The sequence below is a fragment of the Bradyrhizobium nivariense genome (genome assembly GCF_029846695.2).
Taxonomy (GTDB): Bacteria; Pseudomonadota; Alphaproteobacteria; order Rhizobiales; family Xanthobacteraceae; genus Bradyrhizobium.
This window is the reverse complement of sequence record NZ_JARWCR020000004.1, coordinates 115,344-173,014: the sequence shown is the minus strand read 5'-3', so window position 1 is coordinate 173,014 and position 57,671 is coordinate 115,344. Positions and strand designations below refer to the sequence as shown.

The following is a 57,671-nucleotide window of genomic DNA, read 5'->3' as shown; positions in this document are numbered from 1 at the left end:
TCGGTTCAGCCTCAATGCAACAATCAGCAATGGTAGCCAATACTAGCCGCCTATCTAACATCTGTTGAGCAAGCACTGTCTACACACTGCCATCAAGCAGACCCGGCATAGCCAACCGGGAGCTCTGCGACGCCTCGAATGTACGCCCTGCATCCGCCATTTCCCGGACGGTGCTTGCGACAAAATTTCCGCCCTTGGTTTGGCGGGGAGCATAGCGCGTCGGCGCCGCAAAACAGCGGCAGCGCGAACGTCGCGGCGTTGTCACCATTTATCCTCGCCGCTGGTGCTGCCGGGAACGTGCTCCCATTTCACTTCTTTGTAGGTGAACGACCAGTCTTCCATGTTCTGAAAGAAGTTGTTCTGCGGATTGATTGTCAGCGGCACATAAGCCTTGCCCTCGACTAACGTCGCGTTCTTCCAGGTTATTCTGAAGAAGTTCTGCGGCTGCGGCATGCCCCCTGGATCGGTGCGGTAGAACTCGCAGACCAGGTTTTCGAGCACCTCGTTGGTGGCCAGCGCCTGCCATAGCAGCGGCGAGGCCCGATCGAAGAATTTCGTGAATAGCACAGGCTGGTGGTTGCGAGAGCCTGTGGCGACACCGCTCGTCGTGTCGCGCGGAACGACGACGCCGCTGGTGAAGGCGACCACGGTGATCTTCCCTTGCTTATCAGAGGCCCCCTTGGCGACCTGCCCGATGCTGTCCAGCTTGGACGCATCCTTGGAGATGTCGCCCTGCTTTTTTCCCTTGATTGTCATGTAGGCTTCAAGTGACACGTTCGTCTCCCCGGTCTCTGGCATACCCGGCACATACTTGCCCGATGACCCTCGCAACATCCGTGCCAAGAGCCGTGTGCAACCGACACGGATTTTCGGGCCTACCGGACGTGATGGTCAATTGGGCTGGGCAGGTCTCCAGGCACCGGCACCCATCACGCGAAGAGTCATCGCAATCAAGACAGCAATCCGTCACGGCATGACAGGGGCGACCTGTTCCAATTGACAGTCGATATCTAGAAAGGCACGCGTGGCAACATCGAGTACAGCCTGTCCCCTCACCTGGTACCCTATGCGGTTGTCGACAACTGCATTGCCCAGCAACGCGTAGACGATCACCGTGCGAGGACCACGTTGTTTCTGATCGAGACAGCGCGTGGATAATTTGAGACGCAATTCTCGTCCGTCGCGAAGCCGTTGCGAACGAACGCCGTCGGTCGACGGCGAGGGTATGTTGATCGACACTGCCGGCAGGATGGTCGCGCGTGCCGCATTGGCGACCGCTTCCAATACCGGGTCGATCTCGCGAGTCGCTGGTCGCCAAGCGGTCATAAGCCGCCGTGAAGAAATCATGCAGGTCCGTCGTAAATCTCGATCGTGGCGCCAGATTGCGACTTGAGGCGATTGAACAAAGGCGTTTCCGAAGTCACTCCTGCCTTCATGTCGGGGTTATGGACCGCCCCGATCACGACTGGCCGATCAATATCGCCGTTCAAGTAGCCGACCAGAACTTCAGTTCCGGGGACTAACGGATAATGCAAGCCGGTTTGATTCGGACCTACATAAGGTTCGAGCTTGCGCACGTAGTCGCTGCCACGTCCCTTTGCCAGTTCTTCGGCGAATGCCAACTGCACCTTGTAGCGGCCATGGTCGTCGATCTCGGCCCGCCCGTTCAAAGCTTCTCCATCGACTGTGGCGGTGTGGAGACCGACGCCCAGAGGCACAGGCGTCATCACAACCGGTCGATAAGGCACGTCCGCGCGGATGCAATGGACCATGTTCTGGTAGGCTCGCCCATCCTGAGCGAACGCGCGGAATCCGGTCGGTGCCGGCCGATAGGCCGAGTGGTCCGCGGCGATGACGAGATATTCACCATCGAAACGGGGATGGCCCTGCAGTTCGAAGATCACGCCAGCTCGCAGCTCCGGTGCGTCGCTGTGGCCGATGTACATTGTCTGGCCGGCGCAGATCTGCTCGGCACGGATCCGGGCCAGCGTGGCCGCTTCTGCTTCGTCCGCAAAGTGCCCGCCGAAGCGCGAGGCTTTGCCCAAGAAACCGCTGCCTTGTCCGACCTGCTTATCGACGGACACGACGGAAGGCACGGTCTCGTCATAATCGTGGAGCGCGATAGTCTTTGTCGAGAGAACCCGGCGCTGCCGGAATGACCGAACGGAGCTTTCGTCGACGCCTCGAGATGTCTTGCGCTCGTATTGGCGCGCATAGAGGAGCGCCGACTTGGCGCCGAACCCGACCTTGGGGAAGGCCAGATTCTTGTCGCCGAAGACGACGATGTCACCGTCTTCTTCCTGCTTGAAGAAGTAAAAAATTCCGTTTCGTTCGCAAAGGCGGGAAATGAACATCAAATCACTTTCATTGTATTGCACAACATAACTTCGTTTGGGATAGCGATCGAGATTGTATTCGGTGGGAACGCTGATGCTCACCTTGTTCAACTGCTGTTTAATGATGTCATCGACACCCATGGGTTCGCCAGGGCCATAAATGCGGCTCGCGATGGAGAGCTCAGCAACGGCAAAGCGCGGCCGTAGGACGAACTGGAGCACTCGTAGGCCAGTCACCGTCGGATCGAGTTCCTCGACTTGGGCGCACAGGCCCGAGGCAAGCCATCGCCCGCACGCGGTTTTGACAGACAGCTTGGCGCGCTCGCCTATCAAAGAGCCGGTATCGACATCGCTCGATGTCGTGGCGTAGATCACGTAACTGAACGGCAGTGAAATGCACTCTGTGCCCTCGAACCCCTCCACGTCGAGCTCAATATTGGGCTTGCTGCAAATGTCCAGATGAATATTGAGATTGGAGTCGTTGTTCATCTGTGCACCATGTCAAACTCTGGCAGTGTTAGGCTTGCTTGTCACGGGTGCTGGGGAGCGAGAGTCGTTTGTGAGCCCGAAACACTGAATGCTAGCGATATCTCACCTAGCTTAGTCGTTACGGCCGCAAACTGCGCCGACAGCAGAACTTAATAAAGCCGAACACGGCCTGCCGAGATGCGGGACGAACTCGCCGACCGGCTCGATCGTGGCAGTTTAAGCCCTGAAGCGACACCCGCCGTCCGCTGGCGAGATGGTGGAAGGCCGGCCCGGTGTCTCGTTGCCATCCATCGTGTATCGCAATCGCCTAACGGCGCCGTTATGAATGTCCGAACGGCGCATCTGGCGCATGGTTCTGAAGAGTTCATCGTTCTCTGCAGCGGCTCGGAGCGCAAGCTGGATCTCACAACGTGAGCCTTGCTTATCAGCACGGATTCGACATCCGGGTGTCGCATTCGAATTCCTGCGGCGCGAACATTGCTCTCTTCCTTCGCACCATAGTTGCAAAGCCGATCGGCAGACCCGCGCGCTTGGTGTATGCGCTCTCAGATGCAGATACGCCGGTTTTCGCTCTTAAGGCGATGCGCACGGGTTCAAGTGAAAGAGAGCATCGTTTGCCTTGCTCCTTTGCGTGTCCTTGCCAGTTGGTGTCGCTACATCTCAATAGCAACAGCCGTGCCAATGACGTCTCCTGATTTGAGCTATTGATCGCCTTGAAATAACTGAGATGTACCGAACAAGTGTTCAACCTGACAAGGGCGACGGCCCCACACTGTCAGACTCTGAACAACAGTCGAGCTGAACGCACCCTAACAAGGTCTTTCGGAGGCATCTCATGATTCATCGCTCGACAAGATCAGCTATTTTTCGAACTAACCTGCAGAGGGACCGGTCCACGACGATCAGCACGGGACGTGCCGCGTGAGGCCACCACAGAGAGGCCTTTCGACGGCTGATGGCGAGCCTATTTGGTGGGCCACAGCATTGAACCGGTACTTCGGTTCTAAGACCGCGCAGCAAACAGACATGTCGATCGTTAAACAAAAGTGTTTGTGACCGAACAGACAGTGCAGATTGGTCTGGTTCACTTCTGGGCATCTCGTGTGTTAGCCTGTGCACTTCAGAAACGCGCTGCGTCCTTGAGCTCCTAAGGGGGCCGTGTTATCACCACTTCAGGCTAGACGCGGCACTGAGGATTGTGACTGCTGTTTTCGGACCGCCTTGGAGGCGAGCCCGAGACAATCCCGAAGCTATCGAAGCGCTGACACTGCAACGCGGCAAGACAACATGGCTCCGGTCCCTGCGCAGACAAGGAAAGGATCCGAGGGGCAGAGGGTGCGCCGCAGATGGCCGCCGACTTGAGCTTCTCGTCGATCGGGATTATACGGCCGCGATCGACTCGTAACGCGAGAACCGGTCTCGAGAAGTCGACGGTCAATCTCGTCGGATTCGTCATCGCAACATCCATCGCCCTGCCGAACGACGAAGTGTAGGCGGTTAAGATTGATCGCAAACAAGCTGGAGCGGTGGCGAATCGTGCTGCTTTTCAATTCGGAGCATCTGGCAGAACGGCTCCCAAACCAAACTCACGCGACGTGCGCTTCGCATCGAGCGAGCATGCCTTACCGCTGCAGTTGCAGCTTTTACCGGAGGTTCGCGTGAGTGACAGCAGCGGCGGCTCGGATCAGTGGCTCCCCCTCTATGCGGCGGATATGCAGCTTTATGAGCACTTCTGGGACTGGTTTGCTTGGAAGCTCCCGGAGCGCCGCTCCCCCCGCGCCGACGTTGCAGCAGGCGATATGCACGATTTCCTCGGGTGGATCCGTGAGACTGACAGACCCCCAATCGCCGACCGGATTACGCGGCCGTCATTGGATACCGACGTGCAAGTCTATGCAGCCGACTATATAGGGCGCGATGCACCGGAGATTGGCGGGTTTCGTAATCGTCTCCTGAACTTGCGAGATATGCTTCGGGACCTGCATTTGGAGAAGTGGGCACGTGAGAGGAGTCTGATGTTTCAGGGCTTTGATGGAGCCGGGCCCTCGTCAAGTAGCCGCAATAGCAACGATATCACCGACAACAGCGATAGCAGCGGTGGCGGCGAAAGCAGCAGGGGCTCCAATCAGGTGCGCGGCCCGTGTGAGGTGGACATGCCGTTTCATCAGGACTTTTGGGATTGGCTTAGAGAGAAGCTCCCGAACCGCCGTTCGCGCGGCGCCGACCATGCTGCAGGGGATTTGTACGACTTCCTCGAGTGGATCCGCGAGACCAACAGACCCCCAATGGTGGACCGGATTGCGCTGCCGTCGTTGGATGCCGACGTGCAAGCCTATGCAGCCGACTGTATAGGGCGCAACGCACCCGCGATTGGCGGAATTCGTAATCGTCTCCTGAATTTGCGAGATATGCTTCGGGATTTTCAGCGCCACGTTCAATTCGAGGACTGGGCCCGTACGCGCGGTGCGATGTTTCAGGGCTTCGAAGTCACCGGGCCATCGTCATCACCACTGGCGCCCACAATGCCGTCGGATCGCCCGTGCCTGGCAGCAGGGGCTAGGCAAGCCGAGCGTGACTTCGGAGCTTATGTCCTCCCCGGTTGGAGGGGCGGCCTAGCGCCGGACCCACTGATCGCGGAATTGCGAGAAAGCGGCCTCCTTCCGGCGGTGTTGCGGCCAGAAAGTGTGCTCATCAACGGTATGCGCTATGCTGCGGTATTGTGGGCAGGGCGGGTGCCCGTGACTCCAAATAATCCGGAAGGCAAAAACTTTATTCTCACCCCTGGATACAGCGAGTTGGGACTGCAGCCCCTGCCTCGAGCCCAGCAGATGAATGAAATCGAGCCATTCCCCGATATCGGGGCGAGCGTCGGCAATGACTGGATTCACGGTCCCCGCGTGGCCGACGACTTCCTGATCGGCATACTGCGAGCGTTCAGACTTCTGCCGACCCCTGAAGTTCCAATGCCTCGCTTCTACATCCAGGGTGAGCGGTACACAGCCGAAACGGGACCAGGCGGCTGCATCCTTGTCATCCATCGACGCTAAGCTTGCCAAAGGAACGGTTGGGCTGCAAGTCTGAAGTGGAGCAGATGATCGGCATTGCCATCTTATAAACTATCCGCATGGCCAGCTCACAGATTCCCGGTGCAACAAGCGATCGATTTGCCTCCCGGCGCGGGCCAAGGCCAGGGTTTGGCTCCCTGGCAGCGGATGTGTTCGCCTCGTACGTGTCGCTCATATACAGAGATCGCTTGATCTAATGTCGTGAATCTAACGCTTGTTTCGCCCGGGCGACTTTTCGAAGATTTGGCTCGCAGACTTGGTCCAGACGGACGGTTTGGGATCGGCATAGTGGTTTTCCAGGTATTGCATGATGGGGCCTTTCAGCTCAGCGACGCTCCCGCGGCGGATGCGGTTTCGGGGGATCTCGGCAAAGAAGCGCTCAACCATGTTGAGCCAGGACGCCGAGGTGGGCGCAAAGTGCATGTGGAAGCGCGGATGTGCCTTGAGCCAGCGTTTCACGGCCGGGGTCTTATGCGTGGCATAGTTGGCGACGAGGAGGTGAAGGTCGAGACCCTGATCTGTTGGTCAATCAGCTTGGAAAGCGCAGAAACTCCCGATGCTGATGGCGTGGCATGCACGCCCCGATGACCTTGCCGTCCAGCATGCTGAGCACTGCAAACAGCTCCTGTGCCATCGTGCTTATAGTCATGGGTCGTCGTTCCGGCGCGGCCCTTCATCATCGGCAGGCCAGGCTGAGGGCGGTCGAGGGCTTAAATCTGGCTCTTTTTCATCGACGCAGAGAACCAGCGCCTGTCCGGCGGATCGAGATAGAGCCAGATCATATCCTCGACCTTCGCGGCGAAGTGCTTGTCGCGCGAGACCTTGAACGTGTTGATGCGACTTCAGCCCGCCGCACGCCAGATCCGTTGATCCCTTGGACGCTGCTGTAGGAAATGCCGGCTGCCGCCGCCATGCTGCGCCGCTCCAATGCGTTGCCTTCGAAGGCCTCTCGTGCAGCGTCCGCACCACTTTCTTGATCTTCTCAGGGCTCAACCGCTTGACGCGCGAAGGCCGGGTTGCGTCCTTCAAAAGCTTGTCCGCTCCCTTGCCAACATAGCGGCGGCGCCAGCGGCGTATTGTCAGAAGGCTCTTGCCCACGGCCGTCGCAATCGCTGGCCAAAAGCACGATCTGCGCTCTCCAAACCACCTTCTGGGGCGCGTTCCGGTTTCGGACCAGTCCCTCCAATCCTTCGCGATCAGCACAGCTGATCGAAATCCGTCCGATCGTCCTCATCGGCCCAGATTGGCAGGTCTGAGCCGATTCGTGAATCGTTCGTCAGCATCGGAACACTAGCCGGCCAATTCCAATACGGGTCAGCCGCGCCATAATCCGAGCGCCAAAACTCCCTCGCGGCTATCGAACAATTTGAACTGCGGCGTTTCAGCGAATTCTGGCAGCGGAAAGAGATCCTCTCTCCAGTTGCCGATGAGCACCCAAAAGAGCGAGACTGTGCGCTCCTCATGACGTCGCATTCGGGCTTTTTCTGCGAGTAACTTCGCGCGCGCCTACTCTCACTCGGACATTGGCATACGCTGACCGCACAATCGGTAGAACCAGGGCGGCCGACCAAGGCTTTGAACGAACTCACCGACGGTTTGTATCCGGTCGCGGCGATTTAGGGCAAGGCCCGAAGCGAGCACCCGCCATTGCGCTGACGAAATAATCGGGGACTGCGCCGGTCTGAGATTTGCCTTGAGTGCTTCGTCGGCCGGCCACCGCGCATACGGGTGCTTGCCGGTCAGGGCCAGATACGCGACCACCGCGAGAGAGTAGACATCGTCACTTTCCGCCCGTGGCTCACCCATCAGCATCTCTGGGGAAGCATAAGCCGGTGTCAGGAGTCCAATTTGATCCAGCACAGCTTTCGCCCTGTCGCATTGCGGCGGGCCGCCCAGCGTGACGACTGTCCCAAAATCCACAATCTTGATCTCGCCCGTCGAGGTCATGAAGATGTTTCCCGGTTTGAGGTCACCATGGACGATACCTAAGTTGTGCATGTGGGTGAGCCCCTGCCCGGCGGCGTTGACGATATGAAAGGATACAGAGGGTGACAGCGGCTGTCCCTGACGATCGGCCAGGATCTGCGCTAGCGAGCGGCCTTTTAAGAGCTCCATGACCATGTAATGGTACTTGCCGTCGTAGTCGGAATCGTAGATTCGCACCAAATTCTGGTGCACGAAGTCGCGCAAAAGGCGCGCCTCGCCGTGCAGCAACTGCACTAATTTCGGGCGCATCTTCGAATGCGGTTGGATGACCTTCACTGCGACCTCGGGATTTTGCTCACGCGCCCATAGGCCGATCCGATCAATCGCGCGATAGACGGTGCTGGTGCCGCCCTCGCCAATGACCTCTACCAGGTCGAAACGACCGCCCAGCACGTATCCCAAGGCGGCCGTACTCACAATGCAACCTCGCCCAAACGTTCGACGATCGCACTCGCATCCTTGTTAGCCTGTTCCGCTGGAGCGCAAGGCAGGACGATGCCCGTCAGAATGTGGACCGCCAACAGTCCCTTGAGCTCCTGATACAGCACTTTCGTATCGATGCGGTTGCGGCAAAGCTGGGACATGTCGCGCAGCTCACTCGCCGCTACCAGGCGACGGCGTGCGAGCGTTGCGGCCGAGCTGAGCGCTCGCTCCACGGTGGTGCCACCGTCATTTTCGCGGCTCTTCCCAAAAACACTGAAAAGAACTCTCACGGCGCTCCTATCATAGGTGATCCGGACATTGGAACGAACGAAGGACATGTAAACTGAACGGATTGCTTACACTTTCCGCCCGCAGTTCATAGGTTACCTTGGGTCGGTGAGATCCACCGATCGCGATGGTGAAGCGGTCGGGAGCGCCACGCGAGGCGGGCCGCGAGGCGTCGAGGAGACGGAAGAGAGCCCAAGGGCCTGAGCGCTCTATCTTCTCCTCAGTCCCATCCACTAAGACAAGGGTGATGGAGGCCGTGCTTGCATCGTTTCGAGTCGGCCATTCAATGTCGTAGGCACGGGACGGCTCATGACGATAGACAATCTCCCTGCCATCCATGACAAAAGTCGCGCGGAGCAGTTTGGGGGCGAGGTAGACCGGCTTGATGCTGAACTTCACGGCCGGTGCGGCGCCAGAACCGCTGAAGAAGGACTTGCGAATCTCTCGCGCGCGCTGAAATTGAGCCAGAGCATCCGCATGAATCGGCGCCGCCGCGCCGTCAATCGTCGCCGGCTCAAGGCCGGTCCTGCCCTCGACGACGAATGGCGACAGGTAATTCTGAAAAAAGTCATCGAGGATGCCAGCGGGACGAAAGAGATCGCTGAAGTCCTTTAATGTTACGTCCTCGGTCGCTGCCGAGAAAAATGGATAACGCTGGTAGATGCCAGTTTGGCAGACCGGCACCACTTTCCGCATCCAAACGGCATTGAGATGCCCGTGGGCCTGTTGAAGCAAGACGCTCCATGTTGAACGCGCGATGTCGTTCATGATGGTCCGGACCAACTCGGGTTGTAGCGCCGAGTCGGCGCGCAAGGTGCCGAAGGCATCGTTGTTCGGGTCCTTGACGCGCCGCTGAACGAGCTGAAATGCGGCCTGGCCGGGATCCGGTGCGGTTGCGATACCGGCCACCGTTGCATACAGACCGCCGAAAAGATCCCGGATGCGATCCATACCGGCCGGCTCTCCCGAGGCCCCGCCTATGCCGAGTTGGACCAGAGGCCGGAAGGCTTCCGTAATCCGTGTTCCCGGCCAGGAACCGTCGCCGGGTGCCGCAGAGAACATGCTGACCGCTGTCTCGCCCGCCCTGGCCGCGTTCTGCTCTCCGGGCGGCGGCAGGTTCGTATTGTCGCGCACGAGGGAAATGATCTGCTGCAGGGTGCTTTGCGGGCCGGCCAACCCGCGCAGGATCCCCGAGGCGCGCTGCATATCGTCGAACTTGCGGACGCGGACGCTGCTCAGCGCGTTTGTCCAAATGCGAATGTAATCGGCAACATAGCGATCGATGACCTTGCGCACCACCTGCTGTGTATCCGCCTCGTCGAACGAGCTACCGGCGAGGACCCAGTCGCCGCTTTGCTCGTCCTGGACGATGATTGGAAGGTGCGGCAGCACGAAATCGATCCAACCATCTCGTGTGAAGATGCCCGGGATGATCGCAGTGCCGTCCGAAGAAGGTAGCCCTTGCTGGTCAAAAGTAGGGAGCACAGCCTGGGGTTTTATCTCAAGCTGGCCGGCCCCCAGTAGACTGACCAGGTGGATTGGCCGGAGCTGCGTGTTCTGAGCGCCTTCGCGCAAAAGCCGGGCGTAGATCTGCTCGACCAGGGGACGTTCCATCAGCCGCGAGCCCACCGCAACTACGAATGTCCGGTCACTCGTGATGGGCTTCGGCAGCAACTCTATGAGGCGTGAAAAATGCTCCATTAGCTCGCCCGCTGATGTCTCGTCGAGCGCAAATGCACGCGCCACTTCGCTACGCGCAGCCTGTTCGACTTTGCCGCGATCGAAATGCCTCGGATCGCTCAGCCTCAAATACGTGCGGAACATTTCCTTGGCTTGGTCCAGCAGAGCATCATTGCCAATACGCGATAGGTCTTCGATGCGAAAGGCAAGTCTGCTGGCAAAAACCGGCAGCAGGCGATCGACCAGAATCTGATCATAGGCCTGTTGCGCAGCTGGCACGAGCACCGGGGTCGCCGAAATTCCGACGGCACCGAGCCAAGTGTACCAAGTGTTCTCGCCGGCAGCCAGACGCAGCCGGCGCGCGGCATTGAGGGTCGGCAAGAGCTGCTTCAGGTCCAGCGGCTCGCGTACTTCCTTGAGGCGCCCTTGCAGTGTCTGTGCGGCCATTTTTATTTCAGTGATGCGCGCTTCGCTGCGGGCGAAGGCGTCGTACCACTGGGTCAATGCGGCCACCGCCAGTATGACCGCCGCGAAATAGCCACCACAGTGCTTCATCGCGAGCTTGCATTCGAGTTTGAGATTGCGGCCGACCAGTCCCTGCTCGGCAAAGATCACGTCGGCCAGCAACTGCTTGATGAAGAATCCCTTTCCCGGTCCGATTGACGACGTGGGCAGGACTGCGCGCAGACCGCAATTCCTTCTGACCGCAGCGCTGATCCTCTCAATCGGCATCCCTTCCTGGGCAGCACTTGTCAGGTAGATTCCGCGCAGCATCGGTCGTACTTCGAAGCGGCTCGACCGGAATACCTCGCTCACGAAGCCAGCGACCGCGGTCCGGATGCTCCGCAACTCTTTCGGAAATATATACATCATTGCACGACGATTGGGATTACGTTCGTCATGCATGCGAAAGGCTAATTTGCCCTCGAGCCGCTCGGCAAGTTCCTCGATCTCACGGGTTACGACGTCATCAATGTGATCGCCTGGCCCTTCGAGAGGAAAGGTCTTGCCCCAGACCTGCGCGCGGCCCTCATCGTCGAGATCGTCGAAATATTCAGCGAAGCCAGGCACGAGATCACACTTGGTCACCACAACATAGACCGGAATGCGCATGCCAAACGTCTTCAGAAGCTCCTGTATCCGCGATCGAATCGACTGGGCGAGCCTGCGCCCGTTCTCATGGCGCATCAAGAGATCGGACAGGCTGATCGCAACCAAGATGCCGTTGATCGGCCGCCGGCGTCGATGCATTGTGAGAAGATTGAGAAAGCCGTGCCACGCCGCACGATCGACCTCGGCATCCGTATCCTGGCTCGTGTAACGACCTGCCGTGTCGATCAAGACTGCTTCTTCGGTAAACCACCACTCGCAGCTTCGCGTGCCGCCGAGGCCCGCCACCGGGTGGGCGCCGAGCCGTTCGGCCAACGGAAATTGGAGGCCCGAGTTGCGCAGGATCGTCGTCTTGCCGGCGCCCGATGGCCCAATGACGACGTACCAGGGCAATTCGAAGAGAGAGCTTGGTCCGATCTTGCCGGCGAACACCTTATCGCGCAGGACCTTAAGCGCGTCCTCGAAGCGTGCCCGGATCAGCTCGACCTCCTCCTGACTACGATTTTTGGAGGTCGTGACGAGGCCTTCGCTCTCCATCAGCGACTTGATGACCCGCCGGTTGGCACGGCGCGCCAGCCAAGAACGGACAAAGATGATGACGACCACCGCCAGAAAGAAGCAGGCGATTGTGGCGGCGCGAACAGTCACCGAGCCGAACGGATGTTGACCGAACAGGTCAAGGTAAGGCCCGCCTACCCAAATGAACGCGCTGACCAGCAACAAGGCGATCAGCGTGGTGATGCCTCGAACCGAGAAGAGTGCCGCGAATTGAGCCCCAAACATCTGCACCTCCACATTAACGCCGCCCGGACTGCCCGATCACGAAGAGCAGCTGCTCGAGGGGCGCGAGTTCGTCCGATAGTCGCCAACGGACGAAACTGTAGCCGGTCAGCATAACAACGGCGGCGGCGACGAAGATGGTCCACAATGGCACGTAGGGACGCACGCCCGTACGTACTTTGATGCCGCGCCATCGGATCGATAGTTCGGCGGGTAGTGCCCCGGTATAGCCCCGCAAGAGACGTTGAACGTCGGAACGCACGTCTTCAAGCCGCTCGCGGCCCCCTTCCATCACGCGATATTTGCCCTCGAACCCCATCAACAAGCAGATGTTGATGAGCTTAAGCAACGCGAGGTACTTGGCCGGCTTTGCCTGGACGCGCTCGAGTATTTGGAAGACCTTCTCGCCTCCCCACGTCTCGTTGTGGAACTGGTTGAGCAAGCTGTTGTCACTCCAGGCGCTTTCACCGCCCCAGCGCGTGGTCATTACCGCCTCGTCCAGCAGCGCGCATATCACGTAACGGGCGGCTCCTATATCGCCGCGGCCCGCTTCTTCTTTGGTGGCCCGCTCCTCGAAGCGACGGATTTGCTCGACAATGCCGCGACGCAGCGCGGCGATATCGGCATTGTTGACGACACGAAGCTGCGCGACAACCAAAAGGAGCGGGGTCGCGGCCGCGACCAAGGCGTCCTCCACTGCCTTTGGCTCGAAGAGATTTTGCACAACGATCTCGGTATGGTCTTCTGCCCATACCTCGTCTGATTCAGATACAGCCGACGACGTGTGAGAACCCGTTGGAGCGGCGACCTTCGGTGGAACGAAAGCGCAAGCTTTCGCGCTTTGAGTGTTACGGGTTGGACCGACTGGCCTGCGTCCAATGACTGTTGGCTCATCCATCTGTTTCGAGCCCATCACGCCCGTTTTCCACGGATGGCCCAGAACTCGAGGTGGAGATCCGAGTAGTCACCGCTGGCGTGGAAAGCAAAGGCCGCCGAGCGCGGCAGGATGCGCCACAGCTCCACCGACTGGTCCAGTTCGAAATAGACAGCATTCTGGATGTAAGGCAACTCGCGTGGCGCCACCGCGAGGGCGCGAATCGGAACACCCGGGAGTTGAAGATTAACGAGATCGCGAATCTGCTCGACCGAGCCTACTTTAATCTGCGCCGGAAGCTGGTTACGCAACTTCTCGGTCGGTACGCTTCCCACAGCGACAAGAACGAAGCGAGCGTTCTGGAACAAGATACGGTCGGTGATCTGGCCAATCAGGATACCGTAGCCTCGATCCTGCAAGGGGAGCGATATTGCCGTGCTCTCGATCACGACAGACAGCAGCTTGTGCAGAGTATCAGCCAACGGCGTGAAGCAGCTCTCGAGATCCTCATGCCGATAGGGAGGCATCTCTTGCGGTGGGCGGCGGTCGCCAACGAAACTCGACAGCTGCCCTGCAAGACCAAGCACCGCGCGGAAGAGGGTTTCAGGATGGTGCCCACGTGTTGCTGCGAAGTGGTCGAACTCGGCTTCTGCCCCGTTCACAATCGACAAAGTGATAAGATCAATCAGTCCCGCTCCGTCTGTCGTCGCGCGCGAGGGATCCGCGCGCGCAGCAAGCGCCTCTGCGCGCGTCCGCAGCAACGATCTGGCCTCGTTCAACAGCGCGATGAGCGGCTGGACTGCATGAATGTCGATGGCCGGCGGAACGTAGGTGTCGGATAAAGTGATCGCACCGGCCGGATCGATCTCACGGATGCGGCAAATAGGAAGCGTGATCAGATCACCTTGTTCCTCGCCGTCGAACATGAGATGTGTTATTAGCGGCGCAACCCTGATGTCGATCGGAGCCTTTTCCGGCGCGCTCGCATTCCGGACCTGCAAGACCTCCTGATCGTGGCGGCGCGCAAGTGCATCCCCCGAAGCGACGTCGCTGCCGGCCTGCCGGCGTGTACCCACCGCGATCTTGACCAGCAGGTTTCTCGCCGCGGGTGGAGGGATTCGTCCGATCGGAAGCCGGACATGCTCAGGTAAACGAAGGGCCGTGCCGTCGGGCATAATGGCTTCAAGTTCAGTCAGGGCGACTTGGCCAAGCGCCAGAAGATTACGATCAAAGGCAATTTTTCGAACGCCCCAGCCGTAGCCGACCAAGCCAGCAACGCGGTTCTCGACCAGTTGCTCGATCCAGCGGTCGTACTGCTGAAAGTGCTGCGGCCGCACCAACATTCCTTCGGACCAGATCGGTTTGCTTGTCGTAGACACTGTTTCAAGCGCCTCTTCGCTGAGTTTGCCAATGATGTATCTGTCCGGCGGCCGTTGCGATCACCACCAGCCGGTCAGAAGATTTTCCACCAGTTTCGGCTGGCCTCCTCCTCGATGGTAACAGCCTGTGCGGTCAGTTTGACCAAAATCCTGTTGTCACGATCAGGCTTGATTTCGGCAGTTGTGCGCCACTGCGCGTTGTTGCCGGAGCGGAAGCCGGCAATCACACCGACACTTCGAGTCTCGATCGGCGTGTTGCGTTCGAAATCGACTCTACCGCCAGGGGACAGCTCGTACTCACGTGTAGCCACCAGATCGGGGCCGAGGCGTTTGGCACCATCGTCGAACAGCTCGAAGAACTGCGCTTGGGTGAAACTGGCCGTTGACTTCAGCTCATAGATGCGGACGACAACCGGCGACGGTTTGCCGTGCGCGTTTGGATTGACGAGCTCATCGGCCTCGATCACGAATTTGATTGGCGTCGTCTTTGAGCTCTTATCAGTCGAACAACTGCTGGCCGCAGCAGCCAACAGCAATGCACCGGCAAGGGCGGAAAACCGCTGAGGTGTGTTTGACGGCGCCATTACGCCGTTTTCCCTGCATTCTGGCCAGGCGCGGAGAATTGCGATTCGTAGCTTCTAGCAAACTCTTCAGCGATATAGGAGCGAGCAGTTCGGTCAATGTCACTGATCATGGATGCGTGCAGTTCCACAAATCTGTCCCACAATTTGGCCTTAGTGATGCGTGCCCCGAAGAGCCCGCTATTGGCACCGTCGCTCTCGATACGCTGAGGACTCATGTGTGTTAGCACATTGCTGACCGCCCCCCTCATCGCCGCTATGGCCGCGACTTCATACGCCTTTATGTCGTCGAAGCCCGCGCGTACAGACCGGGAGAGCAGCAGGAATCCGTGATCTTTTGCGAGCGCCTCGCGCAGGGCGTGACTGCTCTTCATGAACTGTAATGCATTGTCGTTCCCAGCGCGTGTCTGCATCGACCCGATTTGGCACTCGTTCTTCACCGTGGCCCACGCCGTCAGGATCGAATGCAGGCCGTTCGCCATCTCGGCGATCGCACGGCCGAGTTCGGCAAAGAACTCTTGACGCTGCGCTGGTGGCACAAGGTCCGGATTGAATCCGAGCGCGTCCCAGAACGCCTGGAGTTCGTCTGCGTCGGATGGAGAGGTCGCCGGCAACTGCGGCGCCCTGCTCCTTGTCGCGTTGCTCACCTCGGGAGAGGCGACGACGCGTTGCGCAGCAGCTTCCTTCAGGCTCGCCAGCCGATCAAGGTCCCGCTCATCGAGCGAGGGCGACCTCGAGCCAGGATCCCGTAATTTCCCGAGATCATTCGTCGAGGGAGGAGCGAGCTGCTTCGGCGCGATGTGCAGCGCTTCATTCGATTTATCGAGACGCGCATTTTCTTGCTGCGAGGGCACCAATGGCATCCGGCACGAGGCGGCTCCCGGCAACAGATCGCTGAGGTCGAGGTCCTCGGGAATGGGTGATGCAGGTCGAGCATTCGACGGTGCACAACTTTCATCCGAGAGCGACCGTGGAGGCGAATTCGATGGCTCGACAAGCGGGGCGGCCGCCGACGACAACAGAACTAGGGGAAGTTTGCCCAACGGCGCACCCAACGGATGCACGTCCGCGATGGCCGAGCTCGAGGGCCGCGGAGGAACATCTGCCAGCACATTCGCCTCGACAGAGCCTGTGTCGTTGGCGAGCGTTTCGTCTTCAGGCAAGCACAATGGATGAGTCGCTCGGGGCGAAACGACGGCTTGCGGCCTCCCTTCCGCAGCTGAATAGGAGAACAATTCGGTGTTAGCAGGCGCCATTAATGGGTCGAGTTGAACATTCGCAACGACCTCTAGTAGTCCGCCAGTCGAATCATGTGCTGTTAGAACCGAGCCTGTCAGGCCGAGCCCTTGACGTTCCTCGACAGGATCGTTCTCAATCATGACAGAGATGATGTAATTCGCCATGTAGAGTGTATCGCCATCGGCCAACGGTGCCGTATTGCCACGTCCTAACAGCGCGTCAACGGTGTTGATGTAGAGACCATTGGTGCTGGTGTCGGTGATGTTGAAGCCAATGCCATTAAATGCAATCAGTGCGTGGCGTGCTGACAGCGTGTTGGTTCGATCGGGAAGCTGCCAGTTGCAGCCGAGCCCCCGCCCCAGGGAGCCACCTTCTGGTCCAAACGCCTGTCTAGCGTTACGACCTAGCGGTTCAGCCTGCTCTCCGACGACTTCGAGTATGAGATGCATCCGGTCCCCTCAGGCTCACTCACTTAGCGCACATCAATATCCGATCGTCGCTTTAGACTTCCGTGCAGCATCAACACTGACGCTGCCTGTTCCGCACCATAATTGTGGAGCTGATTGACTGGTTTGGGCGCGTTTAGTGCACGAAGAGCGAAGATCTTTTCGAGCGTTCTCAGATCCCGTGGAGGACGCGCCGGCATTCTCTCTCAGGATCGAGGCACGCGGCCCTGAGGACGGAAGAGCATCGCTCGTAATACGCATGTGCGTGTACTCAGCCAAACAGTGTTGCCGGATCTCAATAGCAACGGCCGTGCCAATGGCATGCCCTCATTTAAGCGACTGATTACGCGTCGAGAACCTTAGGTCGGCGAAAGGCGGCAGGTGTTCTCAACGTGACAGAAGCGCTGCGGCTGTCGGACACTGGACATTCTCAACCGGATGCTGTCTGTGTCGTCCATCCTTGCTGAATCGGTAAGCGTCACTTCCACGCCGGACGCACGCGGTCCGACACCGGAATCGTATCCTCAATCGATGAAAGGACGAAGACCTGCCAGACCATACGGCTCGGCGGTCCGGCGATCTACGCCTTTGGCGACTTTCTCGACGGCCGCGTTATCGGTGACTTCAGGCACTGGGCTCGATGCCTTCGATAGGTTTGTTGATGACGCACTTGGCGCGACATCAAGTGTTGCAAACACGAGGGTTGTACTATCGCGCGCGTACGATCGCTGCGGCACTCCACGCATCATCTGCAAACTGGCTGCTCGACATCGAGTGCCTGGATCTGATTTTCGTCGTCGTTGCTGAGCAAGTGCTCACTTCGGGGGGCCACGTCTGGTCGGGACGTTCCGCGACAGGCTAAAGGCTACTCGAGCTCCGGCGCGCTGCGACAAAGCCGTGCAATGATCTGCCTCGCCACCGCTGTCATCCAGAACAGCGCTCGCTATGGCGGAAACCTCATTCGCTAATCCTCCTTTTCTTATCCCGACGGTTGGTGCGAAGCCAGTCGTGTCACCCGCGAAACCGCTTTGAGCGACCATTGCGCAGCTAGCAACCGCAATGCTACGGACGCCAAGGCCTCACGGCGGCTGACCCTCGTGCAGTTGGGTCGAGCCGCGAAAAGACCTGGCCCGAGCAAACGGTCGCAAACGAGTTGACGCCTTTGCCGGGAGCGCAGGGTTCCGGCCCTCCTCCGCGACGATCCCACGTCCCGTGTCGCGAGTGATCTTTGCGAGAAGGCAGCGCGGCTTCTGCCCAGGACGCAAATGTCTTCTGGAATGAGAGAACGCAATCCCAGGAAGGATAGAGCGAGCCGTCAACCCACCATGACACATCATTTAGCTCGGCCACCGACGGGGCGCTTGACTTGCTTGAGTTCCGCTCGCGTCAACCGTATGCGATGAAGGGAGGCAAAAAGCAGCGCGCTTTAACGCCATGCCCGGCCAACCACTGGCGCCCTCGGCGGCGGCTTCCGGACTTACATGTCGCCAATCGGACACGAAAGCAGGACTGAGGTGTCTTCGCTCGGGGTTCGCAGCGGAGAGCCCTGTGGCCCGGAGGGGTGTTCACAGCCAATCGCTATTTTTGACGAAAAGGTCGACGAATAAAAAATCACAGAAGTAGATCACTCCACGCGCTGGGTAAGACGGAATCCTATCAGACCAGTCAACACTACTATATGCCCATTCGGTTGTATTCGTTCCCGGAGCGTGACGGCAGACGCAGCGCAGCCCAGATTGGCCCTCGTGTGGTCAGTGTCTCTGCGATAAAATTACGCGTAAAGTCTAATCCTTCGGTGCGCGCCAACCAATCAAACTGGTAACCGTTGATGCCTACGTCAGCCCGCCAAACGGACGGCAGACCCAGCCGAGGCCCCGGGCGAAAGTAGTACGACAGCATACAAGCGCAAGCATACCAACAATTGTCATTCCCATGCGGTCGTATATTTCCGGCATAGTTTCGTCGCATGTTCAATTGACCGTCATAGTCATGTTGTTGGCTGACCAGCGGAACATCCAGCACTACGTTTAGCACCTACAGTTCTCCCAAATTACCAGCGAACTACGCAAAAACCGTGCCGAACGGCTTTAGCGCCAACCGCGGGAAGCCATGCCTACTCACACACTTGGCGCGAACCAGATGTCTCTCATAAGCCCGGCGGGCGCGCACCCGCTCGTGGCTGGGATTGATGCGCAACATGATCTCGGCGACCTCGCGCCACCGCGCCCTCTGCATCCGCATCCAAGAGGCGTATGCAGGTGACGGCGTGCTCACGGTCGTAAGGAGCCAGGATCCGCTCGGTGCGGAAGCCATTGGAGCGCAGCCAGTACCCTATGGCAACCGGGTTGACCGCGACCCGGTCTGCGATCCATCACGCGCCATCATGGTCCGGTGTCCCGTCATCGCCGGTGATCTTCACCATAAGCAAATAACTCGAAAACGATCACAGTAGAACAAGGCCTCCGGTTCCCTTGGGCGGGTCGATCCATGTGCTCCAGCCCAATTCTGCTTCGCCCAGAGTCCATTCCGGTGTCTGCCCGGCCGCTAATTCCAGCTGGAGATCCCATGCCAAAGGCTCGCGCAGAATGACGCTAATCAGACGGCAAAGGATGGCGTGGGTGTCGCAACTGGGCAGCAGCGACCGAAACATCTGCTGGTTGACCGGGCCGAGGCAAACTCGAAATTTGCCCACCACATCCGGCATGGTTTCGCCAGCAAGAGTGTCAACGCCGAGCTCAAGACCACGCCGGCCAAGGCGCCACTGCGCCTCCGGTGGAATCTCGATCTCGCGCCAGATGAATTCCTCGACCCGGGCCGAAATATTTAGATGGCTAGAAATCGCGCCGGCCAGAAGCTTGGCCGACCGGCTGCACAATGCAAGGACACCCGCGTGTGGCAGCAGCCGTGCGCGCCATTCGCGTTCTTTGGCTGTGTTTTCGGCGGGCATCAAGCCAAAGAGGGCACCAATCAGCACCGAGATCGGGTCGGTTGCACCCTCCTCGAACCGCAAATGGTGGCGGTAGTACCGCCAGATCCGCAGCAGCAGGCTAATCAGACGGTGATTAAAAAGGTCAAAAAAGTCGCCGAGCGATCCCATACCGTCCGCATCCATGACCCGTTCGGTGTAGAAGGCCGGCAGCGGCGAGGAAGGGCCGTGCAGCCCGAGGAAATTGACAGTTACCTCCACGCGCTCGCCGGCGGCCTTGACCCGCCTCACTCCCGCGATTTCTTCGGCAGGAAATCCAAGCGTCGGCGCCGCGCGAAAGCGCACCGCCTCACGTGCGGGATTCTCGGTGGATCCGATCGGGGGAGCGTCGCTGAAGCGCCGCTCGAGAAGCGCGGCGAGCGAGAAGAACCCGCAGGCCGAGAGCTCATCCCGCTCATCGTGCGCGGTCAGAGCGGGGTAATCGATCCGATTCTCGCTGGCCATGCGTAGTGTGCGTTGCTTTCCGTGCCCCGGACCGAAAACCGGTGCAGCATGTTGATGCCGGCGAACGTCGCGAAGAAGGCGTCGAGCACCGAACCCAACAGGAACAATTCGCCCTCACTCCCGATCTTGCTGTCGACCACGGCCAGTTCAATATTTCGCATTCGGATCGGGGCGCCGCGTACCACGTGATCGGTATCGGTGGTCACGAACTGGTCGAGGCCTTCGAGCAGCAACTCCAGGCGCCGACGCGCCTGAACGTCGTAGACCGCACGGAACTCGTAGCTGGCAAGAATGCTCCGCAGCGTCTCGACGTTGACTATGGCGCCGTAATTGCGCGCCAGATTGGCCGTCAGCCGCCGCAACAGGCCGTCATTGACCGGTGGCGGAACCTCTGCAACGACGGTCGTGATATTGGAGAAGGTGACCGCGCGAGGCGTATCAGAGGTCGGCAGATCCACTGCACCGACCGGCAACCGGTCGGCGATGGGTCCGTTGGAGCAAGTCAATTGCAGGGATGCGACGTCGATCGGCGCATGCTGGCAGATGTCGAGCCGGTCAACGAAACTCACATAGTGATCGACGCCCCGGCCGACTACCGCCGGCCGGATACGCTCGCGAAAGTAAACGCGGTTGCGCTCGGCGCCGGGCAGATCGTGTCGTAACAGGTCGAATGGCTCAAACTCGGTGCGTTCGGGGCAGCCTTGCACATAGCCCGTCACCCGGTCAACGGAACGGATGCTGAAGTTCGGCCCACCGGCGGCAAGTACCCGGTACTCGGTCTTTGTCCGCTTCAAGCGGATCGGCGAGGCGTCGTGGCTGAAGACGTTGATTGCGGGCGTGCAATTCAAGCAAATCTGGCCCTTGCCCAAGCGCAAGTGCGCGGGGAAGGGACGCTGCAACTCGATGCTGAGCCTGCATTCCGTCTCTGTGTGGGTTCCGACCGGCTCGAGACCGGACAGTTCGAGGTAAAGAAATTTCGATGGATAATTCAGATACTCCTGAATGATCCGGAATCCTGAGAAGCCGTTGCGCGGCCAGGGCAAAACCGCCTCGGCATCGCTGAAGCCGATTGGTGTGATCTGTGCGGGTCCAATGGTGACGACTTGTCGATCCGCCACTGTCACGGTTGCTTGCGCAACGTGCCGGCACAGCCAAGTCCACAGATAGCGCCCCACTTGTGGCTCTCGCTCCGTCGAGAAGAAGAGGCGGAGCCGACCATCCTTAAGACATGACAGGTCTCGCTGGCCGGCTGCCTTGGTCACCAAAATAAGTCGAGCCGAATTCGTCCGGTTCTCAAGCTGAACGTCGCTAATCTCCAGCGGCAGCACGTCAATCGGATAGCAGGTAACGAACGTGCAGTTCGTTCCCTCAATTGGACGCGAGCGAACGCTCGTGCCGGCCGGTACGTTCAGGCTCGCGGCGCTCGCCGATGGCTTCATTGCAAACGCGAGAGTCGTCATTGGCGGCAGAGGTTGGAGATATTGTGGCCATACCATCCGCAACAAGCCGTGGACGAATTCGGGAAATTCGTTGTCGAGCTTCTGGCGCAGCCGCGCGACAAGAAAGGCGAAGCCTTCCAATAGCCGCTCTACGTCGGGATCAGTGGCATCACGTCCGAGAAATGGCGCAAGCTTCGGATTGGCTGAAGCGAACTCAGTGCCGAGCTCGCGCAAATAAGACAGCTCATCCTCGTAATAGGGATTAAGGGCCACCGCTTCAGCCCCTCACCTGGACATGCTTCTCGAAGATCGCATCGAAGGCAACCCGCTCCATCCGGTCGTTATAATTGAGCGTCGCGTTGACGTGGAAACTCAGTTGCAGCGGGTTGTCGGAATCAGCCTGAAAGCGGATCAAAACATTCTTCAAGCGCGGCTCAAATGTCTCGATCTGCTGCTTGAGCGAATGTGCGAGCGCACGCACCGCGTCGGCTCCTTGCCCCATCGCATCGTTGAGGTCGGGCATGCCGAAGTCCTTCCGTGTTTCGCAGCAGCCCTGGCGCGAGTTCAGGACCCGACGTAAATTTTCCATGACGCTTGCCCGGAAACGGTCGAACGACGCGTGATTGGTCGCCGTCTCGTCCTCCAAGCGCTCCATAAGGCTGCGGTCGAACATCGTGTACCACCTCTACTGCTTGTCGAGCTTGCCCTTGAGGGTCAAAGCAAAATCCGCGCCCATGTACTTCAAATGTGGAACGACGGCGATGAAGACGCGATACCAGCCCGGTTCACCTTCTACGTCCTCGACGACGATCTCCGCCTTTCGCAAAGGCCGCCGCGAGCGTATCTCGGCCGACGGATTTTCCTGGTCGGCGACATATTGGCGGATCCAGTTGTTCAGCTCGCTTTGCAGCTCTTCCCTGCTCTTCCACGAGCCGATGTTCTCGCGCTGCAACACCTTAATGTAGTGCGCGAACCGATTGATCACGAAAATGTAAGGCAGCTGGCTGCCGAGCTTATAGTTGAGCTCGGCCGTCTTGCCTTCCGGGGTGTTACCGAAATACTTCGGCTTCTGCACAGAATTTGCCGAAAAGAAAGCGGCATTGTCTGAGCCCTTGCGCATGGTCAACGCGATGAAGCCCTGCTCGGCAAGTTCGAACTCGCGCCTGTCCGAGATCAGAACCTCCGTCGGCACCTTGGTCTGCAATTGCCCCATCGACTCATAAGTATGCAGATTGAGGTCCTCAACCGCCCCACCCGACTGGGGGCCGATGATGTTCGGGCACCAGCGATATTTAGCGAAGCTTTCGGTTAAGCGCGTAGCGAACGCAAAAGCAGCGTTCCCCCAGAGGTAATTATCGGTTTCGCCGTCTGAGGCTTCCTGGTAATTGAAAGTCTTCACCGGAACGGTGTCCGGTCCATAGGGCAGGCGCAGCAGGAAACGCGGCAGCGTCAGTCCGAAATAGCGAGCGTCCTCGCTTTCGCGGAACGAGTTCCACTTCGCGTATTTTGGTCCCTCGAACACCGATCGCAGGTCCTTCAGACCCGCGATCTCTTCATGATGTTCGACGCCGAACATTTCCGGCGCAGCAGAGGCAATGACTGGTGCATGCGACATGGCGGCTACCGCGCTCATATACCGCATGAGCTTAACATCCCGGCTGGCACTGCCGAATTCGTAGGCCGATATCATGGCCGCGACAGGCTGGCCGCCGAACTGGCCGTACTCTGCGGTATAGGCGTGCTTGTACAGACCGGACTTGACGATCTCGGGACTATCCTCGAAATCGGTCAGCAGTTCGTCCTTGCTGACTCTGAGAATTTCCACCTCAATATTCTGACGGAAATCGGTGCGGTCGACCATGAACTTAAGCCCGCGCCAGGCCGACTCGAGCTGCTGGAACTCCACTGTGTGCAACACGGCGTCGAGCTGAGCCGAGATCTTGCGATCGATCTCCGCAATCATCCGATCGACGAGCGCGTTGTTGACCTGCTCGTCGGCCCGGCTCGGTTTGATGAGCTCGGCGACGAAAGCTGCGACGCCCCGGCGGGCAAGGTCGTACTCCTCGTCGCGCGGAGTAATCCTGGTTTCGACGAGGACCTGATCCAGCAGTGAAAGGGTGGCGACTTCAGCCGGCTGCTGCGCGCTTGTATCGGTCATAGCGCACTTGCTCCTGAAACAGCTCGTTGATCCGCTCACTCGCTCTTGCTGGTGAGCTCGCTCAAGAGCTGCGGCCGCGCGCCGTGGTCTTCGAGCAGATTCTGGATGGCTTTGCGGAAACTTGGCACGTTACCGAGGGGGCTCTTCAGGGCGATTAAGGCCGCGCGCAATTCGGTCAACGCATGCAATTCAGGGATTTGCTGTGCGACACGCTCGGGTTCGAAGTCCTTCAGGCTCTCAAACTTCAGCGATACCGACAGCTTGCCAGCCTCGGGCTGGTCGTCGAGCCTATTTTCAGCGGAGATCTGGAGAGTCAGTTCCTGGCTTTTGACAACTTCGTTGAAATTGTCCTTGTCGATATTGACGAGCTCTCGCTCCTCAATCGGGCGGTCATCGGCCCGTCCGGTGAAGTCGCCCAAGACCAACAACTTGAGCGGCAGCTCGACGTCCTCCTTGAGGTTGCCGGTTGCCGGCTTGAAACGGATATTGATGCGCTCCTTCGGCGCGACCGAGCTTTCCTGTGCCATATCAGCTCCCTTTGAGACTATGTTCCTGACAAGATCAGCTAGCCACTAAGTTGGCTTACGCGTGCGATGTCGATACCTGCGACCCGCGTTCGGAGTTGCTCAAGCGCGGCGCGGCGGCGAGGCTCGTCAATCATCTGCTGCGAGTCGGAATGGGTCATCGCGCGAAAGCGCAATTCCGCGACATCAAGTACGAGCGCGGGCTCCCAGCTTTCGAGATTGCGCTCGGCGACGACCTCTTCCATGTGCTCCAGCAGCGGGATGGCGGTCGTGACGAAGCCGGTTTCGATGCAGAAACGTGCTTGCGCAAGCTGGCCCACGAACCGCGCTCGTTCCCCACTCACGCCATTCAAGGCATGGGACAGCTTCTCGAGTGCGGCCTGCGGCTGCCCGCCGCCGATAAGCCTGTATGCCTCGGCAACCGCCGCGTCGACAGGATCACGGCCCGGCGACACGTCCGCACCACCCGCGGCGACCCAAGCACGCGTTCCCTCGTCCGCAAAAGGCCGGCCGTCGTTAAACTGAAGCTCGAAGATCCGCGGATAGCGAATGGCCAGCAGAGCCAAGCCAGCGCGCACCACCGCGGCCGCCGGCTCAAAGAGCGGCCCCATTTGCTTCAGCGCTTTGGCGGCGTGCCGGTGAGTATCGAGCCAGAACGGAGCGATCCAGACGATCTCTTCGACCAAATTCACGACGTCGGCATGCCGACCGGTCGCCACCTTGGCTTCTAACGCTGCGATGTTATCGGCGGGCGGACATATGGTCGTGCGGCCACCCGTATCGGGCGGCAGCGCGTCAAAGCGCATCCACGAGCCGACGCGAGCGAACAGATAGACCTTCGGGTCTGTGGGAGATATGACGCGCCGGGCGGCCGTAGCTTGCCGCAGCATATCAGGCAACCGGTCGATAAAGCCGGCCCAGTCGTCATCGGAACTAGCCGTTAGCGATGCCTCCACTACTGCCGATTGAGCACTCTTGACCGGCAGAATGGATACTGCCGGTGCCACCGCGGCCGGCTCGGCAGCTTGGGTGGCCGCCTCAGTCGCACGTTCGGCCGCCGCGGCGATCACGCGCTTGGCCTGGTCATAATGCGGTTGCAGCGCCCTCAGTAACTCGCCCAACCCGACTTGCTCATTGACGAGCTTCTCGCGCAATTGGCCATCGAGATCATCGAGCACCTCATACGCGGCGAGCACTGCCGGATAGTCGGCTTCAGTTGGCGGATTCTCGGCCACCTCCGGTCCGACGCGACCAAAGAGCCAATCGATCGCTGCGACCCGCGCCCGTTCCCGCCTGATCGGCGGAAAGAGCCCCTCCCAATGCGCGTCCACCATGCCGCGCAAAACCCCTAAACCGACGGCAAGACCCTGGTATCCTCCAGTCCGAAACAAACCATAGCTCGCCCAACAGGCAACCAAAATGTCCTTTGACTGGTTCGACAGGATATGGAGAGACAGTGTATTGACTTTGCTCCAATCAACCGCAGCTGGTCCGTCGGCATCCATCCGCCGCACCTCGGCCTCGAGTTGCTCAAATTCGGCCGCATCACGGACGTTCATGCCGGCGGGCGCGGGGCCTGGCACAGGCGCAGCACCGTGTCGCGCACGCGCATCGATGTTGTCTCGAACCACGACCCAATAGTCAATCACGCGACAGGACCATACGCACACGCGCATTGCGACGGATCGCGGTACTAGGAAAGTGAACATCGTACCCGCCGCATACAATAAGCCGAGAGGCGACACTCTTGTAAGCCACCACTGCCCCTCCTTGCACAGGCGCTGCTGGATGATATTCCCCCTTCAAGCCTTGTGCCAAATGCAATGGCCTGATTTGCAAAAGCGATTTTCTCAATCGGAGGCGTCATGGCCCCGACATCATGTTGCAAACCCAACATTAGAGGAGTCGGCAGTGGCTCTTGGGTCGGCTCAGTCATTGGCCTGAAGGAAGCCTCGAGCTCAGGTAAAGCGCACCACGCGCGCTCGCGCCTGCGAAACTCCGCAAGAAAACGAGACTTCGATATTTCAACACGGTACGGCGATGTTTCGTCGTCGGAACATCTCATTTTGTAGGCGACTTTAAGTGCACTTCCGGCTTGAGATGCAGCAGCATTGGGTGATCGCTCAAGTGCGGTTTCGTCCGTATCGGAGCGATTACGAAAGATGGTGAACCTGAGACCTCAAATACCTCCCGCGAATGCTCAGGTGATAGCACTGAGCACACGGATGAGCCTCTCCCTGAATCGTGAGCGTGACCGGCGTCATATCCGCGCCTGTGCCCAAGTGCGAGTGATGCGTGGAACGGGCAGACGGACGCCTGCCGTTAGGAATGTGAGGATCGGCGATCCTGAACATCTGAAAAACGAATTCTCCCCGATAGTTTTTATCGCATTGACGAGACGTGCACCTGCCGCGCCTATGCTGCAGAAACGCCATCTAATGACGACCTTGGGAACAACACGTTTCCCTGGAATCCGGTGCGCAGAGATTTGGCTCCAGCGAACAGGCAATGTTCACTAGCCGCCCGAGTTGAACCGTGGGTACGACGCCGTGCGTCAGACTTTTCGATGGATGCCCATCCTGATGCGGTAACAGCGAGCCTGGGGCCGCCGCCGTAGTCGCCGCTCGATCTGTCGTTCGCTGCAAGTTGTCATTCCGCCATTTGGCGCCAAGTTATCCGCTTTCGAGCGCAATTGTCGTGTTCACGACTTGCCGGCGGTTGACCTTTGGCCAGAACGTACGCCCCGCGTTTTGTTTTGCGTCCAGCTGGCGCGCAGCGTGGCGGTGCGCAGGCCGCCGGGCAGTTGGCCCGGCCCTTGCTCCGTCGCTTGCTAAACGGTGTGCGGCTTTCCCGCTTTGTCGGAATTGTCTGTCACAGAACGTTGCTCTCTGGAACGAAAGTGCGATGCGATGCAGACCTTGAGTTCGGTAACCGCCAAGGTTGGAAGCACCGCAGCTGGTGCCGTCGATTTGACAACGCGCACCGCACTGGCGGTCGAAACTTATGATAGCGCGGATGGTGACCTTGGGTACCTTCCTGAGCACGAAAGCGTCCTTGTCCGGGACACGGTCGGGTCGGATCGACCAACCAGCTTCACGCTTCAGAACGGCCTGCAGGTCGTGGTGATTGCGGATCGTCGCACGCCCGTTGCGACTCAGATGATCTGGTATAAGGTCGGCTCCGCCGACGAGCCACCCGGCAAATCGGGGCTTGCGCATTTCGTCGAACACCTGATGTTCAAGGGCACATCCAAACATCCGGCGGGTGAATTCTCCCAGACCGTGCAGCGGTGCGGCGGCAACCAGAACGGCTTCACCGGGACCGACTATACCACCTATTTCCAGCACGTGCCGCGCGAGCAGCTCGGTAAGATGATGGAATTTGAAGCCGACCGCATGACGGGCCTCATCCTCAAAGAGGAGAGCGTGATGTCCGAGCGCGACGTGGTGCTGGAGGAACTCAATAAGTCGGTCGCTAATAAGCCGGATGCGCAGCTCGCCGAGCAGATGATGGCCGCGCTTTACCTCAACCATCCCTACGGCCGCCCTGTGATCGGCTGGCGTCAGGAAATCGAAACGTTCGATCGCGAGGACGCGCTCGCCTTCTACAAGCGTTTTTACGCGCCGAACAACGCCATCCTGATCATCGCCGGTGACGTCGACGCAAATGCGATCCGCCCGATGGTGGAGAAGAATTATGGCCACATCCCCCCGCAACCATCAATTCCCGCGGAACGCCTGCGACCGCAGGAGCCGACACCGGCCGCGCCGCGTACCGTGACGCTGACCGATCCCCGCGTCGAGCAGCCAATCTTGCGCCGTTATTATCTCGTGCCGTCGGCTCACCCCGCGGCCGCGGGCGAGAGTCCAGTGCTTGATGTGCTCGCGCAATTGATGGGTGGCGGCGCCAGCTCACATCTTTATCGCGCGTTGGTAGTCGACAAGCAGATTGCGATCACGACGGAGACTAGCTACGAGCGTACCTCGCTCGATCCTTCGCAATTCGAGATTTCTGCGACCCCGAAACCCGGCGTCGAATTCGGGGAGATTGAGTGCGCCATCGACCAAGTGATAGCCGATATTGCGCACAGTTGCGCGCGCACCGAGGATCTCGAGCGGGTCAAGACGCAGCTGATCGCGCAAGCAACCTACGCCCAGGACAGCCAACAAACGCTTGCGACCTGGTATGGTGGTGGGCTCACGACTGGACTCAGCATCGACGAAGTCCGAGGCTGGCAGGACGGCATCCGCGCCGTCACCGCCGACCAGGTGCGCGCGGCCGCTGGGAGATGGCTCGACAAGAAGCGCTCCGTGACCGGCTATCTTATGAAAGGGTCAACGCGGAACCACCAGGAGAAGCGATCATGACCTATTCCTTCACACGTCTTGCGGTCCTCGCCGGCGGAGCCTCGCTCTCGACCGCGATGCTCGCCTCGCCACGTTCACTCTCCGCGGTCGGAACGCATGGCGCGACCAAGATCCAGCGCCTGGTGTCATCTTGCGGTATAATAGCCTGGTTCGTGCAGGACGCCACTGTCCCGTTGATTGCGATGGAATACGCATTCGGCGGCGGCGCGACCCAAGACCCCACCGATAGACCCGGCGTCGGCTACATGGTTTCTGGCCTACTCGGTGAAGGCTCCGGCGATCTAGATTCCCAGACCTTTCATGAGCGGCTCGACCGTCGCGCGATTGAGCTGAACTTTGAATCGACCCGCGATCACCTCCGCGGTGCCTTGCGCACGCTCGAAGACAACAGGGACGAGGCCTTCGACCTGTTACGGATGGCACTAACCTCGCCGCGTTTCGACGCGGCCGATGTCGAACGGATTCGTGCCAGCATGCTTGCGAACCTTCGGCATGGCTCGACCGATCCCTCGTCCCTCGCCAATCGCAAATTCCTCGAAGTCGCCTTTAACGATCATCCTTATGCTAGGGAGGCAAGAGGCACGATCGAGAGCGTGCCAAAGATCGAGGTCGCGGATCTCAGGGGCTATGTCCGACGCGTGATGGCAAAAGACACGCTCAAGATCGCGGTGGTCGGCGACGTCGATCCGGAGGCCCTGTGCAAGTTGCTTGACAGGACTTTTGGCGGCCTGCCGGCCATGGCGGAGTCGACGCCGGTGCCCGACGTGGTCGCAGCAAGACCGCCGCAGCGCGTCTTCATTCCGCTCGATGTGCCCCAGACCGTTGTGACTTTCGGCGGTCCCGGCGTCCGCCGCAGCGAGCCCGATTTCATGGCGGCCTATGTCGTCAACCACATCCTCGGCGGCACCGGTCTGACGTCGCGGCTGTTCCGCGAAGTCCGCGAGAAGCGCGGGCTGGCCTATTCGGTCCACGAGCGCTTGGTCTGGATGGATCATTCCGCCATGTTTGTCGGCAATAGCGGCACCCGCGCCGATCGCGCTGGCGAGACGGTCGAACAGATCGAGAATCAAGCCCGCCGAATCGCCGAGGAAGGACCGACCCAGCAAGAACTCGACGATGCAAAGTCTTACCTGAAGGGCTCACAGATGCTGGCCCTCAACACTTCCTCGAAGTTTGCGCGAACGCTGCTGAAGCATCAGCTTGATAAGCTGCCGATCGACTATGTCAAACAGCATAACGCCGTCGTCGATGCAGTGACGTTGGAGGACGCCAAGAGGGTCGCACAGCGGCTGTGGGGCCAAGGTCTGCTCACCATTATCGTCGGCCGCTCCCCAATGGGCGCAGCCCGGTCGACCACCGTGCCATCGGCCGCGACTTCCTCACCAGGCCTCGAGCAGTTAGGCGCCACGGCATTGCCCGAAATACCGGCCGAACCCAAGTAACTTTGAGCAACGCCCCGCGTAGCTTCGAGCCTCGCTCTCCGCTCCCCCCTGCGGTGAGAACCGGAGAGCGGTTGCCGTGGGCATAGAATTGACGAATAGCCTTGTAGCCTTTCGACAGCGACGTACCGCCCTTAGAGACGACATGCTCGCCGAGCGGTGGTGCAAACAGACCATCCAGCCCCTACACAACCCAGATGTCCTTCTCAAGCAGATGAACAGGCCGTCCCGAGGCGGTCGCGGCAACGCCCAAGGCTTCAGGCCGACCTCGCGCGACAGGGTGAGATAACGTTCAGCCATGAGGCACGAGGGTTGACTTATGGACTTCGACAACCATCCGGGCAGCGCAGGGCGAAGCGCAATTAGCACGTCGATCGTGGTCTTGGACTTGGACTTGCGCATCGCCCTGGTTTTGCTCGGCGAAGGCGAGCGCCGACAATGGCTGGGTTCCGGCTCCCCAGCTCGCAAGGGGCAATTGGATGCCGCAGCGATCTGCGGTGAGGCCGATCATTGACGCGATCGATCGACCTTGCCCGCCAGTGATCGCGAGATCGAGGCCGGCCGGCAGGCTTTCTCTTTGTAACGCGGTATCGAGACACTCGAGCGCGGTCTGTGCTTCGGTGGCCAGTTCGTTCTTGACGTCGTTTTTTGCCAGCTCGCTCGCGATGCGGGACCTACGCGCGCGCGGACAAGTTCGGCGATGAGCTCGCGAAACTGTTCGCGGTAGCGAAGTCGGGTTCGCCGAGGGATCGGCGAACGGCACAGTAGCGAGCGGCCGAGCGCTCATAGCCCCAGATGAAGGCGTCCTTGAGAAGGTCGATTTTCTTCAACTCGTAAGCACCGAGCACGGCTTTGCGTATAGGTCTGCCGGGGCGCATCGGCGAACGACAGCGGCGCTAGGTTGCGCTTGATGAGTGGGATGTTGGCGGCGAGGCGCGACACGGGCTTGTTCACGTCGTCGAAGGAGCTGCAGGTATGGAGCTGCACGATCACGAAAAACGCTTGTTTGAAGGGGGCGCGATCGCGGCAGCGGTTGGCAGGATCTGATCGAAGCTTTCCTCAATGGGCTGCGGCACCCCAGCAGATGAAATTAGGAGCGTTCGATACCGACGTCCATGTAACGCAGCCTGCCGACCGCCTTGGAATCGGCAAGGAGGTTGTTAGCGAGGAGCGCAGTCACCAGTTGAGTCATAGGCGGCATCGACAGCTAGAGACCAGGTTCGAATGCTAGAAGGTCGGCTTTCGAGAAGCTGACCAGCGCCTCGACACAGAGGTCTTGATTGGTTGAGATTGGCCTGATTTGGCACGCCATTTTTGCACGAGTTTTTCGGTTGTGAACAACCAATTGACGCGCGCGCGGTCGGCACTGCGCCGTGTCTCCGGCGGTCTCAGCGACGAGGCCGGGGAAACTGTCGATGCGCCGCTCAAGGCATAGGCGCTGCTGGCCAGTCTCGTTGAGCCAGGCGACTACGGTTAAGACGGCCCGGCGCTTGCGCCGATAACCCGTCGTTTGAACGTAACACGTGCTGAAGCTCGCCTTGTAATCAGCTTCGGCTGAGGAAAATTTCGTGCTCCAGGCTTGGTGGCCCAATGCTGGCCCTGTAGTTTACGCCCCGAAGGCTTAGACTTGTCTCTGGCTCAGACACACTTGGCAAGCCGTTGTGCAAGCGCATTCCCTCCTTGAGCTCTTCCGGTGCCCACTGTTCGCCGTGCTGCCAGTCCGGAGGAACATACGGAGACAACACTTCCAAAAGCTTGAAATCTCCGCTCCGCCATACTTGGCATCTCGTCGTGCGCCTGACAAGAAGCGTCTCCCTCCGAGGTACCCCCCGCAGTTTTCCTCATTCACGCGAGGTACCCAATGGCGGCACGTCGGTCGAAATAGCCTCCAGGGAACGCAGTCGTCGGAGGGATTGGCGTATAGGGATGCCAGAGCGCGAGCCCAACCAGCCGCGCGTCCAGCCGCACAATCAATTTGCGAGCGATCATGTCAGCTATCGTAGCCTCAATCTCGGCCTGCATTACATTCGTCCCGCTCAGCTGTTCGCGCAGGCGGGTTTCAGGCGAGCTTTCGTCCGCAGCGAGAAGAATTTCCCGCGCGAGGCCCCTGACCCGGTGTTCGCGCTCGACTGCAACGGCTCGCGTGTCCTCGACTATGATCTCGTCGCCGCTGTCCCGCATCGACAGCATAGACAAATTCGGCTCGTACCAGGCTTCCAGCCAGGCATCGATACCCTTGGCGACAGCGCTTAGCCCCGGACGGCGATTAGCGCTGCGCGCCGCGAAATGGCCGCCGACGTCGTCGTCTTCACTGTCTTCGAAGTAGTAAACTTGATCCGCCAGATCGCGCTCCGACAACGGATAGACGTAGCGATAGGAGACGGCCGGGCGCAGCTTCAATCCATGTTTCTCGGCTGCGTAATGATAGGGGCTGTAGCGCTGGTACCGCAAACGCACCGCAGGTCCCGGCTGTAGATGATGCAGCAGCGGTAGCAAAGGAGCCATTTCCGCATACCATGCGTCGCTCTCGCCGGGGAAGCCCCACAGCAAACTCCAACTGACCCGCACGCCGTGCTGACGGCACCACTTCAAGAGTTGGACATTATGCGCTGAGCTCGTTCCTTTGCGCATCAGCTTCAAAACACGGGTATCCAGGCTCTCGATACCCGGTTGGATCCAGCGGACGCCCGCGGCAGCCAGCTTCTCCACTTCGTGGCGCTTCAGGTCGGCTTTGACCTCAAAGAAAATCGCGAGCTTCTCGGGTAGCGCGGTGAGGCGAGGCAGCGCCTTTTTTAGGTAATCAGTGGCCAGAATATTGTCCACCGCTTCGATGCGCGACAAACCGTAGCGCGCCGACATCTCAATCATCTCCTCTGCGGCCTGCCTCGCGGGTTTCTGGCGATAGGTCATCGATCCGCCGTTCAGCCCACAAAACGTGCAGTGGCTCCGCTCGCCCCACCAGCAGCCTCGAGAGAACTCCATCGGCAGCCCGGCATGGATGCGGTCGGCGTAGATCGACGCGTCGAGCTCGGCAAAATAGTCCGAGAAATCGGGCAGCGGCAGGTCACCCATGTTCTCGATCACTGCGCGGGGCACTAAGTCGCGCGTCGACGCAGCGGGATAACCGGCCTCGCGATGCGCCGGACCGAAAACGCCATATGGCAGGTCAGCAGGGGGAATGTCTCTGCCGCGATTAAGGATGTCCCAACACAGCGGGCCGATCAGTAAGTCGGCCTCGCCCGACACGACATAGTCCACCCATGGGAAACGCATGTGAGTGCTCCGCCCCATTACCGACTCGCAGTTTGCGCCCCCCATGAAAGTGACAAGATCCGGTGAGCGCTCGCTCAGTCGGCGCAGCAACGCGAGCGAGGGAACATGCTGGGTGAAGGTCGAGCTGCACCCGACCATGGCCGGCCGCTGCTCCAATATCTTGTCAGCCGTCCAATCAATAAACCCGCCGATTAGCGAGCGCAGCCTGAGGAAATTCGCGCGACGCTCGGCCAACGATTTGCCTGCGTGTATCGGGTTACGTTCGAAATAAAGGTCCAGGAAGGCGCTTTCTTCAGGCGCGAAGTCGGGAAAAGCAACGCCCGCGAACAGCCAATCAACCAGCGCCTCCTCTGGCGGGCAACTCTCAAGAGGCCCATAGTCGGCAATGCCTATGTATTCCAAAAACCAGATGTTGGGATATGCGATCGTGGCTTGCAGCCCAGCCTGGGTCAGCGCTGACTTCAGCAGACCAAGCGCCAACGACGGTCTTTCGACTGCCGACATAGGCATGTTGACTAAGACGATTGGCACACCGATACTCATGTGATGCCACATTATTTGTGATAGGCTGGGCGCGTTCGCCCGGCCACAGCCTCATACGCTGGACGGCAATGCGAACTTCTGCGCGACTCCGTGATTGGAGCCGTGAACACGACGTCAACTAATTCAGCAAATGCCCTAGGCGGCGCGCTTCGAGCCATGTTTCCGTGTCACGTTCGTTGCCTGGAGACTGGAAGGTATGAACGCGCTAGCCCAGCGGAGGGTGCTAGAGCCGGGGCGGTGAATGAGCCGACACACCGCTTCGCTCCCGACATTAAGCGGCGCCACGCCAAGGATCAGGTCGGGTCGAGCCGTTCTTGACCAAGAGCGTGCTGCGTTCCAGTCGTACTCGCGGATGTGCAAAAAACGAGGACTTGGCTCGAAACCGCGAGCGCGGAAGTCCTTCGGTCGCGTCCAGCGCAGAGCTACCAAAGCCCATCCGGCAGAGCTCAGGCAGGTGGTAGACCGAATGAGTTCGAGCTGCCTAGGAGAGCCCGGCACGCCAAGAACAGGTTCTGCGGTCATGTCGGTTCTGCGCGCCATGAAGCCGCGGACGGTGGATGCGAAACGGCTTGCCACCCCAATCCACCCTGCGAGATGGTAAGATGCCGCAGCTCCTCGATACTGACGTAGTACCTCAGTGCGAATCGGCATGATCTATGTTCGTGCGGGAGCCTGCGTATTTGGCAGCTTCGATGCGGCTCGTCGTCCAATTGCTGGTCTGCCAGGCGAAGCGGTCGTCCAGGTCGTCTTCGATTACCCCGGCCGCGTGCAACCGATCGAGCAAGTCAGCGACTGCAAGTACGCTCGTTCCGTCAGTCGTGACCCGCATAACCAGCTCCGACGCTGTGCAGTTGCCGAACGCGATGAGATCGCCAACGGAAATCGGAGCGACGTCGTCGGGCACCCGGTGTTCCATGTTGCGGGCGCGGAGCTGGAAGTACCGGTTCCCTGCTTTGTATTGCAGGTCTTTGCGGAAGCGGATCGGCAGGTGGGGGGCTGGGCTCTCGAGCATATACTGGTCGATCATGCTCAGCAGCCCCTCGCGGAACTCGTCAGGCGTCCTGAAGAAACGTTCACCCAAGATGCGGTAACCGAGAGGCCAGCGTTCGCTCCCCGGTACCGGCGTCACCAGTTGCAAACGTCCCTGCTGCATATTCACGAGGAAGCCGGAAACACACGCGATCGTGGTATGATCGCGTTCGAACAACGCGATTGCATCATCTTTGATGGCGGACCTGAGCTTCCCCTTCCGCTCGCGCGCGCGTCCGGCGAAAGCCTTTGCGGTCGGCGCCTCCTTGCCCTGCAGGATGAGTTCGACCCCTAGCAGCTCCTCTGGCGAAAACGCCTTATGGATCTGATTGAGATGTGTTTTGCTCAGCACAGAGAAACGATTGGGCGTGGTGCCATATAGGTTGAACAATCTGAGCACGCGCCTGGTGAGTGCCCGATCCTTAAGCGGCGCAGCGGTCGTTGTCTGCGGCAATGCGCCCGTGATCCGATAGTAGTCGAACAGAAAGCGATCGTAGTGTGGGTTGTCCATAGGATCTGTAGCCCAGTAGCAGAAGCCAGTGCGGGCTGCCGAACCAAACACCTCGCTCGCGACGCCAACTACGCCACGCCAACGCTCTGCCTGCTCTTTGCTGTAGTCGTAATAGCCTTTGAACCGGTCGGCAGAGAGGCCACAGAACCAGCAACCAACGGTGCAGCCTTCGCTCAACTCGAAAGCGATGATCGGGTACGTCATCGATAGCGACGATGCGCCCAATTCGTCGTTGCAGCGCCGGATTTGGCGCTCGCGCCAGGCATGGAAACGAGGGTTAATCGTCGACATTTCGCCTTCGTCGCGCAGGAGGTCGCGATGGCGCACCATCTCGCGCACATGCTCGTCCCACATCGTAGCCAGCGGCCACTGGGCAGACTCCGGCTTGAAGCGGTAATTTTGGTAGTCTCCGTGCCAGAGCGGCAACATTTTCATTGGGTCAACTTCGATGCCGTAGCGCTCTATTGCCGTACGAGGGGCGTTCGCCGAAAGCGCCTTGCGGAACTCCACGTCACCGGCTAACCGCTCCATGAAGCGCTTGACGTGCGACAGCGTGCGCAGTTGCTCGGGGGTGCGCCGGTCAAAACTCTGTCGGTCGTGTTCGGTGGCAGCGCGGGTCATCACGTTACGGATAAACCTTGAAGCAGCATCTTATAACCTAATGGCAATGATCTCACCTCGGACGCGGCCTGCTTTCATGTTCTCGTCGCACTTCTCGTCTCCTTGAGTACGAGCCAATGCGGTCAGAGCGAAAGGCATGTCAGGCCGCGACCGCAACAACAACAACCAGAACAACAGCGACGGGCTGGACTGCCGAGGCGAAGTTAGAGTGCGCTTCCGCGACCTGTACGTCGCTCGTGGGCACCTCCGCAGCGGACCTGGCCGACCCAGCGGCCTGCACAACACCGGTCGAGATCGCAACACTCGAATCAGGTTTGGCGCCGACAGTCGCATCGAGCTGCTTACTAATCAACTCGTGTCGGCTTCGACACCGGATGTAACTCTTCGCTTCATCAAGAGTAAAATTGTAGCCGTGGCTTTTTCCGACCGCTACAATTGATGCAAGACCTATAGCACTCGGTTTTGCGTTTTCGAGCAGATTGCGCTTTTTCCCTAGATCGTTGACAAATCGCTCTACCTCAGTTTGCGACACAGCCAGTCTCCCCGTCTTCGCTTAATGTTGCCAAACTATGCACGATGCCTTCGCAGGCGATCGACGCCGACGGCGCGAACAAAGCAAGCAACGCGCCAGACTGAAAATCGCCGATTTTTCGCTTCGTATCACGTCGTCAATACGACAACATTGGCTTGGAACCGACAACCGGCTCACGATGCGGGACAAGATTTCGTTGTCGGTATCTAATAAAGTCGTCCGTTCTTTAATCGCGGGCGACAGCAAACCGCGCCGCCCAGTGCAGGGAAATGAGCCCGTAGATCTGCAGCATGTTTCGGATCAGCCGCGCAAGAGCTGTCGCGCCCGTATATGACGCATCTAATTCTGGGAGGGGACGCCTGTGCTTCACTGAATAATGCGGTGGAGCGTACCAGGAAGGCGCCGGTTGCATGGCGGTGGTCCTTCGAGATTGAGTGGCTGCGCGCAAAATGAGAGGTCATCGCCCTCAGTCAGGAGGGTGAAGATAGCGCGCTTCCGCGCGGGCAAGTTCGTCATACCCCAACAGTTCGAAGACGTCGTCGAGCGTCGCAATGTTGGGCTCGATACCGGCAACACCTTCTTCAGCAATGATGCGATGGCAGATCTGCCGCATTGCCGCTATTGCAGCTCGTACGGAATGGTTGGCCCAGATCACTGTTGAGATGCGGGCATTACGATAGGCAGAGACCGGTGTTCGATAGTACGTCGTTGGAACAATCACGACGGGCAATCGGCTTTGCCAGGTGCGCGTGAAGGAAAGGACCTCGTCCGCGCTGCTCTTTCGCGAGTGAATCAGGATCGCATCCGCACCCGCGTCCGCGTAGGCGTGAGCGCGTAAAATTGCGTCGTCCATTCCATGCCCCGCGATCAACGCCTCGATCCGGGCCACGAGGACCAAGTCTTCCGCGACTGTATCCTTGACTGCCCGCAGGCGGCCTGAGAATTCGTCGATATCGGCGAGGGGATGACGATCGCCAATGAGCGAGTTCATCTTTGGAAAGCAGCTGTCCTCCAGCGCAACGCCCGCAGCACCTCGCTGACGGAGCTTGCGGGCGAGGAGGCGCGCATTGTTGAAATTACCGAAGCCGCCATCGCCGTCAACCAGAACGGGCAGTTTGGTCGAGCCCACGATCCGCTCGACCGCATCGACAAGTTGGCTCCATGACGCTTCGTTGACATCACGATAGCCGAGAGAACAAGCGATTGAAAGACCCGACGCCCAGAGACCTTTGAACCCTGCGCGCTCAGCGATCGCGGCGGAGAGGCCATCATGCGCTTCCATGAGGACGGAGAGTTCAAGATTGGAGCAGATCTGTGCACGCAGCATTTCTGCGGGCGTGCATCGATCAGGACCATTGGCGAGTACAAATTGTGGTTCACGTTTCATGCCGAACACCCCAGGAGCGACGGTTGAGGAGCCCGACTGAACAGCCCAACCTTCATTCGGCAATCAGTCGCCTTTTCTGACATCAAGATCAATTAGCATGCTTGATAGTTGACGGGACGTTCCTCGCCCGTCCGGTCGAGCGCGATGACCCTCTCTGTGGATCGACGCCACCTACGTGAAGCCGCCAGCTGGGGCGCATTGTCTCGGCGCGGGGATCGTCGCGATCGGCGTACAGTGATGGCCGGTGCGAAGTCCCCGGCATGGATGTCGGCCGATCCGCGGTTGGCGTTCCTGAGCTGGCTCGCCAGGCGGGTCTGCACGGCCTCAAGCTAGTGAATCTCGGACGCTCATGAGAGCATCAAGGCCGCCGCGGTGCTGAACGCCACGTGGCAGCGCCGCCGAGTGGAGGTCGTTGAAAAGAGTTCGCGCGGACTGATTCCGTTTCCCTTGTGATTCGCGGTCGCGAGCGGCGCGCGCCCGTAGCGCCGCGCGGATGAATCTCCTAACTTGGTGCAGTCGAACACGCGTCGACTCGCTTCTGTGAGCGGCGCGAATAGTGATGTTATCCTAGATTGAGCGTCCCAGAAGAGAATCATGCGACTGAAAATGGATGAATCAACGGGGAGCCTCTACAAATTGATGATCATGTTGGTGTTACGACAAGAAGTTGGGTGATGAGGCGATGAGCCTCGCTCAGTGCCACCTCAGAATGTCCGTATCGGAAATTGGTGCCCGACTCTGCAACGCTATGTCGATATGCAACAATTTGCATCCACTACCAACGTTAGTAGTTGATCTGGATCAAAGACGCATGTCACTGACTAGTTGATTAAGGTCGAGCCAACGTCACCTGCAGGTGTTCGGCATGGAATAACATCCACAATCTCATCTGTCAGCGCCCCCGATTGAAGTGTTGACTTGTCGCCAGCAGAGACACAATAGAGCGAGCGATCACGACGTGGCGGAGCCCCTCTTTGCCGATAGCTTCTGCTCCAACGAGCACCCGGCCGGCTGAAGGAGGAATCGATGTTGGTCGCTGTTGTTGGAGCGGGGATTATGGGCGCGTCGCTCGCGCTTCATTTCGCCGCGAACGAAATGACGGTACTGTTGTTTGATGGCGCCGTGCCCGGCTGTGGAGCGACCGGATCAAGTTTCGCGTGCCTAAACTTCTTTGCTGCGGCGACATCGGACTACATGCAGTTCAGGTCTGAAGCCCTTGACTACCATATGGAACTTGCACGCCCCATTGGTCTGGTAGACGCCATCAGAGCAACCGGAACATTGCGTTGGTCAACCGATTCCACGCAAAATAAGAAGTTACTTCAGGCAGCCAGTATGGCCGCGGGGCTAGGAAGGACCGTCCAGTACCTTTCACGAAATGATGCATTGAACCTTGAGCCAAATCTTTGCATCGTGGGGGGTCCCGAAGTTATTGTGCGGGTTCCTCAGGAGGGATGGCTCGATTCTGTTTATTTCACGAAGCGCATGATCGACGCTGCCGTCGCTACCGGACTAGCCCACCGCGTCTCTGAAAAATGTACAAAGATAGAGCCTCTCAACCGAGGCGCCGTGGTCTGGACTGATCGTACTTGCTACCTTGTCGATGCAGTCGTGCTGGCCAGCGGCACGGGAATCAACGCGCTGCTTGAAGATCTCGCGTATGCGCCATTGGTTCATGAGTCACCCAAAGTGCTGACACAAATACCTTATTTCGGCCCTCCCATCGGGCACGTTGTCTTTGCTAATCATATTCATTTCCGCGCAAACGGGCCTTCTTCTCTCATCGTCGGCAATGCCGGCGACCCCACGGGTCTTAGCGACTCTGGTGTAGAGGTCACGGCTGCCAGAGAGAATGTCTCGTTAGTAAGGGGCGAACTCAAAGACCCCTCCCTTGGGAAGTCCATTGCCGCGCGGAGAGGGACCTGCCCCGTCCCCAAAGATGGCTACCCGATCGTCGGGCGACTACCTGGTCAAGCACAGATATTCATTGCGGTGACGCACGCAGGCGTCACGCTTGCCCCATATGTCGCGCTACTGCTCACCAGGGAAATTGCAAGGGAAGGATCATGTGAGGTGCTTGGCGCCTTTCGACCCGAGCGCTTCTATCTCCCGATAGATCAAAACGGAATGCGAAGAATCCAGTAGTTCCTGCCGATAGTCGTTGAAGAAATCTAATGAGACTCTTGAGCGATTTATGTTGTCGCGGTGCGAGCCGCGCGCTTTGTCGTGCGTATGATCTCATAGACGCCGGATTGAACAAAGGAGTTGTGGGTGCTTTGAGAGTAGTGAAGCCGGTGCGGTTGCGGAGAAGGCGCACCTGTAGTCGCCGCGCATCGGCGAGACATTCATCGGATGTGAACGGCCCCATTGATCGAGTAAAGGGTGCGATTCAGCGAGCGCTTTGCTCCGTAGAGTGTGCAGCCGAACAATTTGGGTGACGAGCGCGGACAGGCGACATCGAACATTGTCACCGAGAAGGATGATCACAGAATCTATTGATGGTGCGCGCGCGCTGGTCATGACGTATCACTACGAATGTCCAGCGGGCAAGCTCGCCGGACAACGTCGATGTGCCGCATGGTGCCGCCATAATGTGCGCAGACGGAGATCTCGTATCCAAGAAAGGTTCGGCGCCGGCTTCTCGATCTGCTGGGGGATGGCAGACAGCGAGGTAGGCCCTCAGGGGAAAGCGACGAATGACCTGGTGCCGCAGCAATAGCCCGAGCGGTCTGCCCCTGCCCCGCGCGTAGTGAAGCGTAAGCTCGCATCGGCACCTGTCGCCCAGAGACTTACGGTAAGCGCTTAGCCGGAACCCTTGCTTCGGATCTGGATAGCTGTGCGAGAAGCGTCCGGCTTCGACGGAGGTCGGGATGGATTGGACAGCAAAAATGACGCGCATTTTGACGGCTCATTGGCGGGGGCGGTGAGCCGGCTGGAGGTTCTTGGAGGGCCGTCGAGGCGCCGTGTGCGTTCAGAAGCGGAGAGAGCTCGGATCGTCGCCGAGAGCCTGTTACCTGTGCCCAGGTGTCCGAGGTGGCGGCGCAAGTATGGAGAGACGCACTGGCGGATCTAGGGCTGGCGACGGCGCTTTCGACGCCGAGGCCTGTTGCCGGCGTGCGAGGCGTCGCAGCCGACATTCGCGCCGCTGGTGCTGGGAGGTGCGTTGGGGGAGCGTCAGGCTCCGGCAATCAAGCTTAAGATCGCGATCGGTGATATCGTGTTGCGGACGGATACGGCCATTGATGCCGAGCAGCTGTCCCGGGTCATCCGCGTGCTGCGAGCATCACGATGATCGCGGCCGGTGCTGATCTGAAGATTTACGTTGCAACGCGGCCGATCGGTTCGACGCTCGCCGAGGACATCCGCTATGTCCTCAATCATTGGCAGGGGCTGACCCGCTTCCTCGAAGGCGGACGTCTCGAGCTCGACACCAACCCGGTCGAGAATGCCATCCGGCCAGTCTGCTTGACCAGGAAAAATGCTCTCTTTGCCGGTCATGAAATCGAGGCAGAAAACTGGGCCTTGCTGGCGTCGATCGTCGCTACCTGCAAGCTCAACGGCGTCAACCCGGCTGCCTACATCACCGAAATACTCGAAGCGATCATCGACGGCCATCCCCATAGCAGACTCGAAGACCTCATGCCGTGGCGATTCCGCAAAGCGTCAAGCCAGCTTCAAGAGGGCCTAGGCTAAGCGCTTACGACTTATGGCTCGTGAGAAAACGCGTTCTTGTGTGCCGAGAAGTACGCGAGCGGCTCATCGAGCGCACGGACGCGAAACGGTTGCGGAGAGACGGGAAGCAGCGACGTTGCGCGCCTCACCCGATCGTACCGTTGTCGGCGAGCGCCGCGAGGAGACGGTTGCAGCACTCAATCCGACAATGAAGCGCGAACTGCGTGCCGAGCGGACCATCGATGCAGGCACCGAGCGCGCGGTCGCGCAGGAAACAAGCACGCGAAGCGGCCGCGGCTGCCGAGGCAGCGCGATCGCTGGCGCAGCCCTCGCCCCCCTGCCGGCGGCCGTCCTTCGGACGGATACTCTGGCACGTCTGCCGGTGGAGCACGAGCAGATCATCCGGATGATTGAGGCAAGCGAGCGGGCGCAGGCACAATAGACGAATCCCAGCGAACGAGCCGAGCCCGTAGTGGTATCTCGGCGCTGCTCGTGGGCTTCGTCTCTCCTCGGATTTCTCTTCTGAATAGCGCTCGCATTTTCAACGGCCCTATTCGTGGTCGAGGGTAACCAGCGCACCCCGGAGGCTACGACGAAGAGTGTGATGCCGCCGCGAAAAATACGCTTGCGGCGAATTCGTCGGCAAGCCCGCCAACCGTCAGCAGGGTGCTTGCGAACACCAGCATGTTTCGCCTGGACCACATGCGCCAGCCCACGGGCGGGATGATATTCCTTCTCGAGCCCTGCTGGAGCGGGCTATTGTTGAAGTTGCTTCAACTGGGTCTGGAGGCAAAAGCCGAGTCGTTCCCAGATTCACCCGGGCTTCTCCGGGTCATGACGCGGCGGCCTTATTCAAGGACCGGCACGCTTCAGCCCGCCTTCTTGCCGGTGACCACGACGAGCGCTTCCACCACGCGGTCGAGATCCGCCTCCTCGGTATAGAGCGCCGGCGTCAGGTGGACGCATTGCCCTTGACGACACCCGCCCGGCGCACGGAGAGCACCTTATAACTATCTCTGAGCTTCGCCACGATGGCGTCGTTGTCAGCTTCGTCGTAGGAGCCGGCCTTGTCCGGCGTCAGGATCTCGATGTCCTTGAACGCGCGCACACGGCGCACCCAGTAGTCGCGCAGATAGCGCAGGCGGGCCTGCTTCGTGGCCGCGCCGATCTCCTGGTTGAGCGCGATCGTCGCGGGCACCGTCAACACGGTGGCGCAATTGACCGTGCCAGTGTGCACCCGCGGGCGGATGTCGGTCTCCGGAAACTCTTCGTCGCCCATGTCGCGGTCGACGTCGGCGAGGCGGTTCGTCCGGATGTCGAGGAAGCCCGCCCCGAGCGACGCGCCGATCCATTTATGCAGGTTGAAGCCGACGAGGTCGGTCTTGAGCTCGCCTACCTTGAAATCGAGTTATTCCCACGAATGGGCCGCGTCGACGATGGTGCCGATTGCTTGGCCTCGGCCATGCGCACGATCTCGGCGATCGGCATGACGAGGCCTGTCCGATGGCTGATGTGGATGGTTCTCGTCGAGCACCCGGGCGTAGGCGTCCAACGCGGCCTGTCGGGTCGCTGGCTCCGGCACCTAGAGCTAGGTGACCTCGACCCAGCGCCGTGCCTTGAGCGCGTTCATGGCATATTGCATCGAATCGTAGTCGAGACGGCGTAGAGCACAGCATCGCCGGGCTTCAGCTTGTTATAGCCGCCGATCAGGAGCTGCAGCGCCTCTGCCGCGTCAGGCGTGAGCGCGATTCTCGGGTGCCGCGCCCACGGCTTCCGCCACCTTGGCGCGCATGGTCTCGAAGTCCGGTCCGGAGCGCTGCCGCACATAGTAATTCTGATAGTTGACGATGTCCGGTTGGCGGATGAACTCACGCTGCACCGGCTCGTTCATGATGCCCCAATGGCCGTTCTCCAAGTTGACTGCATCCGGCGCACGGCATAGAGCCCGCGCACGGCGCGCCAATCGGCCTCGTCGATGGCGCGGGCGGCACTGTCGGAATCGGACTACGGCGGGTTTCAAACCGCCTCGTGCATCGACATGCCTGCAAATGATAGACGCCATCGCCAAGAGCACGCCTAGACGTGCTCGACTCTGAGAACCGTAGAGCCGCAACTCTCGTCTTAATTCTAACGACTTACATTGCGCTCGGGTCAACTACCAACGCTAGTAATTTGATCTACTGATGGGAGCAAACTATTAGAAGGATGAACATCGGGCTACGCAAGCATCAACTGCAAGGAGTTCAGCATGCAAACTCACTCAAACTCTGTTCTGGCCGACGGCCGCGATCGATGCGTTGGCTCCTCGGTTCCAAAATACTGTGTGCTCAAGTCTGCTCCAACCGCGGCCCTCCTTTCTCGTGTAAGTGCATAAGGGCTCCTTGGCGCGATGAAGGGGCTCCGGTCTCAATGAACTCTTAAGCGCCATTTGGCTACGAAGCGGCTGTCGAACGGAAGAGTGATATCCGCAGGGGCAGACCGCGTACCAACGACGAAGCGGTTGCGATCACCTTAACAAACTCGGCAATCGAAGCAGGAGGAGCGCGCATGTTGGCGCAACGGATGTCTTTGCTCTCAGGTTCGGGCACTGCCGCCGCCCGTGAGGCGGCTAAGAGAGCTGCCGCGACCGGCCGTCAGATCATCGATCTGGCCGCCGGCGAAGTCATCATCGATCCACCATCATCCGTGCGCGACGGAGCGATTGCCGCCATCAATGCCGGGGCGAACCGGTATACCGATTCCATCGGCCTGACGCCGCTTCGCGGCGCTGTCGCCGCAAAGCTGTCTGCGGAAACAGGCATCGGCTGGAATACGGATAACATCGCTATCACTGCGGGTGCAAAGCAGGGCCTGCTCGATGTTGCCTTGGCCGTATTCAATCCCGGAGATGAGGTCATCATCATTCGCCCCTGCTGGCCGACATTCCCGTCCCAGGTCCTTCTCGCTGGCGCAAAGCCCGTGTTCGTTGATGTTCGCGCCCCGACATATACTCCTGATATCGTCGCACTTCGCGCCGCTGTCACCCCGCGCACGAAAGCCATTATCATTAACTCGCCGAACAATCCGACCGGCGCCGTCTATGATCGAACGACTCTACAAGCTATCGGCGATCTCGCGATCAACTATCAGCTCTGGATTGTTTCCGACGAAAGCTACTCCAGCTTCGTATTCACCGGTTCACGCCATGAGTCGATCGTCATGGCGCATCCCGGCGTCCGTTCAAGGACAATCCTGGTCAACGCCTTCTCAAAAGAGCTGGCGATCACCGGTTGGCGCCTGGGTTACTTCGCAGCTCCTCCGGAGATCGTTTCGGCGGCCAAGAAGCTGCAGAGCCATACGACCTCGAATGCCAATGTAATCGCACAGCACGCGGTCCTGCATCACCTTGAAGTCGGCGACGGCAGTTTTGAACGGAAGCTGCATGAGCGTCTGTCCGACGCTCGCAACAAAGGCCTTCGTATCCTCTCTGGTCTGCAGGACGTAACCTCGCCGGGCGCCGACGGCTCATTCTTCTTCTATCTCGATCTCAGTAGGCTTGTCTCAGCTTTGCCGGCCGGCGGCCACCTTCGATCCACCGACGACATTGCACGATTGCTCCTGGAGGAAGCCGATGTGGGCTCCGTCGCCGGTAGTGCCTTTGGCGACGTGAACGGGCTGCGTCTCTCGTTCGGCGCTCCACCGGACCTGCTGGAGTCGGGACTTAGACGCGCCGTCGAGACCCTGAACAACCTGCGACCAGGCAAGCAGCGGCCTGAAGCTTTCGAGGAGGACATTTCGAAATGCTCAATGATACACGGGCGGTGATCCTTGCCGCAGGAATGGGCTCCAGACTGCGCCCCTACACGGAATTCGTTCCGAAACCCTTGGTGGAGGTGAACCGAACCCCGATGCTGCACAACGCGCTGCACCATTTGTCTGAGCTCGGGACGCGCAAGGCAACCATCGTCGTGGGTTATCGCAAGGAAGCCATCGAACAGTCGTGCGGCCATCGATTTGAGGAGGTCGACATCGATTATGTCCACAATCCCATCTTCGATCGGACAGGCAGCGCCTATTCCCTATGGCTAGCGCGAAATGCAATGCTTGCCGGCGACACTGTCTTTCTCGAAGGCGACGTGTTCTTCGAGCGAGAAGTCCTCGAAAGAACACTTCGAACGGTCTCTTCTACCAAGCAGAGCGTGGCGGCTGTTGCGGCGTTCAACGCAGCAATGAGTGGCTCTGCCGTCGAGCTGGCTGACGATGGTTCTGTCGTCACGTTCGTCATGAACCAGACGCCCGTCGAGGCCCGGGCCAGGGGTCTCTTCAAGACCATCAACGTGACGCGCTTTTCCGCAGACGCCTCGCGCGAACAGCTGGTGCCAGCACTGCACCACGCTGTGGAAAGCGGGCATCGTACGGCCTACGTCGAGCAGATCCTCGCTCGGCTTGTCGAGCAGCAAGAGCTGCAGCTTTCAGCGGTGGATTGCAGCGATACCCGTTGGTTCGAGATCGACAGCGAAGATGATCTGCGCCTGGCGGAGAAGATGTTCGCGCCGCCGATGATCCGCGCAGTTTCCGCGGCAAGTTCCATCCCGCCGACGGGAGCAAGGCGATGATCGGGTATCTGCGCGACCGTGCAAATGCCATCACCGCCCTCGCCTATCTATTTGCCGTCATCGGGCTGTTCCTGGCCCTTAACGGCGAGATCGAGCTCGGCGTTGCGGCAATGCTTTGGACCTGGTTTCTGGATCATTGGGACGGGCATGTTGCCCGGAAGATGCGGCATCTTCGCCGTCCAGGTGTGGCGGAGTTCGGGAAAAGCTTCGATGGATTTGCCGATCTCATTCATGGCGTTGTGTTCCCGGCCACGATCATTATCCTTGTTGGCCAAGGCACGATGCTGTCGCTCGTCGCGAGCTTGGCGCTGATGTTGGCGGGCGCGATCAGGCTCAGCTATTTCGAAAATGTCGGACTCACATCTGATGCGCGATTTGTTGGCATTCCGGTTTCATACGGTACGCCAGTGCTTACTATCCTGCTGCTCGCTCGCCCGTTGTTATCGGACGATGTTTTTCCGACGACTGTTGCGGCAACCTTCATCATACTCGCACTGTTGTACGTGACCACTGCAATCCGCGTCCCAGCCATTCGTGGAATTGCTGTGCCGATCGCGACAGGCTTTGCAATCGCCGGCTCGATCGCGCTGGCAACTGTCGCGGGTATTGCCCGTTAATCCGACTGAAGATCGTTCTGGTTTCAAGCCAGGGAGGGGAAAATGGACAATCTTTCAAATCTTAGCGAAGTTGCACAGCCTTCCGCACGGCTCATCGACTTCGGACGCAATTTTCCACCTCCGAGTCCGCTTGTACGGACTGCACTCCAGGAATCATTTTCCTATCTTGCGAAGACGAATGTCGCAGAGGCCATTCGATTTCCTCGATTCACCGGCACAGCGCAGGATCGTGAAGCCGGTGCCAATTGGCTCGCACGGCGACTTGAACAAACGCTGGATCCAGACCGAATAGTGCTCGCTAACGGTACGCAGAGCATCCTCGCTATGTTGCTTGCGTACTATGTTAAACCAGGTGGCGTTCTCCTTACGGAGGCACTTACCTATCCCGCGATCAAACCACTGTCGCATCTATTTCGAGTAAAATTGTATGGCATCTCGATTGATGGGGAGGGGATTGAACCTGAAAGCCTTGATCGTGCGTGCAACAAATTTAAGGGGAAGGCGCGCGCCTTGTACTGCATGCCTACTCTTCACAATCCCACATCAGCGATTATGACCGAGACGAGGCGACAAGAAATCGCGAAGATCGCGCGCCGTCATAATCTTTCGATCTTTGAGGACGACATCTATGGCGTCCTTCCACAGAGCGCTCCTCCCCCCCTTTCTGCGTATGCGCCCGAACGCAGCTGGTATATCTCGGGTCTCAGCAAATCCTTGGCTTGTCAGCTTCGGATCGCCTACGTTGCCGGCCCAAGTTTATCGACGACGCAGCGGGTATTTTGGCCTGGGGTTAGAACGACAAATTGGATGGTTGCGCCTCTCATCGCGGAGATCGCGACCCATTGGCTAACGACTGGCTTGGCATCTAAAATTATAGATTCAGTGCGCCTCGAAACGAAAAGCCGACGGAATATCGCGGAAGAGGCATTCGGCATGCCATTCGATATCGATCCGGCAAGTTACCACCTCTGGATCAAACTGCCAGACCACCTAAGCCTCAGTGATTTTGTCGAAGCTTCGAAGCAACGAGGTGTTGTCGTCGGGGCTGGAAATGCCTTCGCCGTTGGTTCGTCTCTAGGCAACACGAGAGTCCGAATCGGACTTGGGGTCGCTACCGATCACGACCAACTTCGCAACGGCCTGTCAATGATCGGCAAACTTATCAGAGCATAGCTTTCGGAGATCTTTGAAAGGTTACGATGACTACCAACTTTCCCAATTTTGAGACCCCCTGGTCCGAGTTCACTGGCGAGGGCGAAAGCTATGACCTTTATAGACCCAGCTATCCCGCTGAAGTTGCGAGGGTAGTCATTGATCACGTCACCAACAAACGCTTCGACGCCCCTATCGTTGACGTGGGAAGCGGCACAGGAATTTTCACAAGGGTGCTCGCCGCGGAAGCGCAGGGAAGGCTCGCCGTTATTGGAGTTGAGCCGAATGCAGACATGCTTCAGATTGCTGGCAAGTCAGCGCCCCACGATCTGCAAATCACGTTCCGCATTGCAGCAGCTGAGCGGTTGCCATTTCCAGACAAGTCTGTGTCTGCCATCGCGGCAGCTACAGCGGCCCACCGGTTTGATAGACAGATGTTCTACACCGAGGTCGCGCGCACATTGCTCCCAGATGGGATGTTGGCGCTTGTTCACAATCGACACCGATACTGGGACAGCCCGGCGCTTGCCGAATACCACCAATTCGTCGAACAGTGCATTCCAGAATATCGCAGGGGCACTTTCACAACCCTCGCTGGAACGTACTCGACGATCGACTTTTGCAGCGAGCTCGTTGCTGACCTCCGATTCGCAGACGTGATCGTTCGGCATTGGAATTGGGATTTCGATGTGGACCTTTCACACTTCCTTGCACTGAGTTTCTCGTCCAGCCTCATGCAGCGATCTGCCTCGGCCATTGGCAAGCAAGCCGTTGCCGCAAAGCTAACCGAATTATTCGATCGATACTCTCAGGACGGTCTACTGCGTCAACCTCACGTGACCGAGGTGACATTAGCGACAAAGCGATAATCGAGATTATCTCGGTCAGGAATGGAACCGGCCCCTGCACATTATTGCCTGGCGGCTGCCACGGTGACGAATAGCAGGTCAGATCGCGCTTCGCATGCTAGCCCAAGAGCTAAAGAGGCGGACGATAAGCGGTCAAGCCATCATTGCCTCTAGTTTGAGTGGCCCTGGGCCCCTGCGGTCTACCCCGGATCGAGCGTCTCGCCATTTGATGGGGAACTCCAAATGCCGCCTTCCCAGTGTTGTCAATTGGAATGCCTACTCAAGTCCACGCCCATTTTATCGAAACGGCCTCGTTACCCCGGGCGGCACTCGCCGTGGACACGCACTCGGGAGGACGTAGCGCTGAGTATACGTTTTGCGCGATGATTCCGTACGTGGCCGAGACGACACAGCGGGGCTCATTGAACTTGTCCAGATCTTTGGAACGCCAATGACATTCGCTTTGGACAAGGAGGATCACAACGCGGGAAGTCTCTTCGCCGCCTGTGAACGTGTTGGAACTTCAGTTCTGGCCGTAGAACTCGGCGGAGGTCCAACCGTCAATATAGACGCTCTGCGGAGGAGATTTTACGAATAGTCGTCCATCTTGAAAACCCTACGCGAACGGCCTCCGACGGCACTGCTGCTTGAGGCAAACCACGAGCCGCCATTGAGCGGTCGCGATATGTAACCCTCGAAACCAAGACTCAAAGAGCGATGATCTCATCATCAACTGGCTCCCTGAGGCAAGCTGACTCGCTCCCGGCCAATGCCGAAGAAGCACTGTGGCCGCCGCTGTCACCTACACCATCTTTAGGGGCACGTTCAACGGAGTCGCCGACGAGTATGCTTGCAGCTTTGCAATTATCCAAGGAGCTTCTTGGCTTGGCCTGCCATGTTCTGCAGTGCTTCCTCCGGTTTGCTGCCCCAGAAGAGGACGCCGCGCATTTGATCGCACATCATCTTTACGATCTTGGCCGTGTTATCGCTCGGGAACGAGAATTGGTCCCCTGTCACCGCAAGCCGTTCCACGATATCCCGATGCAGCGGGTTAATCGTCAAATACTCGTCGAGGAATACGGAGTCCTTGAGAGCCGCGAGATTGACGGGCATGTACCCGCTATTCTTCGCCAGTATCATCTGGCCCTTTTTACTGGCGGCGAACTTCATGAAATCCAACATGACTTCTTGCTTGGCCTGATCTTTGGTAAACATGAAGAAACCATGACCGGCTCCCGCCAGTCGACCCTGAGGCGCAATGGGAATCTGGGCGATGGCCAGTTCGAAATGCCCGGCCGCCGCCTTCGCCGTCGAAGTCATGCCGCTTGCGGACTGAATATGCATTGCAGTGCTACCCGACTTGAACGCCTGGCGAGCTTGCTCCGCGGACATATCTGTCCTGACGGTTTCACCAAAGCGCGCAAGAGTGGTCAGCGCCTGGAGACCTGCCGGGCTGTCGAAGGCAATTGATTTCTGTACCCCGTTCATCATCTCCCCCCCGTAAGACGACAATAGGGTCTGGAACATCCAGGCGTTGCTGGCCTCGTATTCGATGAAGCCGCCGCTGACCGTCTCGTTTAGACTTTTGACCTTTAGACCGAATTCATGAATTTCATCCCAGGACGCTGGAGGTTTCGGATTCAGGTAACCCGCCTTGCGAAGAAGGTCCATGTTGCAGTAGATGACGGGAATGGTCGTCCCGAACGGGACGCTGAAGACTTCGCCATTGACGCTTGCCGCATCGATCATCGCGCTCGAAACTCGAAGGGCTTCAAGACCCCCAGTGTCGCCGCCGAAGAGCTTGTTCAAAGGCTGCGCGATCTTTCTGTTGGCGAGGATCCCCGCATAGGTCAGGGCTTGCCAGGAGCCGTCCGGCAGGGAATTCACAAGAGAACCTCGGATCGTGCTGTTCAATAATGGGTCCCAGTTGTCCCCGTCAGCTACAAATTTGATCGACTTCGAGGGGTTATCAGTTTCGAATTGCGTCGTCAGTTCGGAGAGAAGAGCCCGGTAAGTCGGATTGGCTTGCGAAATCGTGACGGTCGTTTTCTGGGCGGCTCTGCCGACGGCCGGCATGGCGTATACGGCGGTCGACACGGCTCCGGTCACCAGGACGCTTCTGCGGGTGATCATCGTATGGTGCTCCGTTAAGGGGCAATCGGTTTCGGTGTGAGCAGTCGCTCGAAGAATCCGAAGCCGTCAATTGCAGCGATTGCTGTCATGAGAGCAAACCGCGGGAGCTTCTTACGCCTTCATCGGCACCGCGAGCTTGAAGACGCCATCGCCGATTTGTGTTGCAACCGGCAGACGACGGCAGAGTACGAACCCGGCTTCGGCGAAGTAAACCGGCGTCGGCTTGGACCACGGTGTTTCAATAGAATGCAGGAGGCCGGCCAACTGGTCTTTGGTGACCCAGTCGCCTAGTTGCACGAGCGGCTCTAGCAGCCCGCTTGCTGGCGAGAAAACGGTTGAGCTGATCGGGAGGCGACGCATGAACGCGACCTCGGGAGCTGAGTTCGAGGGGCCATCACAAAGGACGCCGGCCCGATGCAGCAGACGTATGACGCCGGTGCGCGCTTGCTCGAGCGTCGATAGGTTGACTGATCCTCCTCCGCCGATTTCGGCGGAAATGTTGAGGACCCCGGCGCGGTCGCATGCGCCGAGAATGCTCGAAGGGGTGTAATCTTCCTCATCGACGAAAAACGCGACCGGAAGTCCGAGTGCCTTGGTGAGATCCACGACGCGGCGTCGCCTGTCGCCATCGATAGCTCCAGAAAGCATTGCCGACGGGAAATAATCGATGGATCTACCGCCTGTATGGATGTCCACGACAAGTTCTGCGCGCGACATCAGGACCGTCTCGATGAAGTGCGCGATGCGCTCGGTCGCCGTGCCGCTTTCCCTGCCGGGGAACACGGCGTTCAGATTCCCGTCGTCAGATGGGGCAAAGCGCCGTCCGGCTCGAACGGCCTCGGCATTCGCGGCGGGAAGCATGATCAACTGGCCACGAACATCCTCGACTTCTACGGTGCCGAGCAGCGACCTTGCGATGAGCTGCCCCTCATACTCGTCGCCGTGGCAGCCGCCGATGACCACAACGCAGGGGCCGTCGCCGTTGCGTATGGATGTGATAGGAACCATAGAACATCCGAATGGCGATAGCTCGCTGGTCGTCTTCACGTTGAGATAGCCGTCCTGACGGCCATCCTTATCTAGATCAATGCTCAATTCAAACGACTGGTTCATGAGCTCACACTCCTCTCGGTTTGACGACAGTCGAATCTGTGAAGCGGAGCCGAGACTGTTCTCTCCCACAACGGTTCGTGACCCGCAATATCGATAGGTTCGCTCAAGGACATGTGTTCGCGAAACTTCGGTGGCGAAGCTCAATCCGCAGGAGCAAGGAAGTTATTGAGATCATAAGGGGCCTGGACCGCAGTCAGGCACGCCTCAATCGGAGACTCTAGAGGAAGGCAATGACGGGGAGCACGACGAGGGTGCGCGTGATCAGGAGAGGGAGATCGGAATCCGGTCGCGCTCGCACAGCTTGGAGAGCTCCTCGCGCAACGTGGCTTTCACCTCCGAAAACTCCTGTTCCGGCAGGAAGTGCGATTCGATCAACTGGCGGTCCAGCGTCCAGATCGAATCGCCAGGCAGCGGATCGGTGCCGTAACGGGGAACGATGTTCCAATGCACGTGAGCAAAAGAGTTTCCGAAGAATGCGACATTCATTTTCTTCGCGCCGAAGGCTAACTGAACTGCCTCAGCGACCATCGCCACTTCCAGAAGGTGCTTCGTGCGTATCTCGATCGGAAGATCATGCAGTTCGCGTGCCTTCCGCTTCGCGGAAAAGAAGCAGTAGCCTTTGAAATACTGACGATTGCGGCTGAGCGTAACAATGCCTGTTTCGAGCTCGGCAACGAAATGGCGCTCGTCTGAATTGTCGATCAACCGCAGGATTTCGGCCGGCGAATAGCTTTCATGAGCCATTTTATATGTCTTTCTATATGGAGGTCCGTCAAATATCAGGATTTCGGTAGACTCGTCACGTCGCGAACCGCTGTCGGCATCGGCCCTTCGGCGGTCTGCTTGAGGGGCACAATATTTTGCAGGTCGTCACGACGGATGTGATGCTCTGACTTCGGGTCGGGATAGGCATTGGTTGAACGGATTTCACCAATTCCGCTGTGCGCGCAGAAGAATGTTCACGGCGCCCTGGTCCTTCAGCTCATACGCAGCACCCGGTTTGGCACTACCTGACTGGAGCGGCAGCGTCACAGTGCTTCCGCCTGCGTACTTTTGATCGAGCATGTTGTAAGCAATCTCGGCTGTGAAGGACAGGTTCTTGACCGGGGTCCAGATTGCGCGTGCACCAACAACCGCGTAGTTGAAGTCGGGGTTGCAACCGGCAACGCCGCTCGATAGCCCGATACCTGCTACGAATGCGCCGCAGATGTAGCCTTTCGCTCTGCTGTCATACCGGACAGCAGCCCACGCTCCATAGAGGCTGGTGGCCCAATATGGATCCCAGTTGTGGGTGTACCCACCGTTGAAACCATAGACCGTGGTCAGCTCCTGACCGGCACCGGCGACAAAGACGGAGTCAGACACACCGGCGATGCCGAGGCTTTGGTAAGCACCTGCTGCTCCGGTACCGCCGTATCTCGCGAAAGTCGTCGGCATATAGCTGTTGAACCCATAGCGGCTTGCGCCATTGGCATACATGCCGCTCACATTGATGGTGTCACCCAGCCCGGTCGGAAGGTTCTTGATCGACAAGGCCAATTGCCCAGCCCAGCCCCATTTGTCGGCCGGATGACCAGTCGTCTCGGCCGCGCCATAATATGCGGCATGGTTGTCATGCGCTGCGACCGATGCCTGAAAGAGGCCCCAAGCCTGGTCAACGCGAAGCATAGCGACGAGATCTGGAGCTCGCGATCCCCCGATGTCGCTGGCACCGTAGGCACCGGTTGCGAGACCTGCCGGCGTCGCGGCGCTCACGTTCCATATGTTGGTTGTGTATCTGGCGACCTGATCCTGAGCCGAGAAGGAAGCGGTGATGCCCTGACCGAAGTCGGCTGTATACGTGAATTGATTGACGGCGTCTCCGCCGCCGCTGCCCGGCAGCTCGAAGATGTTCGCTGGATACTCGGTCCAGGGTGTGTTGAATTGCGACTGCGTTTGACCGAAGGTGAAGCCGGCGAACTGGATGAAGGCTAGGTACACCTGGAGGTAACCGCCTGCGACTGCGTCACCGGAGTACGTCGTGGCACCGCCAGAGAGACCCGCGCCAGCACCGGCGTAGCCACCTGTGGTCCACTGGAGCAGGCCTTCGAAGAAGGTCCGAACGACGCCGTACTCGGTCGCGGTACGCGTATCGATGTCGAGGGCCTCACGAGACCGCATGGTGTAATAGTTACTAAGGCGGTTGTTAGCTCCGCCCGCGCCGGTTACGCCGTTCGGCAAGAGAGTTGTGTCAAAACGCAGGTATCCACCCAGTCTGATGCAGGTGTCGGTCCCCGGAATGTAGTAGAATCCGGCACCATAGAGCGAGCAGGCCTTCACGTACTCAATCGCTTTTGCTTTGACGGGAAGATCAGCTGCTTGTGCGCCGCTCAGGGCGAGTAAACCTGCCGCTGAAGTCAAAACCACCTGTTTGATCGCACTTATGTACCGCGCACGGTCGCCATGAATCGGCCCATTCAGGGCAGAGCACAGCTCGATCTGGGCGGATCTAGAAGCCGGGTCCGAGTGCCCCATACAGCCGCTGTTCAATGATTGTCGTGAGGGTGATGCGCGATGGCAGGTCGTCTCGTTCGAGTTTCGCTTGATAATTTTCTTCAGCACAAAAATCTCCATTCACAAAGACGCGATCGTTGACTGTAGGTTTTCGGTTTCCTAGCGAGACGAGGCCGCAAAGCGTTCGGCGAGCGCAGGGATGGTGTCCCGCAAGACCGACCACTGGTGGCGAAGTCTCACGCCAGATTCGACGGATTCGACTGGCGTTCTGGCGGGAAGATGAGCCCAACATCTAAAGTGCCGATGTCGGTTCGCTGAACCAGCGCTGACAGTTTCTGGATGAATGCGCCAAACGTACCTTCAGCCGAAACAAAGATCCGGCACTCGGCTAATCACTCGCTGAAGCGAATGACTCCACCACATATTGCTGGGCCATTCGGGCGGTTGAGGCGACGATCGAAGCGCCGTCGACATCGACCTTGATGTTGCAACTGTAAATCGGCTCCCTGCCCTGTCACCGCCTGCTGGAGGACTGCGGATTAGCTACGTGAGTCGCTTATGATTGATGAGGCAGGAAAATCTCGCTCGTCCACTTTCCGGAGAGGAATTCCTTTGTGTCATTCTTTTAGATGCGACGCCGCTTGAACGATTCGAGAGATGGATTGCGCTGTCTGCTGGGCGCTTTCGCCGATAGAAATGAAATGGTTTGGTACAGGAAGCGGCAGCCGCGAGGTGGCGCCCATGCAAGCAGTCTGGTGAAGCATCGGCGCTTCTCTGGTCTGGAAAGAACGGCGAATCTGCCTGCTAATCAAAGTGGCAAACATCTCCTCAGACGAAACACGGGTTCATTTCATCACTCGCTAAATCGAATAACAACTTGCATCTGTTGCGGCGCCATTCGGCCTCTTGTGACCACGATCGGAACGCCGTCAAGGTCCACATTGATGTTGGTCATCAAAATCACCGGTTGCCGTCGCGGCAGCGCAAGCAGCAGGGCATCGGCCTGCGACAGTAAACCCGCGGAAATTCGCGTCTCGAATCTGTGATAGTCGAGGATTCCAAAGTGTTTCCAGGACTCCGTGAGACTGCCCGACTGTTCGATCAGCGCCTCGATTCCCTCGAATCGAGGCAGTGGGAAATAGCTCGACGAGATCGAGGCGGCGATACCATCGATCAGTATCAGCGTATCGACTCTGCGTGCGAACTGGGTCTGTGGCACACGGAGGTCGCGCGCAAGCTCCCTGTCGACGCGAACCCGCGCGGAACCGACGAACCGGCGCTCGCTGATCCTGTGCATGTCGCGCACGGTCGTGCTCAGACGGGTCCGCGCCCCCAATCGGGAGTGGACGACGCGCTCCTTGACGAAGGTACCGCGTCCCTGCTCGATGCGCACATAGTCGCGCTCCTTCAGCACCGCGAATGCCCGGCGCACAGTATTGCGGTGAACGCCGAAGATCGCGGCTAGCTCAGTTTCTGTAGGTAGGCGTTCGCCCGGCTTATACGTCCCACCGATGATATCCTTGCGGATGGCCTCGACCACGATCCGCCATAGCGAGTTCGCACCACGCCTGGCGTAGAGGGAAGATGGGTGATTCTGTCCGGTCATCGATCTCGGGCCTGCGCTGGGCGGAACGTCTGCGCCAAAGCCCCCGCCAACGTCCAGCGCCTTAGCACATCAAACCGGCGCGGCAATGACCGTAAGGGGCAGATGGCAGTCGAAATTTGCCGGAAAATTCCCATGTGCAGCAGGAAATCGGCGGGATTTCACTTGTGCCGAACTGGCGCTTCGCTCCACTGGAGCCGACGCTAACGCACCGGCGCGGGGACGCCCAACATTATTCTGGAGCCGTATTCTTGCGCTCGCTGTATCCTACTGTCCGAAACGTACCAAATTGGGGGGCGTCGGCAAAGCCAGGCCAGCCGAGCGGAGGCCGATTAGATACAGACCGTTCGTTACTGACTCTCAAGAAGGCTTCATCATTTGACGGCTCCCCCTGTCATTCCTTCAACGAACCACTTCTGAGCGGCGAGGAAGGCGATGACAAGGGGAAGAATGACGATTGTGGCGGCTGCCATGAGGGGCCCGTAATCGTTCCCTGCCTCCTCATTCGCGAACGCAATAATGCCGAGCGGTGGCGGCATCAGGCTCTCCGAACGGACCGCGATCAGCGGCCAGAAGAGGTCATTCCAACGGCCCACGACGGAGAAGATCGAGAATGCAATCACCGCCGGGAGCGCCATCGGTACCATCACCTTCCAAACGATGCCCAGTTCCGAGAGCCCATCGAGGCGCGCGGCGTGGACCACGTCGTCGGGAATGGTCTTGAACACCTGGCGGAAGAGGAAGATGCCAAACGGCGAGACCACGAAGGGAAAGATAAGCGCTGCATAGGTGTTGAGGATACCGAGTTCATAGCAGAGCACGAAAAGTGGCAGCGAGAGCACCTGGTGCGGCAGTAGGAGCCCGATCAATACGAGACCAAAGATCAGATCACGGCCAGGAAAGCGCAGTTTGGCGAGAGCATAGGCGCAAGGGGCGCAGATTAGGATTTGGAGTGTCAAGATTGCGGCGCAGACCAGGATGCCATTTCCCATATAGCGCGCAAGCGGCGCGGAGGTTAACGCTTTTCTGTAGTTCTGCACCGCATACCATTGCTCGGGGAGAAATGCGAAGTGTTCACGAAATATCTCACCCGGCGGTTTCATGGACAGGCTAATCATCCAGACGAAGGGGACGAGGATGATGGCTGCCGTGATCAGCAACACGGCGTGGCGCAATATGGCGGCCTGAGGAGAGAGGCGGGCGTTCATTGGTAGTGCACCCTCTTGTCCATGACGCGGGCTTGAATGATCGTTAGTGCCACAACGATGAGGAGGAATACGACGGCGACGGCTGCGCCGTAGCCGGTGCGCAAATATTCGAAGCTCTCGCGGTAGAGCGTGTAGAGCAGTACATCAGAGGCGTGGCCTGGCCCTCCCTTGGTCAACACCTTGATGGTGTCGAAGGCCTCGAAAGCGCGGAGCGCCACGACGATAACGACGAACATCGATACTGGACCGAGCATTGGCAAGGTGACGGTCCGGACGCGATCGAGCCAGAGGTCAGCACCGTCGATCTC

41 protein-coding genes and 2 pseudogenes (1 of these 43 only partly in view) are annotated in these 57,671 nt (G+C 58.9%); 12 read left to right on the top strand and 31 right to left on the bottom strand.

What is annotated here, in order from left to right:
• Positions 1 to 261: 261 nt before the first annotated feature.
• The 4 genes from QCM77_RS05585 to QCM77_RS05570 all read right to left on the bottom strand — a co-directional run bounded on the left by QCM77_RS05585 (position 262) and on the right by QCM77_RS05570 (position 3,507).
• Positions 262 to 774 carry an Hcp family type VI secretion system effector gene (locus tag QCM77_RS05585; protein ID WP_279682264.1) on the bottom strand — a complete coding sequence of 171 codons (513 nt, stop codon included), beginning with the start codon at positions 772 to 774 and terminating at the stop codon, positions 262 to 264.
• Positions 775 to 966: 192 nt separating this feature from the next.
• Positions 967 to 1,347, bottom strand: a complete 381-nt coding sequence (locus tag QCM77_RS05580) for a hypothetical protein (protein ID WP_279682262.1) — start codon at positions 1,345 to 1,347, stop codon at positions 967 to 969.
• Entirely contained in the window at positions 1,344 to 2,825 is a 1,482-nt protein-coding gene (locus QCM77_RS05575; RefSeq protein WP_279682261.1) for a type VI secretion system Vgr family protein, read from the bottom strand. Before QCM77_RS05575 ends, QCM77_RS05580 begins: the two co-directional genes overlap by 4 nt.
• 424 nt (positions 2,826 to 3,249) lie before the next feature.
• Positions 3,250 to 3,507 (bottom strand): hypothetical protein, encoded by a 258-nt coding sequence (locus QCM77_RS05570; protein WP_511337185.1) that lies wholly within the window; start codon positions 3,505 to 3,507, stop codon positions 3,250 to 3,252.
• A gap of 976 nt (positions 3,508 to 4,483) precedes the next feature.
• Between QCM77_RS05570 and QCM77_RS05565 the strand changes: the two genes are divergently transcribed.
• Positions 4,484 to 5,872, top strand: coding sequence for a hypothetical protein (locus QCM77_RS05565; RefSeq protein WP_279682260.1), 1,389 nt, complete (start codon positions 4,484 to 4,486; stop codon positions 5,870 to 5,872).
• Positions 5,873 to 6,097: 225 nt separating this feature from the next.
• On the opposite strand, the pseudogene QCM77_RS05560 reads toward QCM77_RS05565, so the two are convergent.
• The 14 genes and pseudogenes from QCM77_RS05560 to tssA all read right to left on the bottom strand — a co-directional run bounded on the left by QCM77_RS05560 (position 6,098) and on the right by tssA (position 25,903).
• Positions 6,098 to 7,124, bottom strand: a pseudogene (locus tag QCM77_RS05560) (IS630 family transposase).
• Positions 7,125 to 7,402: 278 nt separating this feature from the next.
• On the bottom strand, positions 7,403 to 8,293 hold the full coding sequence (locus QCM77_RS05555; protein WP_279682258.1) for a serine/threonine protein kinase: 891 nt from the start codon (positions 8,291 to 8,293) through the stop codon (positions 7,403 to 7,405).
• On the bottom strand, positions 8,290 to 8,589 hold the full coding sequence (locus QCM77_RS05550) for a hypothetical protein (RefSeq protein WP_279682256.1): 300 nt from the start codon (positions 8,587 to 8,589) through the stop codon (positions 8,290 to 8,292). Before QCM77_RS05550 ends, QCM77_RS05555 begins: the two co-directional genes overlap by 4 nt.
• 10 nt (positions 8,590 to 8,599) lie before the next feature.
• Positions 8,600 to 12,160 carry a type VI secretion system membrane subunit TssM gene (tssM, locus tag QCM77_RS05545; protein ID WP_279682254.1) on the bottom strand — a complete coding sequence of 1,187 codons (3,561 nt, stop codon included), beginning with the start codon at positions 12,158 to 12,160 and terminating at the stop codon, positions 8,600 to 8,602.
• A 13-nt stretch (positions 12,161 to 12,173) separates the two neighbouring features.
• On the bottom strand, positions 12,174 to 12,881 hold the full coding sequence (gene icmH, locus QCM77_RS05540) for a type IVB secretion system protein IcmH/DotU (protein WP_279682252.1): 708 nt from the start codon (positions 12,879 to 12,881) through the stop codon (positions 12,174 to 12,176).
• Positions 12,882 to 13,069: 188 nt separating this feature from the next.
• Positions 13,070 to 14,410: a type VI secretion system baseplate subunit TssK gene (tssK, locus tag QCM77_RS05535; RefSeq protein ID WP_279682251.1), complete on the bottom strand. Its 1,341-nt coding sequence runs from the start codon at positions 14,408 to 14,410 to the stop codon at positions 13,070 to 13,072.
• Positions 14,411 to 14,484: 74 nt separating this feature from the next.
• On the bottom strand, positions 14,485 to 14,994 hold the full coding sequence (tssJ, locus tag QCM77_RS05530; protein WP_279682249.1) for a type VI secretion system lipoprotein TssJ: 510 nt from the start codon (positions 14,992 to 14,994) through the stop codon (positions 14,485 to 14,487).
• Positions 14,994 to 16,679 carry a type VI secretion system-associated FHA domain protein TagH gene (gene tagH, locus QCM77_RS05525; RefSeq protein ID WP_279682248.1) on the bottom strand — a complete coding sequence of 562 codons (1,686 nt, stop codon included), beginning with the start codon at positions 16,677 to 16,679 and terminating at the stop codon, positions 14,994 to 14,996. Before tagH ends, tssJ begins: the two co-directional genes overlap by 1 nt.
• A gap of 2,440 nt (positions 16,680 to 19,119) precedes the next feature.
• Positions 19,120 to 20,106, bottom strand: coding sequence for a type VI secretion system baseplate subunit TssG (gene tssG / locus QCM77_RS05520; protein ID WP_279682246.1), 987 nt, complete (start codon positions 20,104 to 20,106; stop codon positions 19,120 to 19,122).
• A complete protein-coding gene (tssF, locus tag QCM77_RS05515; protein WP_279682245.1) occupies positions 20,070 to 21,818 on the bottom strand; it encodes a type VI secretion system baseplate subunit TssF in 1,749 nt (582 codons plus the stop codon). Before tssF ends, tssG begins: the two co-directional genes overlap by 37 nt.
• A gap of 4 nt (positions 21,819 to 21,822) precedes the next feature.
• Entirely contained in the window at positions 21,823 to 22,218 is a 396-nt protein-coding gene (gene tssE, locus QCM77_RS05510) for a type VI secretion system baseplate subunit TssE (protein ID WP_279682244.1), read from the bottom strand.
• Positions 22,219 to 22,230: 12 nt separating this feature from the next.
• Positions 22,231 to 23,703 carry a type VI secretion system contractile sheath large subunit gene (tssC, locus tag QCM77_RS05505; RefSeq protein ID WP_279682242.1) on the bottom strand — a complete coding sequence of 491 codons (1,473 nt, stop codon included), beginning with the start codon at positions 23,701 to 23,703 and terminating at the stop codon, positions 22,231 to 22,233.
• Between the two features lie 35 nt (positions 23,704 to 23,738).
• A complete protein-coding gene (gene tssB, locus QCM77_RS05500; RefSeq protein ID WP_279682240.1) occupies positions 23,739 to 24,230 on the bottom strand; it encodes a type VI secretion system contractile sheath small subunit in 492 nt (163 codons plus the stop codon).
• Between the two features lie 38 nt (positions 24,231 to 24,268).
• Entirely contained in the window at positions 24,269 to 25,903 is a 1,635-nt protein-coding gene (gene tssA, locus QCM77_RS05495) for a type VI secretion system protein TssA (RefSeq protein WP_279682238.1), read from the bottom strand.
• Between the two features lie 1,233 nt (positions 25,904 to 27,136).
• Between tssA and QCM77_RS05490 the strand changes: the two genes are divergently transcribed.
• The 3 genes from QCM77_RS05490 (at position 27,137) to QCM77_RS05480 (ending at position 30,547) form a co-directional block, all read left to right on the top strand.
• Positions 27,137 to 28,594: a M16 family metallopeptidase gene (locus QCM77_RS05490; RefSeq protein ID WP_279682236.1), complete on the top strand. Its 1,458-nt coding sequence runs from the start codon at positions 27,137 to 27,139 to the stop codon at positions 28,592 to 28,594.
• Positions 28,591 to 30,036: a M16 family metallopeptidase gene (locus QCM77_RS05485; protein ID WP_462804293.1), complete on the top strand. Its 1,446-nt coding sequence runs from the start codon at positions 28,591 to 28,593 to the stop codon at positions 30,034 to 30,036. Before QCM77_RS05490 ends, QCM77_RS05485 begins: the two co-directional genes overlap by 4 nt.
• 316 nt (positions 30,037 to 30,352) lie before the next feature.
• Positions 30,353 to 30,547: a hypothetical protein gene (locus QCM77_RS05480; RefSeq protein ID WP_279682391.1), complete on the top strand. Its 195-nt coding sequence runs from the start codon at positions 30,353 to 30,355 to the stop codon at positions 30,545 to 30,547.
• Between the two features lie 1,331 nt (positions 30,548 to 31,878).
• On the opposite strand, the gene QCM77_RS05475 is transcribed toward QCM77_RS05480, so the two are convergent.
• The 4 genes from QCM77_RS05475 to aepX all read right to left on the bottom strand — a co-directional run bounded on the left by QCM77_RS05475 (position 31,879) and on the right by aepX (position 37,869).
• Positions 31,879 to 33,849, bottom strand: coding sequence for a RiPP maturation radical SAM C-methyltransferase (locus QCM77_RS05475; RefSeq protein WP_279682234.1), 1,971 nt, complete (start codon positions 33,847 to 33,849; stop codon positions 31,879 to 31,881).
• A gap of 634 nt (positions 33,850 to 34,483) precedes the next feature.
• Positions 34,484 to 36,010, bottom strand: coding sequence for a radical SAM family RiPP maturation amino acid epimerase (locus tag QCM77_RS05470; RefSeq protein WP_279682232.1), 1,527 nt, complete (start codon positions 36,008 to 36,010; stop codon positions 34,484 to 34,486).
• Positions 36,011 to 36,149: 139 nt separating this feature from the next.
• Positions 36,150 to 36,542, bottom strand: coding sequence for a Nif11-like leader peptide family natural product precursor (locus QCM77_RS05465; RefSeq protein WP_279682230.1), 393 nt, complete (start codon positions 36,540 to 36,542; stop codon positions 36,150 to 36,152).
• Between the two features lie 466 nt (positions 36,543 to 37,008).
• Positions 37,009 to 37,869: a phosphoenolpyruvate mutase gene (aepX, locus tag QCM77_RS05460; RefSeq protein ID WP_279682380.1), complete on the bottom strand. Its 861-nt coding sequence runs from the start codon at positions 37,867 to 37,869 to the stop codon at positions 37,009 to 37,011.
• 1,086 nt (positions 37,870 to 38,955) lie between these two features.
• Between aepX and QCM77_RS05455 the strand changes: the two genes are divergently transcribed.
• The 3 genes and pseudogenes from QCM77_RS05455 to QCM77_RS05445 all read left to right on the top strand — a co-directional run bounded on the left by QCM77_RS05455 (position 38,956) and on the right by QCM77_RS05445 (position 42,043).
• Entirely contained in the window at positions 38,956 to 40,074 is a 1,119-nt protein-coding gene (locus tag QCM77_RS05455) for an NAD(P)/FAD-dependent oxidoreductase (protein ID WP_279682228.1), read from the top strand.
• Between the two features lie 1,197 nt (positions 40,075 to 41,271).
• Positions 41,272 to 41,622 (top strand): annotated as a pseudogene (locus tag QCM77_RS05450) (IS66 family transposase); the annotation flags it as partial.
• Positions 41,623 to 41,737: 115 nt separating this feature from the next.
• Positions 41,738 to 42,043 carry a hypothetical protein gene (locus tag QCM77_RS05445; RefSeq protein ID WP_279682226.1) on the top strand — a complete coding sequence of 102 codons (306 nt, stop codon included), beginning with the start codon at positions 41,738 to 41,740 and terminating at the stop codon, positions 42,041 to 42,043.
• A gap of 510 nt (positions 42,044 to 42,553) precedes the next feature.
• Here the strand turns inward: QCM77_RS05445 and QCM77_RS05440 are convergent.
• Both QCM77_RS05440 and QCM77_RS05435 read right to left on the bottom strand, forming a co-directional pair.
• Positions 42,554 to 42,949: an aminotransferase class V-fold PLP-dependent enzyme gene (locus tag QCM77_RS05440; protein ID WP_279682379.1), complete on the bottom strand. Its 396-nt coding sequence runs from the start codon at positions 42,947 to 42,949 to the stop codon at positions 42,554 to 42,556.
• 384 nt (positions 42,950 to 43,333) lie between these two features.
• A complete protein-coding gene (locus QCM77_RS05435; protein WP_279682225.1) occupies positions 43,334 to 43,516 on the bottom strand; it encodes a hypothetical protein in 183 nt (60 codons plus the stop codon).
• Between the two features lie 632 nt (positions 43,517 to 44,148).
• Here QCM77_RS05435 and QCM77_RS05430 point away from each other — a divergent pair.
• Genes QCM77_RS05430 through QCM77_RS05410 form a run of 5 tightly spaced genes read left to right on the top strand, consistent with a single transcriptional unit; the run spans position 44,149 to position 48,834 of the window.
• Positions 44,149 to 45,405, top strand: a complete 1,257-nt coding sequence (locus QCM77_RS05430) for a pyridoxal phosphate-dependent aminotransferase (protein ID WP_279682223.1) — start codon at positions 44,149 to 44,151, stop codon at positions 45,403 to 45,405.
• Positions 45,381 to 46,196 (top strand): phosphocholine cytidylyltransferase family protein, encoded by an 816-nt coding sequence (locus QCM77_RS05425; RefSeq protein ID WP_279682222.1) that lies wholly within the window; start codon positions 45,381 to 45,383, stop codon positions 46,194 to 46,196. The genes QCM77_RS05430 and QCM77_RS05425 overlap by 25 nt, the downstream gene beginning before the upstream one ends.
• Positions 46,193 to 46,813, top strand: coding sequence for a CDP-alcohol phosphatidyltransferase family protein (locus tag QCM77_RS05420; protein WP_279682221.1), 621 nt, complete (start codon positions 46,193 to 46,195; stop codon positions 46,811 to 46,813). Before QCM77_RS05425 ends, QCM77_RS05420 begins: the two co-directional genes overlap by 4 nt.
• 42 nt (positions 46,814 to 46,855) lie before the next feature.
• Complete coding sequence (locus QCM77_RS05415; protein WP_279682220.1) at positions 46,856 to 47,986, top strand: aminotransferase-like domain-containing protein; 1,131 nt, start codon at positions 46,856 to 46,858, stop codon at positions 47,984 to 47,986.
• A gap of 26 nt (positions 47,987 to 48,012) precedes the next feature.
• Complete coding sequence (locus QCM77_RS05410; protein ID WP_279682218.1) at positions 48,013 to 48,834, top strand: class I SAM-dependent methyltransferase; 822 nt, start codon at positions 48,013 to 48,015, stop codon at positions 48,832 to 48,834.
• A gap of 843 nt (positions 48,835 to 49,677) precedes the next feature.
• Here QCM77_RS05410 and QCM77_RS05405 read toward each other — a convergent pair.
• The 7 genes from QCM77_RS05405 to QCM77_RS05375 all read right to left on the bottom strand — a co-directional run.
• Positions 49,678 to 50,946: an extracellular solute-binding protein gene (locus QCM77_RS05405; protein ID WP_279682217.1), complete on the bottom strand. Its 1,269-nt coding sequence runs from the start codon at positions 50,944 to 50,946 to the stop codon at positions 49,678 to 49,680.
• A gap of 111 nt (positions 50,947 to 51,057) precedes the next feature.
• Positions 51,058 to 52,059, bottom strand: coding sequence for a succinylglutamate desuccinylase/aspartoacylase family protein (locus QCM77_RS05400; RefSeq protein ID WP_279682215.1), 1,002 nt, complete (start codon positions 52,057 to 52,059; stop codon positions 51,058 to 51,060).
• A 261-nt stretch (positions 52,060 to 52,320) separates the two neighbouring features.
• Positions 52,321 to 52,803 (bottom strand): HIT family protein, encoded by a 483-nt coding sequence (locus QCM77_RS05395; protein ID WP_279682213.1) that lies wholly within the window; start codon positions 52,801 to 52,803, stop codon positions 52,321 to 52,323.
• A gap of 183 nt (positions 52,804 to 52,986) precedes the next feature.
• On the bottom strand, positions 52,987 to 54,483 hold the full coding sequence (locus QCM77_RS05390; RefSeq protein WP_279682376.1) for a porin: 1,497 nt from the start codon (positions 54,481 to 54,483) through the stop codon (positions 52,987 to 52,989).
• A 922-nt stretch (positions 54,484 to 55,405) separates the two neighbouring features.
• Positions 55,406 to 56,158: a phosphonate metabolism transcriptional regulator PhnF gene (phnF, locus tag QCM77_RS05385; protein ID WP_279682212.1), complete on the bottom strand. Its 753-nt coding sequence runs from the start codon at positions 56,156 to 56,158 to the stop codon at positions 55,406 to 55,408.
• Positions 56,159 to 56,529: 371 nt separating this feature from the next.
• Complete coding sequence (locus QCM77_RS05380) at positions 56,530 to 57,363, bottom strand: carbohydrate ABC transporter permease (protein ID WP_279682211.1); 834 nt, start codon at positions 57,361 to 57,363, stop codon at positions 56,530 to 56,532.
• Positions 57,360 to 57,671: the 3' end of a carbohydrate ABC transporter permease gene (locus QCM77_RS05375; RefSeq protein ID WP_279682210.1), read on the bottom strand. Its footprint extends 546 nt past the window's final position; only the last 312 of its 858 coding nucleotides appear in the window; the start codon falls outside the window, past its right edge; it ends in the stop codon at positions 57,360 to 57,362. The genes QCM77_RS05380 and QCM77_RS05375 overlap by 4 nt, the downstream gene beginning before the upstream one ends.

Bases quoted from the DNA above. Each gene is read 5' to 3' on its own strand.
- tssA (WP_279682238.1), bottom strand. From the start codon at position 25,903: ATGCGCGTGTGCGTATGGTCCTGTCGCGTGATTGACTATTGGGTCGTG.
- aepX (WP_279682380.1), bottom strand. From the start codon at position 37,869: ATGCTGCGTGCACAGATCTGCTCCAATCTTGAACTCTCCGTCCTCATG.
- tssC (WP_279682242.1), bottom strand. From the start codon at position 23,703: ATGACCGATACAAGCGCGCAGCAGCCGGCTGAAGTCGCCACCCTTTCA.
- tssJ (WP_279682249.1), bottom strand. From the start codon at position 14,994: ATGGCGCCGTCAAACACACCTCAGCGGTTTTCCGCCCTTGCCGGTGCA.
- QCM77_RS05425 (WP_279682222.1), top strand. From the start codon at position 45,381: ATGCTCAATGATACACGGGCGGTGATCCTTGCCGCAGGAATGGGCTCC.
- QCM77_RS05575 (WP_279682261.1), bottom strand. From the start codon at position 2,825: ATGAACAACGACTCCAATCTCAATATTCATCTGGACATTTGCAGCAAG.
- QCM77_RS05420 (WP_279682221.1), top strand. From the start codon at position 46,193: ATGATCGGGTATCTGCGCGACCGTGCAAATGCCATCACCGCCCTCGCC.
- tagH (WP_279682248.1), bottom strand. From the start codon at position 16,679: ATGCATCTCATACTCGAAGTCGTCGGAGAGCAGGCTGAACCGCTAGGT.
- QCM77_RS05470 (WP_279682232.1), bottom strand. From the start codon at position 36,010: ATGACCCGCGCTGCCACCGAACACGACCGACAGAGTTTTGACCGGCGC.
- QCM77_RS05405 (WP_279682217.1), bottom strand. From the start codon at position 50,946: ATGATCACCCGCAGAAGCGTCCTGGTGACCGGAGCCGTGTCGACCGCC.
- QCM77_RS05475 (WP_279682234.1), bottom strand. From the start codon at position 33,849: ATGAGTATCGGTGTGCCAATCGTCTTAGTCAACATGCCTATGTCGGCA.
- QCM77_RS05490 (WP_279682236.1), top strand. From the start codon at position 27,137: ATGCAGACCTTGAGTTCGGTAACCGCCAAGGTTGGAAGCACCGCAGCT.
- QCM77_RS05485 (WP_462804293.1), top strand. From the start codon at position 28,591: ATGACCTATTCCTTCACACGTCTTGCGGTCCTCGCCGGCGGAGCCTCG.
- QCM77_RS05415 (WP_279682220.1), top strand. From the start codon at position 46,856: ATGGACAATCTTTCAAATCTTAGCGAAGTTGCACAGCCTTCCGCACGG.
- tssM (WP_279682254.1), bottom strand. From the start codon at position 12,160: ATGTTTGGGGCTCAATTCGCGGCACTCTTCTCGGTTCGAGGCATCACC.
- QCM77_RS05430 (WP_279682223.1), top strand. From the start codon at position 44,149: ATGTTGGCGCAACGGATGTCTTTGCTCTCAGGTTCGGGCACTGCCGCC.
- tssB (WP_279682240.1), bottom strand. From the start codon at position 24,230: ATGGCACAGGAAAGCTCGGTCGCGCCGAAGGAGCGCATCAATATCCGT.
- tssE (WP_279682244.1), bottom strand. From the start codon at position 22,218: ATGTTCGACCGCAGCCTTATGGAGCGCTTGGAGGACGAGACGGCGACC.
- QCM77_RS05395 (WP_279682213.1), bottom strand. From the start codon at position 52,803: ATGGCTCATGAAAGCTATTCGCCGGCCGAAATCCTGCGGTTGATCGAC.
- QCM77_RS05380 (WP_279682211.1), bottom strand. From the start codon at position 57,363: ATGAACGCCCGCCTCTCTCCTCAGGCCGCCATATTGCGCCACGCCGTG.
- phnF (WP_279682212.1), bottom strand. From the start codon at position 56,158: ATGACCGGACAGAATCACCCATCTTCCCTCTACGCCAGGCGTGGTGCG.
- tssG (WP_279682246.1), bottom strand. From the start codon at position 20,106: ATGGCCAGCGAGAATCGGATCGATTACCCCGCTCTGACCGCGCACGAT.
- QCM77_RS05480 (WP_279682391.1), top strand. From the start codon at position 30,353: ATGGACTTCGACAACCATCCGGGCAGCGCAGGGCGAAGCGCAATTAGC.
- QCM77_RS05400 (WP_279682215.1), bottom strand. From the start codon at position 52,059: ATGAACCAGTCGTTTGAATTGAGCATTGATCTAGATAAGGATGGCCGT.
- QCM77_RS05455 (WP_279682228.1), top strand. From the start codon at position 38,956: ATGTTGGTCGCTGTTGTTGGAGCGGGGATTATGGGCGCGTCGCTCGCG.
- QCM77_RS05580 (WP_279682262.1), bottom strand. From the start codon at position 1,347: ATGATTTCTTCACGGCGGCTTATGACCGCTTGGCGACCAGCGACTCGC.
- QCM77_RS05410 (WP_279682218.1), top strand. From the start codon at position 48,013: ATGACTACCAACTTTCCCAATTTTGAGACCCCCTGGTCCGAGTTCACT.